Genomic DNA, 57671 nt, shown 5'->3' with positions numbered 1-57671 from the left:
TTTTCCAGCAAAAAAACCTTGCTCCCATTTGCCTAAACTGGCACTAGGTCTCTCAAAAAACTCATCTCTATTTCCCACGAGTATCAACTTGTACTCAGGGTGATTATTCCAATTAAAAGCTATTAAACACATACCTGCAAAATATAAAAAAGGCCGAAATATTTCGGCCTTCTTAACTGTTTAAATCGATTTTGAGACAGATAATTTAGGATAATCAGTATAGCCCTTTTCTCCAGGAGTGTAGAAAGTATCTGTATCCCAATCTGCTAAAGGAGCATTTTGCTCAAATCTCTCCACTAAATCTGGATTGGAGATGAAAGGCTTACCAAAAGCTACTGCATCGGCCAAGCCTTCTAAAATATATTGATTCCCTTTTTCTTGGTCAAAATTCGCATTGATGATTAAAGTTCCTTTAAAAACAGGTCTATAGCGCTCTGCAATTTTCGTTACTGCATATGGAATGTCTGAAACATCGTTAAAAGGTTCTGACAAATGAAGGTATGCTAAATTGTATGCATTCAATTTTTCTATGATATAATCGAAAGTTGGAATCGTCTCCTCGTCCATCGTCATTCCGAATATGCCGTTGAGAGATGGATTCAATCTTAATCCGATTTTCTCCTCAGGCATTACTTCTTTGATCGCATCTATTACTTCAAATAAAATTTTTGCTCTGTTTTCAATGCTTCCCCCATATTCATCTGTACGGATATTTGAAGTTTTATTGAAAAACTGATGTAAAAGATAGCCATTTGAAGAATGAATTTCTACCCCATCGAAACCTGCTTCCACTGCATTTTTTGCTGCTAACTGATAATCCAAGATAGTCTGCTTAATTTCTGCAAGTGTCATCTCTTTAGGAGTCTCTGTATCTTTAAATCCTTCAGGTGTAAAGGATTTTGAATTTGGATTGATTGCAGATGGAGCATGCGGCAATTCGCCTCCATGAAAATCCGGATGCGACATTCTGCCTACATGCCAAAGTTGGATGAAAATCTTCCCTCCTTCTTCGTGCACAGCTTCAGTAACCTTTTTCCAGCCTTCTACTTGCGCGTTTGTGTGGATACCCGGAGTGTTGATATACCCGACAGCCTTTTCGGAAATTTGAGCTCCTTCGGTAATGATCAAACCTGCAGAAGCCCGCTGACGGTAGTATTCTACATGAATGTCAAATGGTGCTTTTTCTTCATTTGTCGCTCTACTTCTAGTCATGGGCGCCATGACAACTCTATTCGATAATTGAAGATTACCTTTTTCTAATTTTTCTAAAAGTGGTTGCTTATTCATTTTAATAATTGGTTTTTGATTTAATGTATATACAACTATTATTAAACAAGCTTCGTTCCAAGATCAGTTTTTAGAATATTGGAAGCATCGTAAACAACTATCTTCTTGTACTTTAATTTTAATACGAAAAAAATCGTATTAAAATTTGGAATACGATATTCTTCGTATAACTTTGTACGAAACATATCGTACATCAGAATTATGAAAGCGAAACCCACTGAATCTGAACTGGAAATTCTTCAAGTCGTCTGGCAAAAAGAAAAAGTTACCGTAAGGGAAGTTCATGAACATCTTGCATCTATCAAAGATACCGGCTACACGACTACCTTAAAACAAATGCAGAATATGCATGGAAAGGGCTTGCTCCATCGAGACGAACAAAATAGAACGCACACTTATACTGCTGCAATCGAAGAGCAGGCAACACAAAAAAACTTGGTGCAAAATTTTATGGCAAGTGCCTTCGGTGGCTCAGCAAAAAATCTAGTAATGCAGGCCTTGGGTCAAGGGAATCCTTCGAAAGAGGAGTTAGATGAAATTCGTGCTTTTTTAGATCAGATTGAAAATGAAAAATAATGGAATGGATCAATGAAATCATACCGGAAAACTACCTCTATGCAATAGGTTGGATGCTCGTACATTCACTTTGGCAGATTGCGGGACTTGGTGTAGTTTTATGGTTTTCGCTTGGATTTTTACAAAATAAATCTGCAGCCTTCAAATACCGAATGGGAGTTATTTCCTTGTTTGTTCTTGTTCTGAGTAGCATAAGTACTTCGATTTTCTATTTTGAACCTGCAAGTGAATCGACCGCTACACAGGAGATTTTTATTCCAGAAAATGCTGCGATTTATTTGCCCACAGATTTTGAAGCTCCTCAGACTTCTCAAACAACCTTTGAAGTCCTCTCTGAACAAATAGAAAGGAGAATCCCAGCACTTGTTAATCTTTGGCTAATCGGAGCAATCCTCTTTATGGTCAAGTTTGGTGGTTCATTGGCGGAGCTAAGGAGTTTAAGTTCAAAACCCAAAAAGGAGATTGATGGAAAATGGAAGACTGCTTTAATAGACTTTTCCCAAAAACTTAAGGTAAAACAAACTGTCAAACTATTTCAAAGCAAGTTTGTCTACTCACCAGTGACTTACGGAGTTTTTAAACCTGTCATATTGATTCCCGCAGGATTGATTTTTCAACTCAGCCCAAATCAATTGGAGGCCATCATTGCACACGAATTGGCACATATCAAAAGATATGATTATCTGGTCAATCTGATGCAATCAGCTATGGAAGTGATCTTTTTCTTCCATCCCGTTTTTTGGTATATCAATTCCATTATCAAAACTGAACGCGAACATGCTTGCGATGATGCAGCTATCCAAGTAGGTGTCCATGCCCGCGATTTGGCTAAGGCACTTGTTATAATTGTCAACCATGCCAAGCAATCACAACAACAACTCGCTTTGGCGGCTGCGAAATCAAAGACTCCTACTTTAGATAGAATTAAAAGAATTATGGGTTTTCACACCTCCCACAAACAAACTTCCACTTTAACCAGCTTTACCATGATGATTACATTAATTCTCAGCGCCTCACTGATTCTTGGCGCCCATGCAGATAAATCCGCTGACTCAAAATCAGATCTAATGCTCACTCAGATTCAATCTGAAATAAACTTGGAAAGTGATTTTTGGCTGAATTTTGAGCAAGATGAAAATTCAGGAAAAATTCTAGAAAAGGAGATTGCTGAGGGCCTAAAACAAAATCTAGGAACATCACTCAAAGAACTTAACCAGTCTTTATCCTTTATGTCAAAAGCCTTCTCTGGTTTTTCTGACAAGTCTGAAAATCCAAAATCCTATGATTTCAAAGTGAGTTTTTCTGAAGATGGAAAACCTTTCTCTTTTGAAGATATTTCTGAAGAGATGGAATCTAAACTTTTATCAAGTTTTGATAATTATAAATTCATTGGAGATACGCTTCATGTTTGGTCTGACTTTCAAAATCTAAATAGCAAAGGTGAAAAACTAAAGTCATCACAAAGCTCTCCAATCATTATCAAGGAGTTTAAAGGAGATTCTACTATACTTTTGAAATTACTTAATAGCCCCAATATTAAGGCTGACTCTTTACTTTCATTTAAAATGAATAATAATTCAATTTTTAAACTGAACAACTCCAATTTGAAAATTGAATCAATTGATGAAAAATTCAAAAATAACGAAGGTATAACTCATACTTTAAGAGTTGCTCCATTGGAATTTCAAGGGGATGATTTCAGTGCGATGCCTCTACTAACACTTTCTGATAAAATGATTATTCCTCATATTAGCATAGATTCTATTAAAAAACTAAATCCTAGTTTTGCAAAAATTAGAATTGGTCAAGATTTGAATGAACTCACATTGGCTGAATTAGAACTTGCTCGGGTTAAGACTGCTGGGGCCAAACAAATTCAGACTTTTAATTTAGCTAAAATCCAAAGCACTCCAAAAGTTGGATTTTATACCAACCCTACCATCTTTTACCCAAGTATAGGAGATACCACAGATTTCTATGCTAAAGCACTCGGAGAAGCTGCAGAAAAACTGAGTAAGGCAAAGACAAAAGAAGAAAAGGAGGAGGCAATGAAAGAGATTTCTGTCCTAACTGAAAAAATTGCGGCATTATCAGAATCAAGAAAGCGGATGGCAAATGTTAACCAAAATGATTCGATTATTTCTCTAGTTAAAAAACAAGCCGAAATGGCAAAGTTAAAAGCGGAATCTTTGAAGCCATTGATGGAAGAATATGCTAAAGAAATGGCAGAATGGCAAAAGCAATACGAGCCATTAATGAAAGAATATCAAGAAAAAATGAAGGCTTATGAAAAGCAACTTCAACCATTAATGGAAGAATATCAGGCTAAAATGAAGCAGTTCGAAGAAGAAGCCAGACCCTTGATGCAAGAATATCAGCAAAAAATGGAAGAATGGCAGAAAGCCAATCAGCCAAAAATAGATGAGTTTCATCAAAAAATGAAAGAGTGGCAAAAAGAGCATTCACTCAAAATGCAAGAACTCCAAAAAGAGCTTGAAGAGAAAATAAAGAAAGAAAACAACTGATTAATATAAGAATCCGAACAACCCAAGTGGTATCCTATTTCCAAAACCGATTTCCATGTTATCCATCAAAAGGAATGTATTCTCGGTTTTGGAAATTTGTTATTTACACTTAACAAAAGTTACTATTTTATGTAAATCAGAAATAACATATTTCTTAAATAGAGTGATTTTTTTTAAGATTTCTACTTCGAAAGAAATCAAGAAAGTTCTTTCATCGTCATAATCGGAATCTCTTTTTTATTCAAATTTTTCAAAGGTTTAATATCAGACTGCAGATAAGTATATCCATCTTCTTGCAAAGACCAAAGTAATGGGGCAAGATTTTGAACTGCTGCTTTGCACCCTTGCATGATAGCAGCCATGTTGCCCGTTTGCTTTGAGAGCTTGGCTTCATTTTCGATTTCAAAGGGTCCTTCAAAGCCCTTTTCTCTCAATGCCATTACAAACTTCCTCCAATCCATCGAATCACCCAGTCCAAAGCCAGGTAAAGTTGCTTCATAATGGTGTCTATCCCATTCATTGGTACTGTTAGGAATCCCTGCTTTCTCGGCCCACTCCGCTTTAACCCTTTGCATAGGATACATATTTCCCCAAAATGGATCAGAAATATTCCTAGTGGATTTGACATGGATTCTTTTTAGTCTTGTTAACTCGGTATGCTTGATTACTTCTACAGGGTCAGTGTTCTGCCAAACATCATGTGATGGGTCATATATCTCTCCATGTGCATGGCTTGGAATCAATTGATACATAATTTTCCGAGCTGCCAATACTCCTGTTAGATTATTAAAAGTGGTGGAATAGCCCGAAGATCGCCAACCTTCCATTGGGCAGTTTTCATACAAAACCGTCACTCCCAGACTCTCTGCATACTTAATAATAGGTGTGAAAATTCTTTGATATTCTTCTAGATTTCTTTCAAAACCATTTTCCAAATTTCCCAATTCATGATTGTAGCCGACGAAAGTTCCAACCTTAACATCATTCTCATCCCCTCCGAGAAGATGTGCCATTCGGATTAATTTCAAGAGATGGTTTTGATTTTTTAATTTCTGATCTTCAGCTCCACCAATTAAATTATCAAAGGCTCCAATTGACAATCTTAATTTTGCTTGATTAAATTTATCAATAAGTTGACCGGCACTATTTAAATCAAAGTTTTCATAATCTATATGAGTAGCAACAAAGTCATCTCGCGTCCCATCCCTTCTAAATACACAGACATCTAAGCCTTGTACCTCAGCTTCTTTTGCTTTGGCTATGGTTTGATCCAGATCCAACTGATCAAATGCAGAGGTCATGATCCAAATTTGATTCTTCATCATACTTTTATCTTTTAAAATAATTTTAAATGACTCGTCAATGCAAACTACTTCTACCTCCTAAATGAAGACAATGGAATGCCATTTGCATAATATCACAAACAATTGAATGGGAAATTGATTAATTTTGTAAGAAAACCAACTTCGTAGATATGAAATTACACAAAAATTTAGCTTTTATTTTGAGTGCCAGTTTATTCTCAGGAATAATTGCTTGCTCAGAACCATCAGATAAAGTAGAAACAATAGAACCTGACCCATTTGCGGTGACGTCTGAAAAATTGACTTTCTCTGTTGATACCTTGTTCACAGACTTTGAAAACCCTTGGGGAATGACTTGGCTTCCTGATGGAAGAATGCTTGTCACAGAGAGAAAGGGCGAAATCCTGATTTTTAAAGACGACAAATTCACTGGCGAAAAACTAACGGGGGTTCCTGCTGTCCATGAAGTCAATCAGGCTGGACTTTTGGATATCGCTGTTCATCCAGATTATGCAAACAATGGCTGGATCTACTTGGCTTATGCCAAAGATATGGGTGAAGGCGGTGTTTTGGTGATTTCAAGAGCCAAGCTAGAAGGCAACGCTTTGGTAAATTTGGAAGAGCTCGCAGTCAATATGCCAGAATGGAAAGGCGGAAGACACTTCGGGACAAGAATCGTTTTTGACAATGAAAATTATCTTTATTATTCAAATGGAGATAAAGGAAATAGACCACAAAATGCTCAAGAATTAGATAATTCACATGGTAAGATTCATAGAATCCATGATGATGGAAGAATCCCATCTGACAATCCTTTTGTAGATGTAGCTGGTGCTATCCCAACGATTTGGACATATGGGAATAGAAATCCTCAAGGAATCATTTTTGATAAAGAAAACAACAGACTTTGGGCAGTAGAACATGGCCCTAAAGGTGGTGATGAATTAAACTTGATCGAAAAAGGAAAAAACTACGGTTGGCCAGAGATCACTTATGGCATCGACTATGATGGTTCTATCATCACAGAAGAAACAGAGAAAGAGGGAATGGTACAACCAGTTACTTACTGGGTCCCATCCATAGCGACTTGTGGTATGACATTAGTTACTTCTGATAAATATCCGAATTGGAAAGGTAATATACTTGTAGCTGGCTTAGCTGGTCAACAGGTTGCAAGAGTAGAATTGGATGGTACAAACTATCTTGGACAAGAAAAGCTTCTTGATGGAATTGGAAGAGTGAGACAAATATCTCAAAGTCCTGACGGATATCTTTATGCTATTGTAGAAGCAACTGGATTGATGGTAAAACTCATTCCTCAGAATTAATCAAAGAATAAATTAAAAAGAGGCTATTCTGATCTTGAATGGCCTCTTTTTTTTATACCTGATCCCAAAAATCTAAAGGATCTGAAATTTTAAATTCAAAACCTGTTTCGAGGATTTTATTACAAGAGATTTTTTTCCATAATTTAGTTTCGGACTTGTCATAAGATTTGGGAGGATCAAAACCTAGCTCCTTAGCATTCTTTTCATAGACTTCTTTTCTCTGAGGGTGTAAAGGTGTCACTCCATTAAAAGTCTCGTTCCAAAGATTTTTTTCAATGATCCAAGACAATAAGTTTACTGCATCATCTCTATGAATATAATTCACGGGAGAGTCCCCCTCCACATTTTCTTTCCCTGAAAAATACCTGCCAGGAATCCTATCTACACCAAGCAAGCCTCCAAACCTAACTACGGTTAAATCGTATTGCTTATCTTTCCAAAGTAAGTTTTCTGCATCAAACAAAGCAATATTACCTGTATTCTTTTTGGAAAGTAAATCTGCTTCTCTTGCAACCTGATTTTCGTCTGGATAAACTGATGTTGCCGAGACGTAAATAACCTTTGAAATCCCCGATTGATTGATCAATTCCTTTAAATATTTGATCTGCTCTGGATGAAATGTGGGGTCAGCAGTGCGTGTTCGAGGAGGAATATTTATTACAATCAAATCTGCTTGAAAAAGTCTTTGAAATTCACTTCCTTCTGGGTGTGGATTAAATTTCAAAACTGCATTGTTGTAGCCCTTTTTTGTTAAGAAAATTGATTTTTCTATGGTTGTCGTACTACCTATCACCTGGTGACCAAGATTCATCAAGTGATCTGCTAATGGGAGGCCCAGCCAACCTAATCCTACTATTGAAATTTTCATAATAAATTTTCAAGTAAAAAAACCCTCTTCAAAAGAAGAGGGTTAAATTTATTTATCATTTTTTCGGCATTGTACCTAAAATATAATCCCACAGCGGTGAGCTTACTCCAAAAGCTACATCCGGATCTTTATAATGATGAACTGCATGGTTTACCCAAAGCACTTTTAAAAAATTCTTTGGTGGCTGATAGGCGTGTACTATGTAGTGAACTCCTAAATAAGCTGAATAACCTAATAAAAACCCAGGAAGGAAATATAAGGCATAATCTCCCATGATTAAGGTAAATACCAAATAAAATACCAAGGCATAAAAAGCACTTATAAAAGGAGGCATTGCCAACCTGTCTTTATCCTTAGGATAGTCATGATGAACACCATGAACGGAATACTGCAACTTATCTTTGGCAGGGGTATCCGGTTCCATATGAAAGAAATGTTTGTGCATCATGTATTCTACAAATGTAAATACAAATAATCCTGCAAGCAGAAGTAATAAGCCTATAGATAAGTTAATTGAAGTACTAGTGAGTGCATAATAAAATGAAACTGCACTAATGCTGAGAAACATAACAATAGGAATACTAATATGTGTTCTTGAAATTCTTTCTAAAAGTGGATTATCAAACATATGAGCTGACCCATTATTGTCTGGTCTATCCAATCTTCCTATTTTTTTCATTGTGGCACTCATAATTGCAGATTTTTTTAAGACCTGAGATTTGAAATTTTCATGTAAGAATGACTTCAACTTTTGTACATGTTCGGTTCAAATTTAATACCAATGGATTATATAACGAACAAAACTTCAAAAAGTTAAAATTTCATAATCTTAAATTTTAGCCAAGAGAGCCTTAGATTTTTCTATAGTTTGGTGATAAAAAGCCTCGTACATCGGTAGAATATTCGTCACATCAAATTCTTTAGCTCTCTTCAAAGCTCTATCTTTAAAACCTGGAAGATTTTCATTTTTCAAAATCTCCAAAGCTCTTTCCGTCATTGTCTCAACATCACCTACATTACATACATAGCCTGTTTCTCCATCGATGTTCAATTCAGGAATCCCACCAGCGTTCGAAGATAAAATAGGAACCTCACAGGCCATAGCCTCTAATGCTGCTAGACCAAAACTTTCCTTTTCAGATGGCATCATAAATAAATCCGCAACAGACAAGACTTCCTCAACTGCTTCTAATTTACCTAAGAACCTAATGTCATCACATGTGCCCAGTTCTCGACATAGTCTTTCCATCTTGTCTCTTTCAGGCCCATCTCCTACTAGAAGTAATTTGGCAGGGATTACTTTTCTCACTTCAAAGAAAACCTTAATGACATCCTCCACCCTCTTCACTTTTCTAAAATTAGATGTATGAACGATTAATTTCTCATTATGAGGACAGATGGCAAGTTTGAAATGATCCTTTTTCTGTTTTTTGAATCGGTCAAGATCTATGAAATTTGGAATTACTTCAATATCTCTCTTTACAGGAAAAAGCTCATAAGTCGCTTTTCTTAAATCTTCTGATACCGCTGTGACACCATCAGACTGATTGATACTAAAAGTCACTACAGGTTCATAGCTAGGGTCTTTGCCTACCAAGGTAATGTCTGTTCCATGAAGGGTTGTCACTACAGGAATATAAATACCTTCTTCCTTTAAGATTTGCTTAGCCATATAAGCCGCAGAAGCATGAGGAATGGCATAGTGAACATGCAGTAAATCAAGCTGTTCATACTTGACAACATTGACCATTTTACTAGCTAATGCAAGTTCGTAGGGAGCATGTTCGAATAATGGATAACTTTTGATATCTACTTCGTGATAGAATAAGTTTTCACTAAAAAAATCCAACCTAGTGGGCTGCCTGTATGTAATAAAATGAATTTGATGCCCTTCTTTGGCCAAAGCTTTTCCTAATTCAGTAGCTACGACACCACTACCTCCAAATGTTGGATAACAGACAATTCCTATTTTCATAATATTTTTCTCAATTGGAAATCAATAGCACATTAACACTCGATCGCCTATAGAATGTTCAATTAATCTCATTTTATTCCTCAATCAATCTCTGCGCCCTTTCGGGCTTATTTATAGATCGGTAGATAACATCATGAATTTCAGTCCGAATCCCTTCTTTGAGCAATAGGTTATTGCTCGCATCTGGATGTACTCGATTTGATAAAAATACATAAATCAAATCATTTTCTGGATCTGCCCAAACTGCTGTACCAGTAAAACCTGTGTGGCCAAATGTGCTTTTGGGTGCCAATACTCCAGCTCCCCCACCTTTACCTTTCTCCGGCTCGGGCTTGTCCCAACCCCAACCTCTTCGGCTTTGATTGGATTGTCTTTTTGTAAATTGATTGATAACTTTTTCATCCAAAAGATTCACATCACCGTATTTTCCACCATTGAGCATCATTTGCATCATGACTGCAAGGTCGTTTGCCGTCCCAAACAATCCTGCATGGCCTGCAACACCTCCATACATCGCTGCTCCAGGATCATGAACAAACCCTTGCACTAGCCTTTTTCGGAAGGCAATATCATCCTCTGTTGGAGCAATGTTTTGTAAAGCTATCTTATTGTGGGGCTTGAAAGTCAAGGTATGCAAACCAAGTGGAGCGTAGAAATTCTGATCCAAAAATTCATCCATCGGCTGATTGGTCAATCGCTCTACGACTGCTTGCATCAAATACATAGTCAAATCTGAATAAACATAACTATATCTTTTGCGATTTGGATCGAGTTTTCTCAAATTAGATTTGATTGTCCAATTCCAAATGCTATCCCTCAAGCTTTGTTTCGCATACATATCATTAGAAATTGGAATGTTAAAATCTTCGAAGGCAGAATCTCGATAATATTCATTTTTCCAAGAACCTGACTCTACTGTATTGACATAATAAGGTATAAAAGCCACTAGTCCAGCCTCGTGAGCCATGATATCCTTCAATAGTAAATCCCCCTTATTGGTCTGCTTCAATTCAGGCAAATACCTTGATATAGGCTTGTCCATATCAATAATATCTCTACTCGCCAAAAACATGACAGCCTGAGTAGTTGCCAATACCTTAGTTATCGAAGCTAGGTCATAGACAGTTCTGGTGTTGACTTCTTGCGTTTTATTGTAATCTAGGTGCCCATAAGCTTTTTCAAAAACTACTTGACCATTTTTTGCTACTAGAACCACTCCTCCAGGAGTTGCCTTTTTTCTAATTCCAACCTCCATGATTTGATCAATCTCTGCCAAAACAGAACTGTTCATGCCTTGACTTTCAGGATAGCTGTAAGATAATTTTTTCAAACCTTCAAGATAACCCCCACTTCCAATTTTAATATTTTCACTTATTGAAACAGGCATCATACCTCTAGCTGATCTTCCACCAAATATGATTTCAGGCACGAGTTTTTGAGTAAATTCATTATTTTCAAAAGTCAGAATATTGTGAGGTAAACCATTAAGATTTTTGGAAGCATAGGTATTTCCAAAAAGTGATACAACAACAGATTTCTCTTTACTCAACTCCTTAATAAACTCGATGTCAGATTGATTAACGCCAAAATCTCTTGAGGGGCTATTCGTCACGCCCATCAACCCTACAATTACAGTATTATAATTTGCTAGTTTTTCCTTGATCTGATTGAGTGAACTCCCATTGGTGCCCTTGTCAATATTAAAATGATCCACTTTAGCATATTTGTCAATTTTATCTTGAAAAACTTGTCCATCACCCCCAATGGTCAAAGATGCAATATTCAGCAAGTCTAAATTTCGTAAAGGAAGAAAACTATTCTTATTGGAAGTTACTGTGATTGAATTTGAAAAAAGTTGCTCAACCAAAAGTGCCGTTTTTTTTGTATTCAATCTATCAATAAGCCCTTCAACCTTGATTTTTGGCTTTTGATGTAGTCCTGCCCAATATTTAGCCTTTAGTACTTTTATGATTCTATTATCGATTTCTTCTTGACTTAGCCTCCCTTCTCTGATGGCTTCAATGATCAATTGTTTCGCTTTAGGGACATCTTCTGAGTAGAGCAAAATATCATTCCCTGCTTCCAATGCTAACAAATCAACTTCCCCAGGCTTATAATAACTACTCACACCTTTCATATTCAGTGCATCAGTAAAAATCAATCCATCAAATTTCATTTGATCCTTAAGTAGATCTGTGACTACATATTTTGATAGTGTAGTGGCTTTATTTTTCTCACTATCAAGGCTTGGGATATGTAAATGTGCTACCATCACACTCATCAAATCTTCATTTATCAGCTCTCGATAAGGGTAAAGGTCGATATCTAATATTCTACTTTGAGAATGACGGATGACTGGTAAAGTATAATGAGAATCAGACTCTGTATCTCCATGACCTGGGAAATGTTTTGCATTGGCAATTATTCCATTTTCTTGAAGGCCTTTCATATAAGCCATCGACTTCCTTGCTACAAGCCTCTTCTCTTCTCCAAAAGCCCGATATCCAATTACAGGATTGTTGGGATTAGAATTAACATCTACCACGGGAGCAAAATTAATATGCATTCCCAACTCAGTAAATTGCCTCGCAATCTCTTTCCCCATTTCATAAATCAATCTCTCATCAGGAAGTGCCCCCAAGGTCATTGCTTTGGGAAAAGTAATCACTGAATCTAGTCTCATATTGATTCCCCATTCTGCGTCCATAGCTATAAATAACGGGGTGTCTGAAATAGATTGATAATAATTAGTAAGATTTGCTTGCCTTACTGGTCCTCCTTGAAAAAAAATCAAGCCTCCGAGATTTTGTTCCTTTATTAATTTGGCAATTTCTTCTCTATGTCTGAAGTCCCTATTTGAGTAGGCAGCAACCATAAAAAGCTGGCCTAAACGCTGCTCAAATGTCTGATTATTGAAAACGGAATCCACCCATTCCATTTGCCTTCTATAATCTTCTGCCATTAATGGGTCTTTTTTTTCTCTGAAAAATTCAGATGTATCGTTTTCAACTCTTGAGCCTTCGATCTCAAAACTTTTCTCATTTGAAAATATGTTCGGTATATCCCTACCTAAAACCCCATCAGCCTGAAAAATCAAGGCTAAACCTAAAAGTGAGCTCCAAACTTTTATTCGCATCCTGCTGTTAAATTTTTATTGCTTAATTTTTAAAATAACTTTGTATGAATATACATTGTATTTTGCAAACATATAGGAATTTTCCAATGGTCTTGTATCAATTTTGATAAAAGGACGTATGTTTTCTATACAACGAGAAATATTAAAAAAGAATCTATCTCAATATGAAATTCCCTTCAATCTTTAGAACAGCCAAACCGATGAGCTTTGATATCAAGCCAAGATATTATGATCCTGTGCGTGAAGAAATTGAACAAAGAACGGCAAGAATAAAAAGAAATCTTCAGGCTGAAGGGTTGATTAAATCAGATGAAGAGCTTTCAGAATCATTCATGCGAGATTATGGATCTTCGATTAAGGGAGCTTTTACGCAAGGAGGGCAAATCAAAGGAAGGCAAACTTCACCTGTAACTTCCGCTGGCCTACTTCGATTTATCATATTTTTACTCTTAATTGGAGGACTTGGAGGTTATATTTTCTATGGACCTATTGTACTCTATGGCTTACTTTACCTCACTGGTGGTGGATTCCTTTTTGGATTATTTTTAAGATTGAAAAGAAAGCATAGCCGATGAACGACATCATACAACTTCTTCCCGATGCAATTGCCAATCAAATTGCAGCAGGTGAAGTAGTTCAGCGACCTGCTTCTGCTTTGAAGGAAATGCTTGAAAATGCCGTGGACGCAGGCGCCACCCAAGTTCAAGTAGTGGTCAAAGATGCTGGAAAAGCTTTAATGCTTGTCATTGACAATGGCAAAGGCATGACTTTGACTGATGCAAGAATGTGCTTTGAAAGACACGCTACTTCTAAAATCAGAACTTCCGCAGACCTTTTTGCCATCCACACTTTTGGATTTCGCGGAGAGGCTATGGCTTCTATAGCAGCAGTATCGCAAGTAGAGATGAAGACTCGTCAAGCTGGGGATGAACTGGGTACCCTAATCCAAATAGAAGGTTCTGAGTTTAAGAAACAAGAACCTATTTCATGTCCTCAAGGAACTTCTATTGCCGTTAAAAACCTGTTTTTTAATGTACCTGCTCGCAGAAATTTTCTCAAATCCAATGCAGTAGAAATGAAACATCTCGTAGATGAATTTCAGAGAGTAGCTCTCTCCTACCCTGAAATTGGATTTAAATTTACTCAAAATGACATGGAGCTTTTCAACTTAGTTCCAGGAAAATTGAGTCAAAGAATTGTAGGGATTTTTGGCAAAAACTATCAAGGACAACTGGTGACTTGTCAGGAAGAGACACCACATCTTAATATCAAAGGTTACATTGGGAAGCCTGAAAACGCCAAAAAAACAAGGGGAGAACAATACTTCTTTGTCAACAATAGATTTATCAGAAGCAATTATCTACATCATGCCGTTTCCAACGCCTATGAAGGATTGATGCCCTCGGACATGCAGCCCTTCTATGTGTTATTTTTAGAAATTGATCCTTCGCACATTGATATCAATGTACATCCGACCAAAACAGAAATTAAATTCGATGATGAACGTACTGTATATGCCGTAATTCGATCAGCCGTAAAGCAATCCTTAGGAGCGCACAATGTGGTTCCTGCTTTGGACTTCAATATGGATGTGAACTTCACTGAAAATTGGAAAAATGACGAGATTAGGAAAAGTGATGTACGATTAGAAAACACCTACAAACCCGATGATTTGGGGAAGGAAAACAGTTATAAAAATTTCCAGACTCCAAGTTTCAGAAAGCAGGATGTCTCCGGATGGGAAAGATTATTTGAAGGGGGTGAAAAGACGATCTCTCCTGACTTTGAACAAAAAGATGTCATAGACTCACCTTCAGATTTTCTTACTTTTTCCTCTAAGGCAAATGACAGTCATCAAAGAGAACAAATCTTTCCGATAGAACAAGAAAATACCGGGACAACATTCCAAGTGGAATTGAGCTACATTATCGCCCAAATGTCTTCTGGCTTATTGATTTTAGATCAGCAGGCTACCCACGAGAGAATCCTGTACGAGCGTTATTTGAAGCAATTGAAAAATGCAGCTGGAATTTCGCAGCAGTGTCTTTTTCCTCAGCACATTCAACTCAGCCAATCAGATTTTGCGCTTGTGATGGATATCAAAGAAGAATTAAACAGCTTGGGCTTTGTAATTGTTGAATTTGGGAAAGAGACAATTCTCATTCAAGGAGTTCCAGCAGATATTCAAGTCACAAACGAGAAAGCACTTTTTGAAGGCTTATTAGAGCAATTTAAGCATTTCAAATCAGAACTTTCTCTTGATAATCGTGAAAATCTTGCAAGATCTTTAGCTAAAAAATCTGCTATTAAAAAAGGTGTTCGATTGGACTCAACAGAAATGGAAACCTTAGTGGGTCAATTATTTGCCTGTCAAAATCCAAATTACGGACTTGGTGGGAACAAAACCTTTGTCAAACTTGATTTACATAAAATACACGCTTTTTTCAACCGATAAGCCATGTTTAGAAACTTAACACCCGTTGTTAAAAATTTACTCTTGATCAATATTGCCATGTTTGTCGTGGCTAGTTACCTCATGCCTCAACTGGAGAGAGTATTTGCACTTTATTTTGTCCAAAGCAGCCTTTTTCTACCGACCCAATTTCTCACATATATGTTTATGCATGCCAATGGATGGCATCTATTTAGCAATATGTTTGGGTTATTTGTTTTTGGCCCCTTGCTTGAGCAGTTCTTAGGACCAAAAAAACTTCTCATACTTTGGATGGTATGTGGAATAGGTAGTGGACTGTTGTATTCCGGATACAATGCATTTAAAATAAATCAATTGGACAATAAAATCGAAGCGTTTTATGAAAATCCAAGTCCAGAAAAATTCAATGATTTTGTGAGTGAAAATCGACATTTATTTAAGCCTGGCGTATTTGATTTTATAGATGAATACAGTAGAAATCCAGAAAACCCCTCATTAATCCAAAGAGCAAAGGAAAATTTTATGGGAATAAGAGATTTTCAAATCAATATCCCAATGGTTGGAGCTTCAGGTGCATTATTTGGAATTTTGATTGCTTTTGGCATGTTTTTCCCAAACACCGAGCTTCTTTTATTGTTTCCTCCTATGCCAGTTAAGGCTAAATATTTAATTTTATTCTACGGTCTGTACACTATTTATAACGTAATTATAAATAATCCTACAGATAACGTAGCTCATTTTGCACATCTTAGTGGCTTAGTAATTGGAGCAGGTTTGGTTTATTATTGGAAAAAAGGCAGAAACAATTTTTATTAAAATCTAGAAACTATGTACGGAGGATTTTGGGACAATCTTAGAAATGCATTCAAATACAACAACAATAGCCTCTACAAGCTTATTGCAATCAATCTTTTGACATTTGCTGGGATTTTAGTAGCAAGAATTATTCTAAGCCTATCTGGTGCAGGAGAGCTTTACAAAATGCTTTTAGGGTTTATAATGATGCCAGCTGATTTAGGGATCTTTATCCTTCAACCATGGTCTATCCTTACCTATATGTTTTTGCATGAAGGTATATTTCACATCCTTTTCAATATGCTTTTCTTGTATTGGTTTGGGATGTTAGTCAATGAATATCTTGGAAGTAGAAAACTTGCCAATTTATATATTTTGGGAGGTATCGCTGGAGCTTTATTTTATGTATTGATGTATAACATTTCTCCTCTTTTTTCGGATGTCATTTCTGCTTCGAAAATGCTAGGCGCAAGTGCTGGGGTGTACGCAATAGTCGTTGGTGCAGCTACTTTATCCCCCAATACGACATTCAGACTGATCTTCATTGGAGATGTAAAGATCAAATATATAGCGATTTTTTATGTGGTGATCGCATTTGCTAATTCTGCTGGAAGTAATGCAGGAGGTGAATTAGCACATCTTGGAGGAGCTGCAATGGGATATTTTTATATTCTTCAATTGAGAAATGGCTCTGATTGGGGAAGACCAATCCAAGCTATTGGACAATTCTTTGAATCACTTTTCTCAGCAAAAAGAAAAGTAAAAGTTACATATAGGAAGAAAAGTTACACTGAACAAAAAACTACAAATAGTAGCTCTAAAAACCCGTCTACTTCCTATTCTAAATCTGCTGATGCAACACAAGAGGAAATTGATCAGATTTTGGACAAAATAGCAGAGAAAGGCTACGAGGCCCTGAGTAAAGAAGAAAAGCGTAAGCTCTTTGAATTTAGCAAAAAGTAAAAATCAATTCAAATTCAGCACTGCTCCAACTCTCAAAACTGGCCAACGGGTATTTTGACTTTGCATTTTGAATTCGGTTATAAAACCAAATTGCTCCGTCGCTTTGATAAAAGCACCTGCACCGAAATTCCCTCCAGGCCGTGTTTGAAGGAGACCAGCGTCACCAGGTTGTGTATTGATCCAATAATTACTATATCCAGCCAATAAATAGACCTGTGAAACCCCTTCAGTAAGATAATATTTCAAATCAACATTGAGATTAAGGGAATTCCCAATTTCAGGAAACCAAACTGTAAAAGTTGGTGATAAAGAAAACTTGTCAATAAAAAAATACTCAGCACCTATAAAAGTCCCCAATTCTTTGATCGTCAAGCGATAATCACCTCCTGCCATCAACCTTGCTTCACCTTGTTCTTGTGCCTGAAGTGATACTACCAAAAAAGAGAAACATAAAATCAATATTATTTTTTTCATAGAAGTTAAAATTAAAACCCTCAGTAAAGCCTAAAATTTTCGATAAATTAATAGGCTTTACTGAGGATTCAAAATATGCTTATAAAATTCTTATTCTAAGATAGTCTCAAATCTAGCTAATCTTCCAATTCTGCCACTTCATTTTTATTGGCCAATTGACCACATGCGGCATCGATATCTTGCCCTCTTGACTTTCTGACTTTGGCTATGATTCCTTGATTTTCTAAAATTCTCACGTACATTTCTACAGCTTCTTGTGAAGCTTGTCTAAATTCCCCTTCATCAATTGGATTGTATTGAATGATGTTGACTTTGGAAGGGATGATTTTACAAAATTTGGCTAAGGCTCTCGCATGAGCTTCATCATCATTGATTCCCTCCCAGATGACGTATTCATAGGTTACTTTGCGCTTGGTCTTTTCATACCAATATTTCAAAGAATCCGCCAAATCTTCTATTGGATTGACATTATTGATAGGCATCAATCTGCTTCGGGTTTCATTTATTGCAGAGTGTAGAGAAATGGCTAGATTAAATCGAACTCCATCATCAGCCATTTTTTTGATCATCTTAGGAATCCCCACCGTAGAAAGTGTGATCCTCCTTGGTGCCATTCCAAGCCCTTCTGGAGAAGTAATTTTATCAATTGCTTCAATGACATTATTATAGTTCAGAAGTGGCTCTCCCATCCCCATAAAAACAATATTTGTTAATGGCCTTTTGAAGTAAATTTCTGCTTCATCCTTGATCGCGACTACCTGATCGTAAATCTCATCCGGATTTAGATTTCTCATTCTTTTCAACCTAGCAGTCGCACAAAAATTACAATCTAAGCTACAGCCAACTTGTGAAGAAACACAAGCCGTAATTCTTTTTGAAGTGGGGATAAGGACAGATTCTACAATTTTGCTATCATATAACTTCACTGCATTTTTGATAGTCCCATCTGATGAATGCTGCATCAAATCAACCATTATATGATTGATCGCAAAATTATCCTTCAGCATCTCTCTTGTCTCTTTGGAGATATTGGTCATATCGTCAAAGTTTTTGAGAGATTTATGCCAAAGCCATTCGTAAACCTGCTTTGCTCGAAATTTTTTATCTCCTTTGCTAACAAAAAACTCCTCTAGTTGATTTAAAGTCAGTTTTCTAATGTCTTGTTTTGCCATACTTCCCATGCTACAAAGGTAAGCAAATTAGACTTGGGATAAGTTGAAGATGGAAAAATCTTAGTATTAGCAATGTTCTCGTTAATTCTCTATTTTTAAATTTCACTAAAATTCTATCGTATCAAACTTCAAATTCTTTCATTTCTCTACTCAATTAAACTATTTCTTTCAAAGGTCAAACTTCGAATTGGAATAGCTCTAGGCTTGGTAAAATCCATTATCATCATGCCTTACATTGGCTTTGGTAATGAAAAAGAGGTGTATCTGTTAGGAAGAGTGATTCGAAATAGAGATGTCGGATCCGCAACAAAAGACGATAGTAGCTTCAAAAATTTCAAGAAAATGTATAAGCGATTTATGACTTGGAAAATCCCAAACGTCAGAATCAGAGCGAGTTTTGAAGGGAAATATTGGACGACATTAACTGATGAAGAAGGGTACTTTGAGTTTCAGATAAAAGACCATTCTTTTCCTAAAACCGACTATTCTTGGAAAGTATTTGAACTAGAACTTATCGATCAAGTTTTGACAATTCAAGGAGAAGTAAAATCCGAAACTAATGTTTTTGTCCCAACCAAGCTCGTAGAATATGGTATCATCTCAGATGTGGATGACACCATCGTACCCACTGGAGCAACAAGATTTTGGGAAATGGTCAAAACTACTTTTCTTGGTAATGCTTATTCAAGAATCCCATTCTCTGGTGTGGCTGCATTCTATCAGGCATTGGCAAAAGGAACTGATGGGAAAGAAAACAATCCTTTGTTTTATGTTTCTAGTAGCCCATGGAATTTATATGATTTTTTGCTGGAATTATTGGTGGTACACCAGATTCCAAAAGGACCACTGATGCTTCGGGATTTGGGTTTGTCCCGAGAGCAATTTATCGCAGGAAGCCACTTCGACCATAAACTCAATCAAGTAGAAAAGATTTTTAGACTTATTCCTGACATTTCATTTATATTAATCGGTGATTCAGGACAATATGATCCAGAGATTTATTTAGAAGTCATTAAGGATTTTCCCGGGCGAGTCAAGCGAATTTACATTCGACATGTCGCTGAAAAAAGAAAGGAAGAGGTTCTCCAAATTCAAGCTACCATGCTTCAACTTGGTGTGCAAATGCTTTTAGTTTCTGACACCGTTGAAGCTGCGGAAGATGCACTTGCTCAAGGATGGATTAGAGAAGTTGATGTGCAATATATTATTGAAGAGAAAAGAGAATCATTATCAAATCATCACTAAAAAAATTAAAACACTTCCATCTCTTCTTAAAAAACCTGCTATTATTTGAATAAATTATCCGTATCGATGACAGTATTTTATAGTTTCTATTACTGGAAATTAAGGTATAAAGTAATGCTTTTTCTTCTCAAGGATTGGATAGAACTTGCATATGCTGGATCCGTCGCTTCTGGCTTATACATATCGAGTAAGCCGTGAGAGAATCTCACTTCAGGCGAAAACTTAAAGTATTTGAAATACATATCAAATCCAAGTCCGAGATCAATTGTAAAGTCCCTTCCTAAAGTAGCAATAGACTCAATGTCTGCTTCCTCTTGGTCTTTAGTTCGAAACATAGCCGACCCACCAGCAGTAAAAAACATTCTGGAGTTGTTGAACCGCTGTGCTTTGTATTTGAAAAACAATGGAAACTCCACCATAGTAGCCTCATTGATCACTGTTTCAGTAGTGTAAAAATTCGTTTCATTAATTTCCGCATCAGGAACATTGCTAAACGTATTAATATCTGTCCTGAATTCGTAAAAAGCCACCTTTGGAGTAAAAACTAGATTCAGTTGATCATGGATGCGTAAAGTAGCCAAAAAACCTAAGGAAAAACCCGGTGTAAAAACGGGCATGATACTTTGAATATTGGCCGCCGCAGGATCAGAGACAAAAGCTTCAGTATATTTCAATCTCCAAGAACTTGTATGAGTGGCTAGAAAAAATCCATAAGAAACCAATTTATCATCCTGACCTGATTGGCTTATTTCTTTGAACCTTGCTTGGGCAAAAGTCGAACTAAAAGAAATAAGGAGAAGAAAACCTAAAACAATTATTTTTCTCCAATATAAATTGAGCTGATACCGAATGTCAATGGTTTGCATTTTGTGTTTTTAAAGCCAACTTTTTCCAAAACGTTAAGAAAATCTTTCCCATCAGGAAAAGCTTGTACTGATTCTGGCAAATACGTGTAGGCTGAGTTATCCTTTGAAACGAGTTTACCAATTTGAGGTAAAATATATTTGAAATAAAAATTATATCCTTGTTTCATTGGAAATTTTTTCGGTTTAGAAAACTCTACAATGACGGTTTTTCCCCCCGGCTTCAAAACCCTATACATATCTGCTAAACCCTTTTCAAGATTCTCAAAGTTTCTAACACCAAATGAAACGATCACAGCATCAAAATTATTATCATCAAAAAGCAGCTTTTCTGAATCCCCCATTTGCATATCGATGATATGATCGAGCTTACGCTTTTTCATTTTCTTCTTCCCTTCTTCCAACATCCCTGCTGAGATATCAACTCCTATGATTTTTTCAGGATTGAGTGCTAATGCTTCTATAGCAAAATCACCAGTTCCAGTAGCAATATCCAAAATAAACTTTGGTTGATCAGCTTGTAATAGCTTGATGGCTTTTTTTCTCCAAATGATATCAATACCCAAGCTCAAAAGGTGATTCAGGAAATCATACTTCTTACTGATGTTGTTAAACATCTCTGCTACTTGCTCTTTTTTACCTGAGTCTTTCTCTTTGTATGGTACTACTGACATAAATTCAAATATTTGAAGTTACAATATTACTAAGTAAACCCGAACATTCGAAAAATGTTGAACATTAATGCATAAAGTTATAGCTTTTAGGTGCCTGAAAAATGACGACAAAGGGAAGTCTAAGCTATCAATCCCTAAAATTTGACTGGAAAGGATTACCTTTGTACAAAAATGAATATCATGATCAAAAATGCAACTTTCTTAATTAGTAATACGGACTACAACAAATGTCCCGCACCAGACAAAGCTGAATTTGCTTTCATAGGTAGATCTAATGTAGGCAAAAGCTCCTTGATCAACATGCTTGCTAACAATAAAAACCTTGCAAAAACATCAGGAAAACCTGGAAAAACGCAATTGATAAATCATTTTATTGTGGACAATAAATGGTATATGGTAGATTTACCAGGGTATGGCTTTGCAAAAGTGAGTAAAAGCTTGAAAGCTGATTGGGAAGGCATGATCAAAGATTATTTGGTAAATAGAGATAATCTTGTAGCGCTTTTTGTACTGATAGACAGCAGACTTGAGCCGCAGAAAATCGACTTGGAATTCATTACTTGGTGTGGGGAAAGCAACATTCCCATCGTTTTACTTTTTACCAAAGCAGACAAACAATCTAGGCCAAAAACCCAATCTACAGTAGCAAAATTTCTAAAAGCCTCCAAGGCAATTTTTGAAGAAGCTCCCCTATACTTTGTGACTTCTGCAACTTCAGGAGATGGAAAAACCGAGGTAGTGAACTTTATAGAAGAGCAAGTAGAAGAATATCAAGTGGAGAAAAACTAAGGCTTGGGCTTTTAAACCTAAGTCCTATATTTGCAAACTTATTAAGAAAATCTGACTATGAAATTTAACGAAATAGCGACAGTATCAGGCAAAGCAGGCCTTTATAAGATTTTGAAACCTACTCGAAGTGGAGTGATTTTAGAATCTATGGATGATAAAAAAGGGAAATTGGTAGTTGGCGCTAACCAACGTGTATCTGTATTGAGCGAAATTTCAATTTACACGATGACAGAAGAAGGTGCCTCTCCTCTTGAAGATATAATGATCAAAATTGAAGCTGAATTCAAAGGAGATCTTGGCTTAGACAATACAGCCGATGGAGAGGAATTAAAAGCCTTCTTAAAGCATGTCTTGCCTGAATTTGACGAAGACAAAGTGTATCCATCAGACATCAAAAAACTTGTTTCCTGGTACAAAATCATAAGAAATTATGCCCCTGAAGTACTTGAGGAGCAAAAAGAAGAACCTAATCAAGAAGAGAAGGATGCTTAATATCTTCTTGCAGTAAAAATCAAAAAAACTCGCAGCCTGTTTGAAAACAACTGCGAGTTTTTTATTTCACTTTAATGCTATTTTATGGAAAATCAAGTTATTCAGGAAACTTTCGAATTGATCAAAAAAGATTTTGATATAGAATCAAAGTATGAAGTGGGTTTTGAAGACCAACTTTTGAATCTTCTTACTCCTATCATTCATAGAATGCTCAATCGAGATTTCGAAAGATTGCTTCAAATCTGCTACCGAATTGACTTAGGTGAAAATCTACTAAAAGAGATACTCCATCATGCCAACCCTGAGACGATGGCAAGAGAACTAGCCCAGGCAATTATTCAACGACAAATAAAGAAAATTGAAATCAGAAAAAGATATTCTTAATCTTCTTGAATTATTGCTTAAACTTTTTCTTTTGCCAAATAGCTCATGGCTTCTTTCACCATTACACTTGACCCAATAAATAATGGTGTCCTTTGATGCAACGAGGTAGGTTGGATATCTAATATCCGGTTTTCTCCATCTGTAGCTGAAGCTCCTGCTTGTTCAGCAATAAACGCCAAAGCATTCGCCTCATAAAGTAACCTCAATTTTCCATTAGGATTTTTAGGATTAGAAGGGTAGATGTAAATACCTCCTTTGAGTAAGTTTCTATGAAAATCAGCCACTAAACTCCCAATGTATCTAGCACTATACTCTCTTTCTTTACAAACTTTCAAATAATTTTTCAAACCTTGATCAAACTGATTGTAGCCTCCCTCATTGATGCTAAAAACCTTACCATCATTAGGTGCTTTCATATCTGGATGTGAAAGAAAAAACTCCCCAAGAGACTGCTCATAAGTAAAACCATTGACTCCACAACCTGTAGTATAAACCAACATTGTCGATGAACCATAAAGCACATACCCTGCTGCTACTTGTTTATTTCCTGGCTGCATGATGTCCTCGAGCTGAATAGGGCTACCTATTGGAGTCACTCTTCTATAAATCGAAAATATAGTCCCAATTGAAATATTTACATCAATATTTGAAGATCCATCAAGAGGATCAATGGCAACGACATATTTTCCAGAACTATTTTGGAGATCAATTACCTCATCGTCTTCTTCAGAAACTACAGCGCAAACTTCCCCCCCTTTGGTCAGTGCTCTTGTAAATCGGATATTAGCTATGACATCAAGCTTCTGCTGCTCCTCGCCTTGTACATTGGTTTGTCCAAATGCACCGCCAATATTAGCAAGTCCTGCTCTATTGGTCTCCCGATTTACTATCTTTGTCGCTAAAGCAATGTCGCGAAGCAACTGAGAAAGTTCACCTGAAGCATAGGTGAAATCATCTTGCTTCTTCTTGATAAATCTGTCTAATGTCTCTCCAACCGAATAGGCAAGTGAGGACTCATTGTGAATATAGGGCTTAATTTTCATATATTAGAAAAGTACAAATTGTAAATTGAACAATTGAAATTACAACATAATTCTCTATGTCAAAAGTAAATGTTTTCAAATTTGGGGGAGCTTCTGTAAAAGATGCCGATTCTATTAAAAACCTATTCAATATTATATTCAATCGATTGCAAAACCCCACCATAATAGTGGTATCAGCTATGGGGAAGAGTACAAACGCCTTAGAAGAGATCTTGATATCAAAAATCGAACAAAAGCCATTTTCTTCGAATTATACAATTTTTAAAGACTATCATAAATCGATTTGTTCTGAATTATTTCCTCAAAATCATCCTATATTCAATACACTTGAAAATCAATTCAAAGACCTGCAGGATTTGCTTAATCAAGCACTAATTCCCGAAAACTACGATGAATATTATGATCAAATAATCTGCTATGGAGAAATAATCTCGACTATCATCATTCAAGCTTATTTAAGTTTAATGGAGATTCCATGTATTTGGCAAGATGCCAGAGATATCATAGCTACAAATAATGATTTTAGATTTGCAAAGATAGATTGGGAGTTGACAGAGCAGCATTGTAAATCAAAGCTTAGACCTATTTTAGAGGAAACTACAATTATTACTCAAGGTTTTATAGGAAGAGAATCATCTGGAAAAACTACAACACTCGGAAGAGAAGGCTCTGACTTTACAGCATCTATCCTCGCTTCATGTCTTCAAGCAGAAGCTGTCACCATTTGGAAAGATGTGGAAGGAGTACTCAATGCAGACCCTAAAAGATTCAATAACACAATCAAATTCGATGAGCTAGATTACAAAGAAGCTGCTGAATTAACCTATTATGGGGCATCTGTCATTCATCCAAAGACAATCAAGCCACTTGCTAATTTAGGGATTCCACTTTTTGTTAAATCTTTTCTCAAACCTGAAGGAGCTGGCACCAAAATTCATCATGTCAAATCCTTAAATACTGTTCCTTGCATTGTTGTAAAAGACAATCAAGTCTTAGTCAGTTTCAAAGTGACAGACTTCACTTTCATCAATGAATCTCATATTCAGCAAGTTTTTACTGTTTTAGAAAAACTCAAACTCAAAGTAAATCTCTTGCAGACTTCTGCGATCAGCATCTCTATCGTAATAGACGAACAATTATTTAAATTAGAAAAATTGATCAAAGAATTAGAGTCTTTTTTCAGCATAAGATATAATGAAAAATTACAGCTTTTGACAGTGAAAAATCAAAATGAAAAATTAGTGAAAGATCTGATGAAAAATAAAGAAATTCTTTTGGAACAAGTCACAAGAACAACTTTCCAGATCATCTATAAACCCTTTTAAATTAGCTTATTAACCGTCTTCTGAATACCCGAGAGATAACTTTTTCCAAAAAGTAAAAGATGTACCAATAGAGGGTAAAGGTTATAAATTTCCTTTCTATCTTCAAATCCATCTGAAAGTGGGAAAATAGCATTATAAGCATCATAAAACCTTTGGTCAAAACCTCCAAACATCCTAGAAAAAGCGAGGTCAATCTCTCTGTTTCCATAATAAATAGCAGGATCAATTAAGGAGGGATGACCATTTTTATCAGCCATTACATTTCCAGACCATAGATCCCCGTGAACCAATGCAGGTCTTTCCTTCGGAAAAAAATCCCTAAGCTTTGGGTAAATTAACCTAAATTTCTTCAAAAAACTTTCATCTACTAGACCTTCAAAAAAAGCCCTTCCAATCAACGGCTCTAATCTCTGATCGATGAAAAAATCAGCCCAAAGCGAAGTATATTGATTGTTTTGAGATAGAGAAGAAATATAATTGGAATAAGTTAATCCAAACGATTCTTGAGTTGTCATATGCATCTGAGCCAATCCTTCACCAAGTTTTTCCCAATAGTCGATCGATCTTTCACTTGAATCTATCCATTCCATCAATAGAAAATTGAAATCTTCAACTTCACCAAAGTAAATCACTTCGGGAACAGTCAAAGGGCAACTTTTAGATAAAAGGCGAAGACCAAGAGCCTCTTTTTCAAAAATGTCTTTGGTGTTTTCAAAATTTACTTTTAAAAAATAAGACCCTTTATCAGTGATGAGCTGTATCCCTTGATTGACATTTCCAGCTGCTACAAGCCGAGCTTGATTTACTTCTATTTCTTTACCAAAGCTTAAAAAAAGTATTTGTTCATAACGTGCATTTAAATCAAACATAAACTTTATGCTCTTCTTTTAAAAATTCTAAAAAGTGCGTGATCGAATCATTCAAAATATCATAAACTTCTTCAAAGGCTTCAATTCCACCATAATAAGGATCAGGAACTTCAATTTGATCTGTATCAGGCTGAAACTCGCGTATCAGGTAAACCTGCTCGTGGCTTAATCCACTACTATCTATCAAACGTTCAATATTTACTTTATTTGATTTATCCATAGCGATCAGATAATCAAATTCCCGCACATCCACTCTATTAATTTGTCTCCCTCGATGAGATATTTTTATACCCTTATCCGCTGCACACTGAAGTGTACGCTCATCTGGCAACTCACCAATATGGTAGTCTGAAGTTCCACAACTATCACTTTTAAACTTTTGTGAAAGACCATTTTCCTTTATCTTTTGATTGAAAATAGCTTCAGCAAGGGGGGATCTACAAATATTCCCCAAACAAACGAATAATACTTTAACCATTGATGAATTAATGTTTCCTTGAAACTTTAAGCAAGGTACAAGATAAATAAATTTTGACAAGGAAGTCAAACACTTAAGACACAAAAAATAGCATTGAGGAATTTTTCTAAAAATTTTATTCTGATGTATAGTTAAGAGCGAAATTTCACTTCTCCTCTTTCCATTTCAGACAACATTTAAATACGCCTTTTCTCTAAATTACAAAATTCACCAAATTTCATTTGGTATTAATTTTGAAAGATATGTAAGTATCGTTAAATTTGCATAACAATTTGGAAATCAAACTGGTTAATTATTACCAATATTTTAATCAAACAAAGCCGCCTCCATCAAGGCGTTTTATTTTAGATTGAAATTTGAGATTTTACCAAATTTTATTTCAGAAACAAAAAGCTTATCACAATTAAACAATAACATTATGTCATTAGTAGGAAAAAAAGCACCCATTTTCAATTCTCCAGCAGTAATCAATGGAGAAGAAATCGTTGAGGGTTTTTCACTAGAGCAATTCATAGGCAACAAAGAAGTTGTATTCTTCTTTTATCCAAAAGATTTCACTTTCGTTTGTCCAACCGAAATTCTTGCATTTCAAGAAAAATTAGCTGAATTCGAAAAAAGAGGTGTTGCCGTAGTAGCAGCTTCCACAGATACTGAGGAGTCACACTTAGCATGGTTAAACACCCCAAAAGAACAAGGTGGTATCATGGGTGTAACTTACCCAATCGTAGCTGATACAGCAAAAACTATCGCACACAACTTTGGTGTCTTAGCTGGAGAGTGGAACTACAATGAAGAAGGTGAACTAATTTTTGAAGGAACACCTGTTGCTTATAGAGGGACATTCTTGATAGATAAAAATGGTATCGTAAGACAAGAAACAATCAATGATCTTCCTTTAGGTAGAAGCATTGACGAAACTTTGAGATTGGTAGATGCGCTACAACACGTAGAAAAATTCGGAGAAGTTTGTCCGGCAAACTGGGAAGAAGGTAAAGAAGCAATGACTGCTACAAAAGAAGGTGTGTCTGCATATTTAACTAATAATTAATCTTTGCGAACTCAATAAATTAGGAAGCCTCGGTCAAATTCTGATCGAGGCTTTTTCAATTTATTTTAATAACTGAGATTTTATCTTTAATTTTCCACTGACCTGATAAACCAAATTTAAACCATTTTTGAAACATGAAATTGATCTATAATTTTTCAATGGAGCTTTTTTCCATCATCACGTGCTTACTCCAAAATACTAGTCCAAAACTCAAGCTCTTTGTCAAGGGAAGAAAAAATATCTGGAATGGATTAGAGCAATTCAAAAACGATTCAAATAGTCCAATCGCATGGTTTCATGTTGCCTCACTTGGAGAATATGAACAAGCCAAGCCAGTCATCAATCAGCTAAAAAAACGAGAGCCAGAACAAAGGATTATAGTTAGTTTTTTTAGCCCCTCAGGTTACGAAAATTCTCAAAAAAAGAAGCAAGAAAATGTTGACTTCATAACTTACTTACCTATTGATACAGCAAGAAATGCCAGAAAATTTCTTGAAATTCTTCAGCCAAAAATGGCCTTTTTTGTGAAATATGATCTGTGGGCAAATTATATTTTGGAAGCAAAAAAACAAAATATTCACCTTTACCTCTTCTCTGCTGCTATGAGAGAAGACCAAGTGTATTTCCAACCCTTTGGTGGCTTTTTTAGAAAAGTTTTAAAATCATTTGATCATATCTTTACTCAAAACGAGAGAAGCCTTGATCTCCTACTTCAAATTAATATCAAAAATAGCAGCCTTGCTGGAGATACCAGGTTCGATAGAGTCTCTCAAATAAAGTCAGAACCGGTTGATTACAAACAAATTAAAATATTGATTGAAAACCAAAAAACGATAGTTATTGGTTCAGCTTGGCAAAAAGATATGGATCTGTTGATTCCTTTTATCAATCAGTCAAAAGATTTTGTTTTTATCATCGCTCCCCATGATATCCATGAAAGTACTATGGCAGAATGGGAAGGAAAAATTGATAAATCAACAGTTAGATTTTCAGAAATTACTACAACCGAAAGTGCAGAAGTAATAATAATCGATAATATTGGAATGCTCTCTTCACTTTATCAATATGCATATATCGCCTATGTTGGAGGTGCATTTGGCAAAGGATTACATAATATTTTGGAGCCTTTGGCTTTTGGAATTCCTGTTATTTTCGGAAAACTAAAGAAAGCAAAAAAATTTCCTGAAGCTAAAATAAGCATAGATTATGGGGCTAGCTGTTCAGTTGCTAACTTTGAGGAGCTGAAGTCCATCATCAATGAATTGAAAGATCCGGAACTTTACCAAGAAGCTTGCAATGCGGCAAATAAATTGGTAAAAGAAAATCTAGGTGGAGCTGAGAAAATCGTAAACCTAGTGATGTCAAAAAATCAAAATTAAATGAACGGAAGGGTAGTCAAATCTACAGGAAGCTGGTATATAGTCAAGACTGAAAATGGTCTAGTCAAATCCCGATTAAGAGGAAAATTCAAGCAAGATGACCTGAAGCTCACCAACCCAATTGCTGTGGGAGATTATGTTACTGTCACAAAGGAAGAAGGACAACCAACTTGGACGATAGATGAAATTTTACCTAGAGAAAATTACATCATCCGGAAATCAACTCGAAAAACACATTTTTCACATATCATTGCTTCAAATATTGATCAAGCATTTCTAATTATTACCCTTCGCAATCCTCGAACTTCACTAGGATTTATAGATAGATTTTTGGTTAGTACAGAGAGTTTCAGAATTCCTGCGACTATCATAGTCAATAAGATGGACTTAGAGTACAAGGAAAAAGATCTTGATTACCTGCAAGACATTCATGACATTTATGACATTTTGGGATATGATGTTTTGGAAATTTCAGCTCTTGATGAAAGCGATCTCCAAGAACAATTCATGCCATTATTGACAGAAAAGACCACATTACTTTCAGGACACTCAGGTGTAGGAAAATCCACTTTACTTAATAAAATCATCCCAGAAGCAGATCAAGTCACAAAAGAAATATCAAAATTCAGTGCTAAAGGCGTTCACACAACTACTTTTGCAGAGATGTTTGAGATTCCAAAAGGTGGATATCTTATTGACACCCCTGGAATCAAAGAATTTGGAATTTTGGACATCAGCGATTTTGAGCTTTCGCATTATTTCCCGGAAATGAGAAAATATCTCGGAAAGTGCAAGTATAATAATTGCAGACATATCAATGAGCCAGGATGTATGGTTTTAGAAAAATTGGAAGAAGGATACATTCATCCTTATCGCTATGATAGCTATATCAATATTCTCAATGAAGAGGACGACCACAGATAGCGTTTGGTAATAAATCTGGTCTCCGCAGTCAAAAAAGTTTGAAACCAAATTCATTTACTGTAATTTCCCTTTTTAAAAATTTCGAAAATATTCAGATGATTGATCATAAAACTCTGGTTCTCAACCACCGCAAAATCCAACAAAAAATAACGCGGATGGCTTATGAAATATACGAACGCAACTCCTCAGAAGATGAGATTATTTTTGCCGGAATATCGGGAATGGGTAAGGTCTTAGCTGAACTTTTGGCAGAGAAATTAAAAGAAATTTCACCATTAAAAGTAGGGTCGATTGAAGTTGTCGTAGATAAAATGTCAATCGTCCAAGGTAAGGTCACTTTATCTGAAAGTATAGATATGAATAATAAATGCCTCATATTAGTCGATGACGTACTGAATACAGGCAAAACATTAGCCTATGCACTGAAACCATTTCTAGAAATTCCAATCAAAAAAATGGAGCTTGCAGTTCTAGTCAACAGAAGTCATAAATTATTCCCTGTGTCTCCAGACTACACTGGATTAGAACTTTCAACAACCCTCAACGAACATATTTCTGTCAATCTAAGCACTGACAATTACTCAGTCCACCTTCACTAAGCCCAAAATGTCTGTACATCAATCTTCCAATATCAAAAGAATCACCACACATACGCTTCAAGAGATGAAGTCTCGTGGAGAAAAAATCTCCATGCTAACAGCTTATGACTATTCTATGGCAACCATTGTTGATGGTGCTGGAGTAGATATTATCTTAGTAGGTGATTCCGCATCCAACGTAATGGCAGGTCACGAAACCACTCTACCTATTACAATGGACCAAATGATCTATCACGCAAGCTCAGTCGTACGTGGTGTTAAAAGAGCTTTTGTAGTTGTTGATATCCCTTTTGGTTCCTATCAAGGAAATAGTTCTGAGGCCCTAAGGTCAGCAATTCGAATAATGAAAGAATCTGGTGCACATGCTGTAAAAGTAGAAGGAGGATCTGAAATTAAAGAGTCCATTACCAGAATTTTGAGTGCAGGCGTGCCAGTGATGGGTCACTTAGGCTTGACACCACAATCCATTTATAAATTTGGAACTTATACTGTAAGAGCCAAGGAAAAGGAAGAAGCAAACAAACTGATTGAAGACGCTAAGATTTTGGAAGAAACTGGCTGCTTTGCATTGATTTTAGAAAAAATCCCTGCTAAACTTGCCAAAAAAGTAGCAGAGACAGTGACTATTCCAGTGATAGGAATTGGTGCAGGTGGCGATGTCGATGGACAAGTTTTGGTAGTTCATGATATGCTAGGCATCACACAAGAGTTCAAACCAAGATTTTTGAGACAATACGCCGATCTTCAAAATATCATGACAAAAGCAGTACAAGATTATATCACTGACGTCAAATCAAAAGACTTCCCCAACGAAAGTGAGAGCTACTAATTTTTCGCATTTGATGAATATTATATGAATTTATATTTTCACGGCAGTAAAAACTTAAAAGAATCTTAATTTAATGCGCTTCGATGTAGCATCAATGTGGACTGTCTTGCTATTGAAAGTGTATAATTTTCTAGAATATCATAAGGGAAATATTCATATAATAGTGTCATAGCAGATAATCACATCATATTTTTTTTAAAAAAGTATAATTATCAGCTATATTGTTTAGATGTTTATGTAATCACCTAGACGATGAAAAATCTCAGCATCAAATTAAAAGCTCTACTCTGCTGTTTCTTTTTAACTCCTCTTATTGGCCAAGCTCAGGATCAAGCTATAGTTCTAGATAGTTTGGAAAATGTAATCAAAACTTCCTCTATAGACAGTATCAAGGCTGAGGCTTTGATGGATTTAGCTTGGCAAAAAATGTATTCAGATAACCAAGAAGCACTTGCTCTGGCTTATCAAGGTCTGGAGACGTTAGAAAACATTAAGAGTCTTCGCATTGCTGGATATGCTTATACTGTCATTGGAGTAGTCCATTGGGTGAGTTCATCTTATGATTCGGCAGCTTATTATTTAGATAAATCAGCCAAAGCCTACTCATCCAAAGAGGATTACAAAGGACTTTCAGCAGTTTACAACAATCTCTCCATGGTTTATCAAAATAAAAGCGACTATGGAAAAGCACTGGAATATGCCATCCGAGCATTAGAAACAGCTGAAAGAATCGGGGATGAAAAAATGATTGGCAACTCTCTATTCTCTGTAGGAAATATCCATTATTTATTAGAAGATAATCCAAAAGCATTGAGTTATTACCAGAATGCTTTAAAAACAAAAATCAAAGTTAATGACCAGCATAATCTTCAAAAGATCTATTTGAATTTGGGATCAACTTTTCATAACCTCAAAGCGCTGGATTCTGCAGCATACTACTATGACAAATGCGTCATCGCTTCTGAGCAACTTGGAGATTACAAGGCATTGGCTATAGCTTCTACAAATCTAGGAAACTTGGATATGGATCAAGGCAAACCAAATCAAGCGCTTACTCATTATGACAGATCACAAGAAATCTATCAATCAAGGTTAAATAATGATTATGACTACGCTATGCTCCTTCATTCGATGGCCAAAGCCCAACTTCAATTAGGAAACTATATTTTGGCAGAAGATTATGGAAAAAAGTCATTAGAATTATCAGAAAAAATCAAGGATAATAAATTATTAACATCCTCTCACACAGTGCTCAGCGATATTTTTCAAGAAAAAGGTGAATTCAAAAACGCTTTGAATTTCTTCAAAATCGCCCAAACTTTTAGAGATAGTATTTTCAACCTAGACAAGGCAGCCTTATTGGCTGATATCGAAACTAAGTACGAGACAGAAAAAAAAGAAGCCCAAATCATCCTACAAGAAGCCGAACTTTCAAGACAGCAGGCTAGCAATCAGAGAAACCTTATTTTCATATTCTCTCTGCTTGTGATCTTGATTTTAATAGGCATCCTTTTTATCCTCAATCAGAGCAGACAAAAAAAAGCACGCCAACTTCTGATACAACAAAAGGAAATCGAAATCAAAGAAGCATACATTAACTCGGCACTTGAATCCCAAGAGCTTGAAAGAAAACGTTTTGCACAAGACCTCCACGATGGTTTCGGACAGCTAATTTCAGCATTGAGACTACAAATTTCTAATCTAAACAACGATTCAAAAGATCTTGAAAATAAAGCTGCAATAGTTGACAAAAGTGAAGAAATTCTTAAAGAAATGCACACTGAAATCAGAAACATTGCTTTCAACTTGATGCCCGCTACACTAATACAGTATGGTCTCAAAGAATCTCTAAATGAATTTGCGCAGCGAATCAACAATTCTGGAAAAATTAAGGTCATAGTGGACACTCACGAAATGTCAAAAAGGCTAAGCGAAATTCAAGAAATCTCCCTTTATCGTGTCATTCAGGAATGGGTTAATAATGTGATCAAATATTCAAAAGCTCAAAAAATAACCATACAGCTGGTCCAACATGATAATGAACTCAACTTGTTAATTGAAGATGACGGAGAAGGATTTGACATCAATATACTCCAGAATAGTTTAGGAAATGGTTGGAGAAATATTCAATCAAGGCTAAATAGAATCAAGGCTGATTTTGAAATAGACAGCCACCCTGATCGAACGGGAAGTAGCTTCATAATCGATCTTCCACTAGAGAAAAAGTCAGCTATAGAGCAATCCACCTTAGTCTCATAATATACCCACTAGCACGGATTTTCTATATGCTTTTCCAAAAGTAAATTGCTTCATGATTGCAATGGTACACCAATTTCTGAAACTTAACAATAAACCTAAAGCCATGAAAGTATTTCTGGTAGATGATCATGCCATCCTCTTAGACGGGATTAAAAGTTTACTTGAAAGAGATGACTCTCTTCAAATTACTGGGGAAGCAAACACAGCAGAAAAAGCCTTGGAATTTATCAAACAAAATGCTGTAGATCTTCTGATAACGGACTTTAACTTACCTGGTCTAGATGGGCTTGCATTGGTCAGATTAGTCAAAAAAATCAGCCCAGAAACCAAAATCATCATGCTCAGCATGCATGATGAAGTCCATTTGGTAAAAGAAATCCTCAAAGAAGGAATCCACGCTTATATTCTTAAGAATGATAGCCACAAAGAACTTTTATCAGCTATTTCTGCAGTCAAAGTAGGGAAAATTTATTTGAGTAATGATATCAATAAAATTATCATCAATAGCCTTCAGTTTCCTGATGAAGAAAAAATGCTTACTGATCGAGAGCGAGAGATTCTCAAACTAATCGCACAAGAATGCTCAAACAAAGAAATTGCTGAGCAACTTTTTATCTCCGAGCGTACTGTAGAGACCCATAGGAAAAATATATTCCGAAAGACAAAGACTAACTCCCTTGTAGGCTTAATCAAGTTCGCTTATGCCAATAATTTGATCTGATTTACCTACTTCAAAAATGAAATCCACTTTTCAGTTTAATCCATTGGGCTTTAAGTGGCTTATATCCTCAATTGAAAAATGTCTCAGATTCCAAATATAAAAATACCTTTGAATAAGTTGAAGAAAGTAAAAGCCAAGGCTCTCACCTTGGCTCTGGTCAGTAAATTTATTACTTCCCTTTGGCCCCAACGACCAATGCTTTTGCAAACTCTTGTGAGTATTGGGTAAAAAGGTCTTTGGCTGCTGCCATATAGTCTTCTTTAGACATTTCTATTATTCTGGGATCAAAATCAACACTTGGAACACCAATCGCAAAAAACTTTTTGAACAAACTTTCAGCTTTGTCTTTATCAGTATAAATATTAGCATTATATTCTTTGCTAGAAATAAACTCAGTAGAAAGGCTGGCTGGAGCAGAATTTGGTCCTCCTTTCGGGGTTATAAAATCCATGATATTATAAGTTATTCGCATTTTAGGAAGTATCTTCATTTCTGCAGTTGTGGTTTTGCCTCTTGTTCCTGCATCTATTTCAACTTCCAAATCAACCGTTGAAAAATCTATTGTTAGATTTTGCAAAATCATAGCAGCATTTGTTTCAGCATGAACTTTTTTAAGCATTCCATAAAAAGCTGGACCACCACCTTTCATCACTGATTTTTCGTCAAACATAAATAATGTATGATTTGGATATACTTTTACAGTACCAAACCCAACATCATTTGGATCTGCTTTACTTTGTTTTTTCTCAGTTTTATCAGAATATTTATCTTTTATCTTTTGAAAACTTTCTAGTTTATCAACTTCTTCCATCTGCAAAACATTAAATCCAGCTTTCTCAATTTCATTTTCTAAAATTTCATGAAAGTCATCAGCAAGTAACTGAAAATCAGAAAGCTCCATTCCAGCATTCAAAATAGTTGTTACCCTTGCTGAGCTAGACTGTCTTCCACTATATTGCCCCCCTTTACTATGAGCTGCCATATTATTTGCAAAAGCGCTGAGTTTTGATTCCTTCTCTACCTGTTTGGTTTCTACATAAGTTTCAAACCCAATCTGCATTTGAGGAATATAAAATGATTCCTGATTTTTTAGAGATTTGTTATAAAAGCCTTTAGCTCCAAATCCATTGAACATTTCCTGAGCAAATAGAGATCCTACAGATAAACTGATGATCGCTGCAGATAAGATGATTTTTTTCATGATTTTTTTGGTTTCGTTGGGATAAAATTCTTTCTACAAAACTGCAAAACCATAGTCCTGAACACCATACCCAAAAAATTGTATATTCATCTACCCACTAGCACGGATAGGTCATTATCGAACTATTACTTTTTTGCTATAAACGGCACCTTTCTCAACTCTAAAGCTCAAAAAATAAACACCTGAAGCTAAAGCGTTGGATTGCAGCTCAACTTCTCGATTAGCTTGAATCTCTATATCATCTAATAAAACTTGTCCCAGACTGTTTACCAACTGAACTACTGCTGATTGATTCGCAATCACGCGAATAGGGCCATCAGTTGGATTAGGAAATACCTTTACTAAAAACTCCTCAGAACTAGGACCATCTACTGACTCAGAAGTTTTGAGATAAATCAAACCTCCTGCTGTCGTCCCCAAAAGCAAATCATAATCAGATCCAAATGCATCAGGAATGGAGCTAACCCAAGTATTTCTACCGAGTCTTGTAGGTCGAAACTCTTCTCCTATTCTAACCAAAACCTCTTCTCTAACAGCTGAATCCATAAAATCGGAAATGTATAATACACCACCCCGCTGATCTACTGCATACAAACTCGGTCGCTGCCCTGCAACAACATGAACATTGAGATTACGGGATGAAGGATTATCTTGGAATCCTAAGAAATTCCTTTCTAAGAGGCTAAGCTGTGGTAAAGCATTCAAAAAATTCACCCCAAATAAAATCAACTCCCCTGTTTGCCTTGCCAACAAGGCATAATCTTGATTTTCAAAAGAAAAAAACTCAAAATGATCCAAAGGCCTTGGTGTAATACCTGAAACATTGGTTTCTTGAAGATTTTGAAGGTTTGATTGTGTTGTGTAAAATAACTTTTTGACTAAGGATAAATTCATAGTATCTGTTCCTGCCAACCAAAAACTCTCTTGCCCTTGTGCATTTCTGAAAGCTTGGAATTGCAAATCAGTCAAATCAAGTTCCGATAATCCTAAATAATCTTCCTCAACGACTTCCCAAGCTTGTTCTGTAACAGATATCCGATTCAAATTCCCTACAACCCGATTCCCGATTAAAGAATTTGCCTAGAGTAGAAGTGACCCATTTAACTTATTTCCTTGAAAAAAAGGTCTTGTATTTTCTCCTAAATCCAACATCCGATTTTGAAGAAAAGGCTGAATATTTCCTCCTTCTAGGGGAATAGAAAATATATTTTTAGCATAATCAGCTCGAAAGATACCCGCAATAGCAGAAGAATTTGTACTTATTAAAAGTTGATTTTCCCAGAGCTGTGCAGCATGAAAAATAGGAAACTCTGGTAAATCTCCAATATTAGGAAGCGAAGTCGCAAATTCATCAAAAATTGGTGTTGCATTCGTTCCTTTGTTGGGCAAATAATAAAGTACATCACATTCATCTTGACCCATCAACAAATCAAAAATACCATCTCCATTGAAGTCCGAGTATAAAATCGAATGACCTCCAGCATGTTGAATTCTCTGATTTTCATCATCGAGAATCCTACCAATAGGTAATCCTGAACAAGTAACTCCAAAGCTAAAGCTTCCGCAACTGCAGAACTCAAATTCTCCCCATCTCGGCTCTGGAAAAGCAAAACCATCAACATCTGCAAAACCTTTTCGTTCGATGGATGTATTTCTGTAAAACTCCAAAAAATCCCCTGAAGCGAAATTGAAAGTGGCAATATCCAAATCTCCATCTCCATCTACATCCAAAATCAATGGAATATCAAGATTGTTCGCTTGAAGGTTGGAGTTGTTGTCAAGTCTTAGAAAGTTCTGAGCCAATTCCCAACTTGGGAAAGTAGCTCCAACAGGACTAACATTTTTATAAGCTCTAATTCCAAAAGGACTACTTGTAAAAAGATCTTTTTTCCCATCGCCATCAAAGTCAGCTAGAACCAAAAACCCATTTACATCAGAAGGAAAATAGTAAGCCATCTCAGGGAAGAAAGTGTAAACATCATTTTCAATCTTAAAAACAGAAATCTGACGGGCATTGATATCCCAAATGACCATTTCATCTTCACCATCTCCATTCACATCCATTGTTTGGATCTGAGCGGCGTTTAGTCCTCCTGCAAAGGGCAATTCTAAATTCCCACCATTTTGAGTGAGATTTATATTTTGATCAAATTGAAAAGAAGTTTGCGCTAAACTCGCGCTCAAAGTGAAAAGGAATAAAAAAGTAAAATACTTGATCATGGATATAAATAACGACAGAATTTTGATAAAGATGTTTCGAATATCTTAATTTTAAAGATTATTCGTAAAAAATAAATGATGAACATCGAACTTCTCTACCTACACTTTCTCAAATCCACAGGCGTCAGCACCGATACAAGGAAAATTGATCAAGGAAATATATTTTTTGCACTCAAAGGACCGAATTTCAATGCCAATACATTTGCAGCACAGGCATTGGAAATTGGTGCCGCTTTGGTAGTCGTAGATGAAGCAGAAGTAATCCCGAATAATGACACGAGATATTTTCTAGTTGAGGATGTTTTGACTGCTTTACAGCAACTAGCCCTGCATCACAGAAGACAACTCAGTATTCCCATCATAGGACTAACAGGCAGTAATGGTAAGACTACATCCAAAGAACTCCTCCACGCTGTTCTAAAGCAAAAATTTAAAACTTCAGCCACAGTAGGGAATCTAAACAACCACATTGGAGTGCCATTAACATTGCTCGCAATAGAAAAAGATACCGAAATTGCGATTATAGAGATGGGCGCCAACAAGCAAGGCGATATCAAAGAACTTTGTGACATCGCAGAACCTACACATGGGTTTATCACCAATATCGGAAAGGCTCACTTGGAAGGTATGGGAGGACCAGAAGGAGTCTTGAAAACCAAAACCGAGTTGTTTCAACACTTAAGAGCACACAAAGGAACTGTCTTTATCAATTCCCAGGACCCTATCCTTTCCAATATGGCTAAGCGATTTGAAAACCCAATTCTCTACCCTGCAAAAGGAGATTTTTGTGAAGTTGAGTTTGTGGATGCCAATCCCTTTGTAAGATTCAAAGTAGAAGGAAGCGAAGCAACACATCTTAGTTCCATGATAGGAGCATATAACTTTGGGAATATTGCCACCGCTATTACTTTAGGTAAGTTTTTCGGTGTTTCTATAGAAAAGGCAGTTCAGGCTATCGTCAATTACAAGCCTTCCAATATGCGTTCTCAACTCGTAGAAAAACGAAGCAACCTGATCATCCTAGACGCATACAATGCCAACCCATCGAGCATGGAAGTTGCGATCAAGACTTTTGGTGAGATGACTGGCAAAAAATACAAAATGATCATCTTAGGAGATATGTATGAACTTGGTGACAGCACACAAGTTGAACACGAGAAATTGGGTGAATTGGTCAGCCAATATGCTTTTGATAAAATTTGCTTTGCCGGCAAGCATACGCAAGCAGCTTTGGCCAAAGCTCCGATGAAAGCACTCTATTTTCCAGATCCTTTTTCCTTCCGAAACTGGCTTCAAGACTCCAAGTTCGAAGATCATCTGATCCTGATCAAAGGTAGTAGGGGAATGAAATTGGAGGGGTTGGTTGATTTTATTTAAAGGATCAACAAGAATGAAATTCACCATCATTCGATCAAAATAACTATTAATCAGCAATATTTAACATACTCGCATTATTTTAAGTGATTTACTTAAAACAACGGTTCCCAACTATTTTACTTCTTCTTGGTTAAATTAAAAGATCTCAATAAATATAAAATATGCCAACTCCATACCTTGATTTTCTAAAAGAATTAGCCAATAACAACTCCAAAGAATGGATGGATGCCAATCGGGATTGGTATCAGAAGGTGAGAGGGGAGTTTATTGAAGATGTAGGAGAAATGTTAGGAGGTATTACCGCTTGGGAGCCTGCATTGACGGCTTTTAAAGCCAAAGATTGTGTTTTCAGACAAAACAGAGACATCCGTTTTTCTGCAAACAAAGCCCCATATAAAACCAATTTTGCAGCATATTTTTCTACAGGAGGAAAAAAATCCAATGGACCTGGGTATTACTTGCATTTACAACCAGGAGAGAGTTTCATCGCTGGAGGAATCTGGATGCCACAGGCTGATGTATTGAAGAAAATCCGTCAAGAAATCGATTACTCTGGGGAAGAACTGCTTAAGATACTCAATGAACCTACTTTCAAGAAACATTTTTCCAGCTTAGAAGGCGAGCAACTTAAAACAAGCCCAAGAGATTACGATGCTGAGCATCCACATATTGATTTGCTGAGATACAAGAGTTTTATTGTCTCTACGCCTTTGGCCGACAAAGATATTTCTTCTGGCAATTTCAAAAACAAAACGCTCAATGCCTTCAAGCTGATGAAACCCTTTCACGATTTTCTGCATCAAGCGGTGGATGAAGCTGAAAGTGGGGAGGGGTTGTTGTGAGAAAAGCATCCCCAAAAAGCGTTGTTCTGGGGATACTTCTTATACTTATATCTACCTCCTAATTTCCCTCTATCAGGTCCTTGCAAGATCCTGTTGTATAAATTTGTACGCCTATTCCCTTGATATTACTTTCTTTGCTTATCCAATCAGTACTATCTATCAAAATCAAGGTTTTTTCAAATAGACTTGAATCATTTTTAAACCAATAGATAAATGGCGTTTTATATTCTTTTATTATGGTAATAGTATCTAAACAGAGGTTAGCTTTGTCAATGTGGAAATCTATTTCATCCTTTTGATCCATTTAAATATAACCCCACCCAAAGCAAACATGCCTCAAATCGGCTCATCTGCTGTAACACGAACTTCTAAGGCTTTAATCTTATGATTTAAAACAAATCGGTCCTTAGATAGGTAATCTCCTTGAAAGATTATGTAAACCGAAGTAGGTTCTATATAGTTTAGTTAGTTTTTTTGAAACTAAAAAATCCACTTCCACCTAAATACCTTAGCTGAAGATATTCATTTCCCATAGAATAAATTTCGTAACAATATTGTTCAGAAGTATTTACTACATTTTTTCTAACCAAATATTTAAAAAGAGGACCTTCATCAACTTCAAATCCACATTGAGGACTTGTCTTTTCAATAGAGTAATAATAAACATCACTTAACTCTCCTTCGTAATACTCATTTAATTTCCCATCTGACTTAAATTCCCAAACCCAATTAGGATCGTCAGTACTTACATATTTTCCTAAGAGACTTTCATCTGAATCCTGTTGATAAAAAAACAACTTGAATCCAACAAGCAAAGCTACAACTGTAATAGGAACAATTACTTTAACTAATAACTTTATTCTTTTCATGGCTTTTATTTTATATACAATTTATAATGTCTTTTACTTTATTGAATAACTCTCGTCTATGTGGAAGTCCATTCTCACCGCCATTCACTAATTGGGTTACTTTTTTAATGTTTGTAAATTCATTGATATCAATCTTTTTTAAAACTTTATTTTCAAAATACCATAATGCGCTGATTACTGCTAATTCAATGTTATTCGAAACCATTTCAGGGTTTTTAATTAAATCAATGTTTGCATTGAATTTTTCATTATAAAATTTGTTGAATTGCTCATAATTATATTTTCCTGTAATTTGAAAAATTCCTCTTCCCCTATATTTATATCCATCACCTTGTGAAGTATTTCCAAGTTGTTTACGAGCATAGACATAATTTGCAAGCTTTACAGGATCTACAAAATCAGAATTTTCAGATCTTTTAAAATCATTTGGATTAGCTTTTAAAGAGTTTGCTGTTGGGTTTGAGATTGGGTTAAAATAGGTTTCAAAATTATCCTTCGTACCTAATTTTTCCCATCTATAGTTCAAGTTTTCCTCTAAAGCTGAGAAAGTCTTTCCAAGATAGTTAGTGCTTTCGTGCGCAGCTTGGGCTAAAAAATGATTCATCTTTTCTTTTGAATCTATACCAAAATCTTTTGAATGCTTGTTAACAAACTTCTCAAGTTCCCCCAAAAATGAATCAGGAGCATCAGGGAATGCATTTTTCAGGTCTTCTTTGCTTGTTTTACATGGATCATCTTCTTCAAATTCTCCTCCCAAGTCTCCACCACCAGGGAAAGCATAACAATCAAACTCTTCACAAAAACTATCTCCTCCAGGGCTAGACCCTCCAGGCCCCGAGCTTCCTGTATCTACACAATAAGTTATAATACTAGTACCACCACTGTAAATCGTACAATCATAAATACTTTCATAACACACCACATAAGAAGGATTTTCTACTATTGAAGTAATGCATGTCGTGCTCTTATTTACACCTATCTGCTTTGAGGCTCTAGTATCTTCTAATAAGACTTTGCTATAACTGACCATTTGACCTTCTTTAAAGCTAAAGGTAATATAATGTCCATCATTCATGCCAAAAGCTTCTATGATTCCATTCCAATCCTTTGGGATATGGTTATAACTTACCTGATCTATATTTTCTTGCAAACTATAAAATCTAACCAATAACGGAGAATATTCTGCACCTTCAAGCTTTTTTATAAACAAGACACTTTGCTTGATTTTGATTTTACTTTTATCATCAACTGAATCTACTAAGAATCCAGGAATAGAAATTTTCTCACTTTTTACAGAGAACTCTGCACTAAACTCTAAAATCTCCAGACAGATGGCTACTTAAATGGAAGGTGTTTTTGGAACAATCAAAAACCATTATAGGCTTGATAAAATCAAGGTGAAAGGGGAAAAAAGAGAAAAATTGATGATATTTTTTGGGATTAAGTCAGCAAATGCGGTTTTGATTGCAAAAAGAAGAGTAGCAAAAGAAAGTCCACTATAACACTCCCCATTTGTTGGACCAAAAGTATCAGTTGCTAAGTTAATTTATTTATTTGTTAATACTTCTTTAGTTGTTCTATTTCCCAAGGGTACCCTTGGGAAATAGAACAACTAACTTTTACTTTATGATGCTTTTCGGGTTGGCCCATAATATCTTTCCCCAGGCTTCTCCCTAGTGGTATGATGAACCTTTTGGTTGTAATATTCAACATACCATTTGACACCTTTGAGCAGGTCATAACCGTCCTCGCTTGGGTTCAGATAGATGTAATCATACTTGATCGACTTCCAGAACCTTTCAATATATACATTGTCCAAAGCCCTTCCCTTTCCGTCCATTGATACTTTGATATCCAGCCCTTCAAGGTAATTGATTGCATATAGCGGTCAAAGTGACCCCCTATCAGCGCTGCAAAGTGACCCCCCGGAGTTAAGTAGTTTTTTTGGTCAGGAATAGTGGACTTACATCGCGTTAAAGTTATTGTTTTTCGGGATTAATATTACGTTTTCTTCTCAGGGATTCTCCCTTTAGTTCTATCCGGTGAGCATCGTGCACAATTCTGTCCAAAATAGCATCTGCAAGAGTTTGATCTCCGATTATTTCATACCATGCACTGACCGGTAACTGCGAAGTGATGATGGTGGACTTTTTACCATGTCGGTCCTCTATAATCTCCATCAGCAACATTCTGCTCTGAACATCTAGGGGTTGTATCCCAAAGTCATCGAGTATCAACACATCAAGTTTTTCGAGTTTGAGCATCTCTTTGATAGAAGATCCATCAGCCTTAGCCATTTTCAGTTGGGTAAGCAACTTAGTCGTATTCGCATAAAGGACTTTGTGTCCCTTGCTACAAGCCTGATTGCCCAAGGCACAGGCAAGATAACTCTTACCTGTGCCTGTACTTCCTGTCATCAGAATGTTTTCTCCTTTGTGGATGTATGCTCCGTCTGCGAGTCTCAATAGTTGATTTTTGTCCAGTTCACGCCCGGGACGAAAATCCAGTTCCTCGACAGTGGCTTTGTATCGGAAACGTGCACCACGAAGGCTTCGATCCATCCTGCGGTTTTGACGGTCATCCCATTCGTTTTCCACGAGCAGACTAATCAGTTCATCCGGTGTAAGGGATGACAGAGAGCCGGATTCTGTGGCATGACTGAAGCTTCGTGACATGCCGTAAAGCTTCATTTTTCTCATTTTTTCAATTGTTTCTTGTATCATTGGAATTGGTGTTTGTTAACTGAAGTATCTGTTGCCACGGATGTTGTGGTGTTTGGGCATCTGGGAAGACTCATCCAGCTGTTCATCGGAAAAACTGATTGCGTCTAAATTTTTGGAAAGGATCTGTTCAATCATAGGATAGGTGTAAACACCATACTCTGACGCTCTTTTGCAGGCTCCAGTGATCCGCTGTGAACCCACTTTGCGGGCAAGATGAAGGATCCCGGAGCAGGATCTATAACCTTGCTCCGGATGGGGAATAGATTCCATCAGGCTGGATAGGAATTTCCCTACCTCCTTGCTGATCTTATTGCCTTCACTTACAAAGAATTCATAACTCCAATCGGATACATACTTCTGGTTTCCGGCCAGATGATCCCTTAGTGTCGTGTACTTATGCTTCCTTTTATCGCGTTTGTGTTTGGCTATAGGATGATACTTGTAAAAGATCTCTACCTGGTCATCATTGAAAAGGACTTTGACTTTCTTTCCCATATACTGATGGGGAACACTGTAGTAGTGTTTATCCTCTCCAAGACAGATATGGGTATTTTTCATTACTGTGCATACTCTTACACTCATCAACTGGTAAGGGAGTTCAGGAAGAGCCAGCAGACTGCTTCGTTCAAGTGTCTCAAACTGCTCTCTGCGACTTTCCTCTCCTCTTAGCGCATAGTCATTGTAGTTAGCTAACAATGTAAAGAGCGCTTCATTGAGGCTTTCAAGAGATAAGAAAACTTTACCTTGTAGCTCCATATAAATCCTCTGATATACCAATCTAACAGCACCTTCTACAAGAGATTTTTCTCTGGGTTGTCGGGGTCTTGCAGGAATAATAGTGGTATTGTAATGCTCAGCAAATGTTTCGAAGGTCTCGTTGAGGACTGGGGAGTATTTACTGCCTTTGGAAACTGCAGACCGGAGGTTGTCAGGCACGATTACCCTTGGAACCCCGCCGAAGAACTCCAGCATCCTTGTGCAGCTTCCAATGAAGTCTGGTTTCTGCTGAGTGTAAGTAGCTTCTACATAAGTGTATTGAGTACAACCTAGAGTAGCCACAAATACCTCTACTGGAAAATGTTCACCAGTTTCAGGGTCAGTAACATGGAGCTTTTTCCCTGCATAATCGATGAAAACTTTCTCTCCTGCTGGATGGTCAAAATGCATAGTTAGTCCCTGCCGACCCACGTATTCCCGAATATGCTTTCGAAACTGACTTGACTGAAAACCGTCGGGGTGCTTCTCTCGATATTCTTCCCAGAGACGTTGACGTGTCATACCTTTTGTACGCAGCTTCTTTACAATCCCAGGTAATAAAGGAAGTAGTGTTTCCAACCTGTCACTTTGCTGAACAGGAGATGGAGGTCCTAATATTAATTCAGCTAAACCTTCATCGGAAAGCTGATTAACCTCTTCAAAGGATAGACCTGTTTGTCTAAATCTTTTGAGATAGGACTTGACAGTGTTGCGGGAGACTCCCATTAATTTACTGAGCTGCTTGGAGCCATGGCCTTCAAAATGGCCTCGTAAAATTTGTTTGATCTTGTTCATGGTAAGAGTGCGATTGGCCATGGGAATGCTTAATTGTTTGCACTCCTAACAGGACTTAAAAGCTTCCTATTCCATTCCAAAAAAATAACTTTTGACGGGGGGCAGTTTACATCACCAGCTGGGGGTCAATTTAAATCGTCAACTGGGGGTCAACTTCATCATTTTTTGCAATCAGAAGAAAAGCAGAGGTACCCATTATTTTTATTACTTCTTTTTCAGATTCCCAAATAATCGAAAGGGTAAAAGAAATCAAACCTGAAGGTTTTATCCTCAAGCCATTCAGTCAGGAAACATTGACTACCACAATCGAATTGGTCTTGAGTAAATTTTATACTGAAAACGAAAACTACGGACACCATAAATCTTCTAATAAAATGGATGACACTTTTTTTATCCGAGACAGAGGATGGCTGAGAAAAATAAAAATACATGATATCCAATATATAAAAACAGAGGGTACTTATACCCATATAATTACCGAATCAAAAAGTTTTACCCTCAGAAGTCCAATTAAGGACATTGCACCAAATCTACCTGAAACTGATTTTAAGCGAGTCCACAAATCATATATTGTAAATGTCAATCGGATTGATGCTGTTTCTGCCAAAGAATTGAAAATCAATGAGGAAATTATACCGATAGGAAGAAATTATCATGCTGATCTCCAGAAAATGATCCAAAAACTCAATGATTCTGAATGATTAAATTCCGGTGAAATTATTCTAAAGGATTTATTACCAACATAATAAAACTTTGGCATCCATTTACAAACCCAACTAACTTAAAGAAAATACTTAAACTCTTATGAGGCTTACTTTTTTTTGGATTTTTAAAATGTTAACACCCGTTGAATGATGATTTGTTGACTAAAGGCTAATTAGGAGAATGTCAATTCGAGCTAAAAGCATGACTGGACTACAATTTATGGAGATGATGGGGCTTTTGGAAATGAAGCACTGGAACTTTCAGGGTTTGAATTCAGAGTTTATAAGTCCCGTAGCAATTAAGAATTGTATTACAACACCAATATAGCCAGGCTGGACTAAATAAATGCCTGGCTATATCATTTTTTAAAGCAGCAAAATAAATAATATCATAGACAAGCTATTCGGCAGTTCCAAATAAGCCAATGATTTGTATTGAGCCTGTACCCGGAATGGAAGGTTGACTACAGGGTTCTATCATATAAATTGAATAGAAACATTTTTTTATATAAAATAAGAGTAACTACTCAGGTACATTATTTACTGACCAATATTCAAGTATTTGGAGTCTTGTTGCCCTCTGTGGTGTATTGATGCGTATTTGTATGTGAATGTACGAAAATCAGCTTTAAAGTTGGTTTATCCACATTTTTTTGTGGGGAAAAACAGCGTGGATTATTGGTATTCATGGGATTATGTGCTGATATTCAGGAAACATTTCTATAGTATATTGGACCACAGGGATACGCTTATTCAGGAACTGATCAAGATGAACCTCCAGCTTATGGAGCAGGTCAAGTCTTTAAAATCTAGGGTATCCGATTTGGAAAATGAGCTTGCCCGTTACCGTAATCCCAAAAACAGCCGCAACAGCTCGGTTCCCCCTTCAAAAGACGAGAACCGCCCCAAAAAAAATCAGAGTCTCCGTCAGGATACAGGGCGCAAAACCGGCGGTCAGCCTGGACACAAAGGCCATACCCTTGAAATGACATCCTCCCCGGACATAATAGAAAACCACATCCCTTTATTCTGTACCTGCTGTGGTGGTGATCTGTCGGCGGTTCCAGCAGAACTGTCCTCCAAAAGACAGGTCCTGGATCTTCCTGTGATTAAAGTGGTATGTACCGAGCATAGAATCTTTTCCAAAAACTGTTCCTGTGGAGAAAAGATCAGTGGGTCATTCCCTGACAATATCAATGCCCCCATACAGTACGGGAGCGGTGTTGAAACCATTGTCGGTTATCTGCATGCCAGACAGTATGTTCCCTATAGAAGGATGAAAGAACTTCTCAGGGACTGCTTCGGTATTAATCTCAGCGAGGGGAGTATCGATAACATTATCGGTAGGTTTGCCCGCAAGTCTGCACCAATATATGCAAAGATAAAGACGGCAGTCTCTAAAAGTCCTGTGATAGGAGCTGACGAGACTGGGGCTAAAGTGGATGGAAACAAACAGTGGGTCTGGACTTATCAGACCGAGGAACTCACCCTGTTAGCTATATCTGAATCACGTGGACTTAAGGCGATGAATACACATTTTCCCGATGGGTTCGGAAAGGCAGTATTGTGCCACGATGCATGGAGGGCATACTTCAACTATTCGGAAAACCTGCACCAGCTCTGTTGTGCACATCTGCTTAGGGAGCTCAACTACATTGTTGAACGCTATAAATCTAAATGGGCTGACAGCCTTAGGGCCCTGTTCAGGGAAGCTATCTCACTGAAGAGAAAACTCAAAAAACTACCAGATCCAGAGAATAGCAGGAGTATTGCTTCCATTGAAGAGAAGATGGATAACCTACTCGCCCAACCTGTAGAGTCAAAACATAAAGAAGCAGTATCCCTACAAAAAAGACTCCTGAAATACAGAAAGTCACTTTTTACTTTTCTCTATCACCAAAAAGTACCACCGGATAACAATGCCTCTGAAAGAGCCATACGCAACATCAAGGTGAAACAAAAAATATCAGGACAGTTCAAATCCAACAATGGAGCTGAAAACTTCTGTGTTATAAGATCCGTCGTGGATACCCTGATCAAACGTTCGGGAAATATCTTAGAAAATCTAAATCATATAGCTAATTTACAACCTGAGTAGTTACAAATAAGATAATCTTGATGGAATTATTTATTTTCCAAATGCCATTAAAAATAAAATTTCAATTGGAATCAATGAATGGGAGAAGACCAAACCACCTTTCACTTTCAACTTGACTTTAATCTTGTTTTATCCCCAGAATTCAGAAAACATGGACGAATTAGAAGAACCTATAGGAACAAACCTACAAGATACTACCGGGAATTTATCATCATATCAGGAAGAAGTATATACAAGGTTATTCACTTTGATCAATGAGGTAAGGTCAAATACAATCCCTACCGAACTTACCCAAACAGATCTTGATGAATGACTTGGGATTTTTCTTGCAACTGTTGCTGCATTTGGTACAATCTTCACCTTTGTGAGCGTACACAAAGTCTACACTCAGGGACAAATAAACAAGCGGTTTCAAAAAATCATTTTCCAAGACCTTTTAAGGCATTATTATAGAAACTTTATAATCCTGAACACCTTAAAAATCAAGTTAGAAACTGCTGATTTTAATAGCTATCCATCTGAAGAACATATTTTGAAATTCAAATCATTACCAGAAGACTTACGAATAAACAAGTTTACAACATCAGGAAAAAATTATGACTCGTTACATGAATTTGAACTCCTTTTGAGAAATATAAATGTTGAAATTGATGTTTTTTTGGATCACCTTAAAAATAAAGATTTGAACAAAGAAATTAAATTGAGAGATTTCAATACAATGTTTTTTAAGTTTTCCATGATAGCTGAAAGGATAACTAGAATTCTAAAAGACTTAAAATACAAGGGTTTCAATTCAACAGAACATTTTTACGCCTATTTAAAACAGGTCAGCGAAGAAAATGCTAAAAGAAAAAAATCTGTCCCACCATCTATAGACAGTCAAAGAATGGAAATTGAAAGTAGAAAGGAAAACTTTTTCGACCAATTGGGTTTGGGCAAAGAACTAGACAATGACATAAAATTAGAATTCGATGTACTACAGCTTATACCTTTCTACCAAACTACTACATAATATATTGTAACAAACATATGGCTCAGCTAAACCTTAATTCTTACTTGGTTTTTTGACTAAATAAATAAAAAGTAAATCATAGATTTCTATTCTGCGGATCAGTGAATTTTAAATTCCAACTATTGACCTTTAAAGCCTAAATACTATTATAAACCTTAAACATATGATTATTCTTTGCAATGCAAATAATGTTTAGCACATGATAAGACTTAAAAAAAATCAGACTTTTGGATAAGAAATTCGGCCAATAGCAATTCTCAGGGCAGTTAAGTGACAGGAGGCCAAGAAAGGAAAATCAAAGAAAGTGATTCTTTTAAATATCCCTCTTTAGCCACCTGTTCACTTCAACAAACCAAGTCTATGATTTTATTACCACATCAGAAATTTCCAAACTTGTTCCTTTAGGCAAATCAGTCATTTTTCACTACTTCATAGCTGATCTCTCCTGGTATCTTCCAATCCATAGTAATGGTATAATTTCCATCTTCGGATATGGGAATGTCAGCACCATCCGGGTCCAGTATACCATCCAGACCGGTATCTCCATAATTGAAGGCCAAATCTCCGGCTCTGAATTTAAAATTACCTTCAACCAGATCAATGGTAATAGTCAGCACGTTTTCATCAGAATCAAAATCCATAGGAGTATCTCCGTCCCATCCCAATGGAGTAGCGTCACCTATTATTCCCCACCTTCTTCTTGTTCCGATTTCATAGGTAAGGCTGTTCAGGTCAACCTTTAACCTAAATGTTCCGAAAGGTTCTGAAATCACAAAGTCAGGACCGTCTCTTTCCAGAGTACCGTTTGCCCCACCATAATTTATATCCCAGTTGGGCTCTTCAGTCACTTTGAAAGCTCCCGAACCTCCCAGGATATGCACATAACCTTCAAAGATATTGTCATTATTTACTGAATAGATCACGGTATTTTCATTCTCGGGAGACCAACCTTGATAATCACCTGGCACAAACATTTTGGCAAACACCAATGCTTCGGAATATGGTGTAACTGAAATATTGGATACTGAAGAAAATACAGGTTCTACAGCATCTCCGACGCTGGCACGAACCCTGACATCCATCTGAATACTTTCATCAGGGTCATATCCTCTTCCTATCAACCTTTGGTTCAGGGAGGCTTCAGAAATACTTATATCCGAACCATTGGAGGTGCCCACGTCCAGAGGATTTTGGAACGAAGTGCCTGATTCAGCTAACTGAACGGTATAGCTCACTGCTGCGGAATACCCGAAATCTGCTGGATCAAAACTAAATACCAGATCCTGGGAACCTGTTTCTTCCGACAATACAATTGATTGCCCTGATGCCGGACTATTCAAAACCGGGATACCTGGATTATCTGAGATAACTGTCCTTTCTTCTTCTGTACAGCTCCATACTGCTACAGCTCCCAATAGAAGTAAGAATAATATATTAAGATTTTTCATAAGATTTCCCATTTGTTAATATCCTGGATTCTGTTGTAATGTTGGATTTGCTATCAGGTCTGCCTGTGGTAGTGGGTAAAGGTCTCTGAATTCAGGAACAGATGTACCTTCAAAGACTCCACCTTTCCACTGCCATATATAGGCTCCACCTGTAAACCTGCCATAACGGATCAAATCCGTTCTTCTAGTAGCTTCCCATTTCAGTTCTCTGGCCCTTTCATCTAAGATAAAATCAAGGTTAAGGTCACCTGAAGAGATATTTCCCTCTGAATTCCCGTAAGCTCTTTCTCTTAAAGCATTGATATAATCGAGTGCCTGTGATTCGGTGCCTCCTGAGCCTCCACGGAGAACCGCTTCGGCATACATGAGATAAGCATCTGCCAATCGGAATAATGGAAAGTCCACACTGACTTGGTCACTTACCGGACCGTCTGGCCTGTCTTCTGTGTCTCTGGTTATATTTCTGAATTTAAGGACTCCGTACCCATCCTGAAATGTGCTGATGGAAACAATATCAATCTGTTGTTCATCAGTATGGAACCAACCTCTGGCATCTGGGGTACCATCAGTTCCTGGATAAAGCCTTACGATTTCCGGTCTTGTCCGCATTCCCTGCCACCCCCCTGGAACACCAAAGCTGTAAAAGTTTCGCATGGTCCCTCCTATGGCTACATTGACAAGGAAAGTTGTTCCACCCCAAGACATGGTACTTGCCTGATCAAATGATATAGGGAAAATGATCTCAGGAGACTTATCATTATCTGCAAAGAAAAGGTGGTTGTAATCCGGCTCTAGTGAGTATCCGGCATTCAACACTTCATTTAGCTGGGCAATTACCTCAGAATACCTTTGCTGGCCTGTATATACTTCTGCATTGAGGTACATTTTTGCCAAAAGCATTCTTGCCGCAGCCTGATCTGCTCTTGCATACTCATTCTGTCCGGCCGGCACTAGGTTGGGTATGACATCCAACAATTCAGATTCAATGTAAGAAAACAGGTCTTGCCTATTGATCTGCTCAGGAAAGAAGGATCCAACGGCATCCTGCTCCGTGACGAATGGCACATTGCCAAATAAATCCAAGGCATGATAATAGCTCAATGCCCTTAAAAACCTGGCTTCCTCTCTGTACAGTCTTGCTGTCTGCTGGTTGGCCTCAGAAATACCTCTGCTATCAAGGTTCTCATCACTTAGCTCCCTGATAAACTCATTGGCCAAGGTAATCTGATAGAAAATCCTGTAGTACATGGCTGCAATAAAGCCATTGTCTGAAGAGAAGGTAAGGGTATTCAAAGTAGGAAGCCCTTCATCGTTCCAGGATATTATGGCTTCATCGGTAGGCAATTCCTGCAACTTCCAAAAAGCCCTTAAATAAGTAGATGCTCCTTCATCCTGTCCACCTATATCCCCACGTCCATCAGGGCCAGATTGTCCACTGGTTGCAAGCCCTGCATACATCTTGGCCAATACCTGTATGTAGTTATCAAAATCCTGATATACCTGAACTGAGGTAAACTCCCCGAAAGGTTCAAGGTCAAGATCTGTACATCCTCCGATGGCGAATATGGTCACCAGAAGTATTGCTGTCTTTTTGATAAATTTCTTTTTCATTTTTTCTGTCTTTTTCATGAATCCTTAATTCAAATTAGATTTCATGTTTAAATCAAAAACCAAAGTTTACTCCGAAAGAGAATATCCTAGGAAAAGGGTAGAAATTATTGTCTATCCCTCCCGGAATTTCCGGATCTATTCCCGAATACCCAGTAATCACAAAGGCATTCTGTACCGTGGCATTCACCTGAAGGTTGACCCTTGAAGCGAAGACATTTCCGAAATTATACCCGACGCTGATGTTTTCCATTCTCAAAAACGAGGCGTCTTCAAGGTAGTGGCTGGATCTCAGCCTGTAGTTTTGAAAATTCGTTTCCAAAACATCCGAAGTCATATTGATCAGATAATCAGGGAATCTTAGGCTTTGATAGGCACCATTCGCAGATCTGACATTGTTGTATACTGTCTGACCTATATTGCCTCTTAGCACAAATCCAAAATCCCAATTCCTGTATCTAAGCTGGGAATTGAACCCGAAAAAATACCTTGGATCAGGGAATCCCCTTCTGATGAGGTCCTGTTCATTGACTATTCCGTCCCCATTTTGATCCACATATACATTTTCCAGAGGAGCCCCATCTGTTCCATATACCTGCTCCCATACATAAAATGAGTTGGGCTGAAAGCCTACTGTCTGTACCTGGATCGTGTTGCCGGTTCCTCCTCCAATTGAACCAACAAGAATCCCAACTGCATCCTCTTCCACATTACTCAGGCTGAGGATATTCACCCTGTTGTAGGTGAAGTTGGCACCTATATCCCAATTAAGTTCATTGGTACGGACGACATTATATGTCAGGCCTGCCTCAAAACCATAACTTTCTATGTTCCCTACATTCGTGAAAAGCTGATTGGTAAGGTTGGTGCCTGCAGGAACAGGTATGACGGCAAGAAGGTCATTGGTCACCCGGTAATAATAATCCAGGCTACCATAAAACTTTCCATTAAAAAATTCATAATCCAATCCGGCATTGTAGGTTACTGTCTCTTCCCATTTGATGTTTCTATCATACCCTTCTGGCCTTAATGTGTTGAAGAAGTTATTCCCAAACCTGTACCTTGCCGCATCATCACTGAAGGTATATCTGGGAAGGAAAGGGAAAAAAGAGCCAATATCCTGCTGACCGGTCACTCCATATCCCAACCTTAACTTCAGGTCTGTGATGGCGTTGTTGTTGATAAGAAAATCTTCCTCACTTACCCTCCATGCTGCTGCCACAGATGGAAAAACTCCCCATCTGTTTTCCTGGCTGAATCTTGAAGATCCATCTGTCCTTAGTGTCGCGGTGAGGAGGTACCTGTCTTTTAGGCTATAGTTAACCCTTCCAAAGAATGAAATAAGCCTATATTGGGGTCTGGTTTCCACTCCAGCCGGTTCAAGTACTGTGCCTGCTTCATTTATTCTTGGAAACGCCGGGTTTTCTATCAGGAAATCCTGCCATGAATATCCTGCAGTTGCATCGAGTCTACCTGCGCTCCCAAAATCCTTTACATAGTTCAGGTAAAAATCCGCCAGTAGGTTTCGTTTATTCTGAGCATAATCCAAGAGTGAACCTCCTTCATTTACACCTGCTGCGGATGAAGATGGTATGACTACCCTTCCCTCACTTTGACTAATGTCATATCCAAGGTTCAAGTTGGCCCGCAATCCATCAATAAATGGCAGGGCATAATCCAGTTGTAGGTTTCCTATACTTCTTTTAACTTCACCTCTGTCATCCCTTTGCTCCAGCAAACCAAGTGGATTTCTTGGAGCCAAGGTCTGAGGGGAGCCATCTTCATTTAACCATTCCCAATACCCTCCAAAACCTTCAGGATCATAAATGGCCTGTGTTGGGTCAAAAATTGCTGCCGCCCCGATAGCTCCCTGATCAGCAAATTGGCTGTAGGAATAAGTACCTCTGACATTAAAGTTGATCTTCAACCTATCATCTAGCAATGAGGGGGTCAAGCTCAGGGCTGCCGTTGTCCTGTTTAGGTTATCTCTTCTTAGCACACCGTTCTGTTCCAGGTTTCCTACCGAAAGTCTGTACGGGATGTTGTTAATGGAACCACTTAAGCTTACATTATTGTCAATACTTATCGCATCCCTAAAGATCACATCCTGCCAGTTGGTACTTTCAGAGCCGATCAAAGCTTGTTGGGAAGGGGAAGCCTGTGCAGCTACCGCATCCCTATATTGATCAGCATTGAGGACATCTATGTTGTTGGCAATTTGGGAAACCGATACCAGAGAACTCACATTAAGACTGAGGTCCTGACCTTTTTTCCCTTTTCTTGTAGTGATCAAAATCACGCCATTGGAAGCCCTTGAACCGTAAATAGCAGTTGCAGAGGCATCTTTCAGAACATCAAAAGTTTCAATGTCATTTGGGTTGAGAAAACTTAATGGATTTGCTGCACCGGCCACTGAAGAATTGTCAAGCGGTACCCCATCAATGACAATCAATGGATCGTTATTGGCATTTAGAGAGGAGCCGCCCCGAATCCTTATCCTACCCCCAGCTCCCGGAGCTCCGGAATTGGGAGTGATCTGCACCCCGGCAATTTTTCCTGTTATGAGCTGTTCGGCATTAGTAACCTGTCCCACATTGAAATCTTCACGTGTCACTGAACCCACAGACCCAGTAATATCGGATTTCCTTTGCGTACCGTAGCCAATTACAACAATTTCATTCAGCTGGGCAGTTTCCGGATCCATGTTAACTGTAATGTCCGATTGGTTACCTACCCTAGCCTCCCTTCTCCCGTACCCTATAAAGGTGAATACGAGGATGTCTTCAGATGAATTTACATTGATGGAAAAAGCTCCGTCAATGTCTGTAATCACGCCTATGTCAGTTCCTTTAACAGTTACATTTACAAAGGGCATTTCTTCCCCTGAGTCACTGTCAAACACCTTACCTGTCACTGTTCTCTGCTGTGCACTCAGTTGCTGAGCAAACAGCGTCAGTAGCATGATTACTGCAATTTTGATGGCAGTAAAGTCTTTACGCATATTTTGTATATTTTAGGTTATTGTAATGATTGTATTCCATACATACTTCAGTCTGGCTGAATCCAAATCTTACCTATTTTTATCTGGTAAGCACCGTTACTTTCCATTTCTCCTTCAGTCTGGTCAAATTTTATCTGTAGCTTTTCAATATTATCCCAATTCAAAGATCCCCCGGATATCCTAGCTTTGGTATAAAGCGGCATAAAGCCGGGGTATGGCCTTGGCAACAATACTGCTTTTGTTTCTTTGAGATCATCCAGTGATACTTCATGCTTCTCCAGCTCCCCTGACAGATTCAACTCAGCCACATATGCCCTTCCTTCAGAATCAGTCAAGCCAATTTCAATGGTTTTGCTTTCCTTTCCTTCCACCTTAGCTTCCACGATTATTTTCGCAAACCCGGATACAACAGGGGCTCTGTTGTCAAGGCTTTCTTTGATAGAATGTTGGACTGCTATAAGATCATTTTTGGAGGGATTTTTCACCTGTAGCCCCAGCAAAAGATCTCCTGTTCTTTGTCCTGCTGATAAGGCAGTTGCAAACCCCGGATCATAATTAGGATGGTATTGAATATCCTTGTGATGTGCTGGGTCAAAAAGCAATACATCTGCTGCTTCCGAAGAAACAAAAACCTTGTACGGTTCAGGTATTTCAGAGTACCATTCCAGATCATCTTTTGAAACAGCTCCTGGGTATATCAGGGTATCATTTGCTGTTTCCACTTTAATCCTATACTCAAAGATCCCTGAAGAAAACTGATCTTTGTTGACCATGGCAACATATTTATACCCATTATCATGCTCCATTTTAGTTTCCATTATCCTGCCCTGTCCATTTCTATATTCCAAAACCACATCCATAGGATCATTAGAAAAAACAATGGCTTTGATATCGAGATCCCTAGAATCAAGAACCTCTTTAGGTGCTTGATGGAAGACATATACTTTTTGAAAGTCAGGATCCAGGGCTTTGAATTCCTTGATTCCAAGATTTCCGATTTTGGTATTTTCTTCAATTTCAAAATTTTCACCTTGAGCTAAGAGCAAATAGGTACCCGGTTTAATTTTAAACCTCCCACCCTCGACTCCGGTGGTAAAACTGTTCCCCTCATTTAAAGGTAAGACCTGAAAATCCTGCCCTAGCGCCTCAATAGACAATTGCATTTCATGGGTATCCCATTTGAGAACTGCTACATCCCTTTCGGGAGAAGTCCTCGCAAAGGGATCTCTTACCTGAGTGGCATCAGGGTAAACCTCCAATCTCCAGGCACCACTTCCCAATTTATCCAGAAAGTAAGCTCCAGAACCATGGTACCTGACAAGGTGGGATGATCCTGTACCTGCAATCTTCTTCAATTGCTCAGGCTTTGGGGCCACACTTTGGGTATGGCCTGTATATATAAATTCTTCATCAGAGATCCACTCACTGCTGTTTTCTTCAAAGCTTACAGATGCGTTTCCAAACTTATTGTTATCAGGGTAGTCCCCAAAACTTTCCCTAATTCCAGTCTGTGTAAATACTTTCGCGGCTATCATCATGCTAATGGCCTTAGGAGGGGTATAGAGCAGGTTTAGGTAATGTGTTTGATATTCCGTATTGTCATTGGCTATATGCATGGGGTCATAGGCAAATTGGGTTGCCCATTGAAAGCCAGCTTCCCTGAAACTCCTGGCCATTGCCGGGTACATATAAGGCCCCATTATATCGGCTGCATCAAATTCATAAACCATAAGTGGCTTGCCTGAAAATTCCGGAATAGAGTCAAATGGAATGGTGTAAGCATTAACATGATGAAGGTAATTTTCCTTTAATGTCCTACCTGAAACCAATCCAGACGGATACCACTGAAAGCTAAAGCCATCAGCTTTGGATCTGGCCACAGCATCAGCATAAGAAGGATTCTGAGCAATGTTATAAAAAATCGGCTTAATAAAACCGGCCTCTTTGACGGCATGGTAAAGGCTATTGATGTAGGAGGTAACACCTTCTGCTGAACCACTATGGGCTGGCTCATTGTTGATTTCCACAGCAATTATTGCGGGATCATCTTTGTAGGCTATTCCGGTATAAGGGTTGACATGGTTCAAAAACTGCTTTAAATAGTTTTCTTGGGCCTTGATGGCTTCCTGATCTGTGGTCAGACGGGATCTTCCATAATAATGTGAAAATCCAGGAGTTTCATAGTTAGGTTCAGGGTAGCCGTTACCCCAAAATGCTATGGGTGTGATGATAGCCTTTATATTTCTTTTCTTTAATTCT

At 37.3% G+C, this 57671-nt stretch carries 51 protein-coding genes (2 of these 51 running past the window's edge); 25 read left to right on the top strand and 26 right to left on the bottom strand.

The window, feature by feature from the left end; genetic code table 11:
• Together BELBA_RS07970 and BELBA_RS07965 are read right to left on the bottom strand one after the other, a co-directional pair.
• Positions 1 to 132, bottom strand: partial view of an NRDE family protein gene (locus BELBA_RS07970; protein ID WP_014772216.1) — the start only. 639 nt of this gene lie to the left of the window's left edge; only the first 132 of its 771 coding nucleotides appear in the window; it begins with the start codon at positions 130 to 132; its stop codon lies off the left edge, out of view.
• Positions 133 to 180: 48 nt separating this feature from the next.
• Positions 181 to 1287, bottom strand: coding sequence for an alkene reductase (locus BELBA_RS07965; RefSeq protein ID WP_014772215.1), 1107 nt, complete (start codon positions 1285 to 1287; stop codon positions 181 to 183).
• Positions 1288 to 1488: 201 nt separating this feature from the next.
• Here BELBA_RS07965 and BELBA_RS07960 point away from each other — a divergent pair, with 201 nt between their 5' ends.
• The gene (locus tag BELBA_RS07960; RefSeq protein WP_041779286.1) at positions 1489 to 1863 is read left to right on the top strand and encodes a BlaI/MecI/CopY family transcriptional regulator; all 375 of its coding nucleotides are present in this window, start codon (positions 1489 to 1491) and stop codon (positions 1861 to 1863) included.
• On the top strand, positions 1863 to 4388 hold the full coding sequence (locus tag BELBA_RS07955; RefSeq protein WP_014772213.1) for a M56 family metallopeptidase: 2526 nt from the start codon (positions 1863 to 1865) through the stop codon (positions 4386 to 4388). The genes BELBA_RS07960 and BELBA_RS07955 overlap by 1 nt, the downstream gene beginning before the upstream one ends.
• Before the next feature lie 197 nt (positions 4389 to 4585).
• Here the strand turns inward: BELBA_RS07955 and BELBA_RS07950 are convergent, their stop codons facing one another.
• Positions 4586 to 5710: a sugar phosphate isomerase/epimerase family protein gene (locus BELBA_RS07950; protein WP_014772212.1), complete on the bottom strand. Its 1125-nt coding sequence runs from the start codon at positions 5708 to 5710 to the stop codon at positions 4586 to 4588.
• Between the two features lie 152 nt (positions 5711 to 5862).
• Between BELBA_RS07950 and BELBA_RS07945 the strand changes: the two genes are divergently transcribed.
• Positions 5863 to 7020, top strand: a complete 1158-nt coding sequence (locus BELBA_RS07945; RefSeq protein ID WP_014772211.1) for a PQQ-dependent sugar dehydrogenase — start codon at positions 5863 to 5865, stop codon at positions 7018 to 7020.
• Between the two features lie 52 nt (positions 7021 to 7072).
• Here the strand turns inward: BELBA_RS07945 and BELBA_RS07940 are convergent, their stop codons facing one another.
• The 4 genes from BELBA_RS07940 to BELBA_RS07925 form a co-directional block, all read right to left on the bottom strand.
• Positions 7073 to 7888 (bottom strand): Rossmann-fold NAD(P)-binding domain-containing protein, encoded by an 816-nt coding sequence (locus BELBA_RS07940; RefSeq protein ID WP_014772210.1) that lies wholly within the window; start codon positions 7886 to 7888, stop codon positions 7073 to 7075.
• 55 nt (positions 7889 to 7943) lie between these two features.
• Positions 7944 to 8567, bottom strand: coding sequence for a sterol desaturase family protein (locus BELBA_RS07935; RefSeq protein WP_041779577.1), 624 nt, complete (start codon positions 8565 to 8567; stop codon positions 7944 to 7946).
• Positions 8568 to 8717: 150 nt separating this feature from the next.
• Positions 8718 to 9863 (bottom strand): N-acetyl-alpha-D-glucosaminyl L-malate synthase BshA, encoded by a 1146-nt coding sequence (bshA, locus tag BELBA_RS07930; RefSeq protein ID WP_014772208.1) that lies wholly within the window; start codon positions 9861 to 9863, stop codon positions 8718 to 8720.
• A 73-nt stretch (positions 9864 to 9936) separates the two neighbouring features.
• Positions 9937 to 12999 (bottom strand): serine hydrolase domain-containing protein, encoded by a 3063-nt coding sequence (locus BELBA_RS07925; protein ID WP_014772207.1) that lies wholly within the window; start codon positions 12997 to 12999, stop codon positions 9937 to 9939.
• A 164-nt stretch (positions 13000 to 13163) separates the two neighbouring features.
• Here BELBA_RS07925 and BELBA_RS07920 point away from each other — a divergent pair, with 164 nt between their 5' ends.
• The 4 genes from BELBA_RS07920 to BELBA_RS07905 are packed head-to-tail and all read left to right on the top strand — an operon-like array spanning position 13164 to position 17191.
• Positions 13164 to 13574, top strand: a complete 411-nt coding sequence (locus tag BELBA_RS07920; RefSeq protein WP_014772206.1) for a hypothetical protein — start codon at positions 13164 to 13166, stop codon at positions 13572 to 13574.
• Positions 13571 to 15454: a DNA mismatch repair endonuclease MutL gene (gene mutL, locus BELBA_RS07915; RefSeq protein ID WP_014772205.1), complete on the top strand. Its 1884-nt coding sequence runs from the start codon at positions 13571 to 13573 to the stop codon at positions 15452 to 15454. The genes BELBA_RS07920 and mutL overlap by 4 nt, the downstream gene beginning before the upstream one ends.
• Positions 15455 to 15457: 3 nt before the next feature.
• Positions 15458 to 16249 carry a rhomboid family intramembrane serine protease gene (locus tag BELBA_RS07910; protein ID WP_014772204.1) on the top strand — a complete coding sequence of 264 codons (792 nt, stop codon included), beginning with the start codon at positions 15458 to 15460 and terminating at the stop codon, positions 16247 to 16249.
• A gap of 12 nt (positions 16250 to 16261) precedes the next feature.
• Positions 16262 to 17191: a rhomboid family protein gene (locus BELBA_RS07905; protein WP_014772203.1), complete on the top strand. Its 930-nt coding sequence runs from the start codon at positions 16262 to 16264 to the stop codon at positions 17189 to 17191.
• A 3-nt stretch (positions 17192 to 17194) separates the two neighbouring features.
• Here BELBA_RS07905 and BELBA_RS07900 read toward each other — a convergent pair whose 3' ends face one another.
• Both BELBA_RS07900 and rlmN read right to left on the bottom strand, forming a co-directional pair.
• Positions 17195 to 17665 carry a hypothetical protein gene (locus BELBA_RS07900; RefSeq protein ID WP_014772202.1) on the bottom strand — a complete coding sequence of 157 codons (471 nt, stop codon included), beginning with the start codon at positions 17663 to 17665 and terminating at the stop codon, positions 17195 to 17197.
• Between the two features lie 116 nt (positions 17666 to 17781).
• Positions 17782 to 18846, bottom strand: a complete 1065-nt coding sequence (rlmN, locus tag BELBA_RS07895) for a dual-specificity RNA methyltransferase RlmN (RefSeq protein WP_014772201.1) — start codon at positions 18844 to 18846, stop codon at positions 17782 to 17784.
• A gap of 216 nt (positions 18847 to 19062) precedes the next feature.
• Between rlmN and BELBA_RS07890 the strand changes: the two genes are divergently transcribed.
• On the top strand, positions 19063 to 20082 hold the full coding sequence (locus BELBA_RS07890; protein WP_245531152.1) for an App1 family protein phosphatidate phosphatase: 1020 nt from the start codon (positions 19063 to 19065) through the stop codon (positions 20080 to 20082).
• A gap of 89 nt (positions 20083 to 20171) precedes the next feature.
• Here the strand turns inward: BELBA_RS07890 and porT are convergent, their stop codons facing one another.
• Both porT and ubiE read right to left on the bottom strand, forming a co-directional pair.
• Entirely contained in the window at positions 20172 to 20948 is a 777-nt protein-coding gene (porT, locus tag BELBA_RS07885; protein ID WP_014772199.1) for a type IX secretion/gliding motility protein PorT/SprT, read from the bottom strand.
• Positions 20897 to 21619, bottom strand: coding sequence for a bifunctional demethylmenaquinone methyltransferase/2-methoxy-6-polyprenyl-1,4-benzoquinol methylase UbiE (gene ubiE / locus BELBA_RS07880; RefSeq protein WP_014772198.1), 723 nt, complete (start codon positions 21617 to 21619; stop codon positions 20897 to 20899). Before ubiE ends, porT begins: the two co-directional genes overlap by 52 nt.
• Before the next feature lie 180 nt (positions 21620 to 21799).
• On the opposite strand from ubiE, the gene yihA reads away from it, so the two are divergent.
• From yihA to BELBA_RS07865, 3 genes are all read left to right on the top strand, one after another.
• Positions 21800 to 22408, top strand: a complete 609-nt coding sequence (gene yihA / locus BELBA_RS07875; RefSeq protein WP_014772197.1) for a ribosome biogenesis GTP-binding protein YihA/YsxC — start codon at positions 21800 to 21802, stop codon at positions 22406 to 22408.
• A gap of 57 nt (positions 22409 to 22465) precedes the next feature.
• Positions 22466 to 22900: a DUF5606 family protein gene (locus tag BELBA_RS07870; RefSeq protein WP_014772196.1), complete on the top strand. Its 435-nt coding sequence runs from the start codon at positions 22466 to 22468 to the stop codon at positions 22898 to 22900.
• 84 nt (positions 22901 to 22984) lie between these two features.
• A complete protein-coding gene (locus BELBA_RS07865; RefSeq protein ID WP_014772195.1) occupies positions 22985 to 23284 on the top strand; it encodes a hypothetical protein in 300 nt (99 codons plus the stop codon).
• A 17-nt stretch (positions 23285 to 23301) separates the two neighbouring features.
• On the opposite strand, the gene fbp is transcribed toward BELBA_RS07865, so the two are convergent.
• The gene (gene fbp, locus BELBA_RS07860; protein ID WP_014772194.1) at positions 23302 to 24327 is read right to left on the bottom strand and encodes a class 1 fructose-bisphosphatase; all 1026 of its coding nucleotides are present in this window, start codon (positions 24325 to 24327) and stop codon (positions 23302 to 23304) included.
• A gap of 56 nt (positions 24328 to 24383) precedes the next feature.
• On the opposite strand from fbp, the gene BELBA_RS07855 reads away from it, so the two are divergent.
• Entirely contained in the window at positions 24384 to 25652 is a 1269-nt protein-coding gene (locus tag BELBA_RS07855) for an aspartate kinase (RefSeq protein WP_014772193.1), read from the top strand.
• Here BELBA_RS07855 and BELBA_RS07850 read toward each other — a convergent pair.
• Both BELBA_RS07850 and BELBA_RS07845 read right to left on the bottom strand, forming a co-directional pair.
• Complete coding sequence (locus tag BELBA_RS07850; protein WP_014772192.1) at positions 25649 to 26521, bottom strand: fructosamine kinase family protein; 873 nt, start codon at positions 26519 to 26521, stop codon at positions 25649 to 25651. The genes BELBA_RS07855 and BELBA_RS07850 overlap by 4 nt on opposite strands.
• A complete protein-coding gene (locus BELBA_RS07845; protein ID WP_014772191.1) occupies positions 26514 to 26999 on the bottom strand; it encodes a low molecular weight protein-tyrosine-phosphatase in 486 nt (161 codons plus the stop codon). Before BELBA_RS07845 ends, BELBA_RS07850 begins: the two co-directional genes overlap by 8 nt.
• A 418-nt stretch (positions 27000 to 27417) precedes the next feature.
• Between BELBA_RS07845 and BELBA_RS07840 the strand changes: the two genes are divergently transcribed.
• The 7 genes from BELBA_RS07840 to BELBA_RS07810 all read left to right on the top strand — a co-directional run bounded on the left by BELBA_RS07840 (position 27418) and on the right by BELBA_RS07810 (position 34758).
• Entirely contained in the window at positions 27418 to 28047 is a 630-nt protein-coding gene (locus BELBA_RS07840; RefSeq protein ID WP_014772190.1) for a peroxiredoxin, read from the top strand.
• Between the two features lie 134 nt (positions 28048 to 28181).
• Entirely contained in the window at positions 28182 to 29426 is a 1245-nt protein-coding gene (locus BELBA_RS07835) for a 3-deoxy-D-manno-octulosonic acid transferase (RefSeq protein ID WP_041779285.1), read from the top strand.
• On the top strand, positions 29427 to 30350 hold the full coding sequence (gene rsgA, locus BELBA_RS07830; RefSeq protein WP_014772188.1) for a ribosome small subunit-dependent GTPase A: 924 nt from the start codon (positions 29427 to 29429) through the stop codon (positions 30348 to 30350).
• 95 nt (positions 30351 to 30445) lie between these two features.
• The gene (locus BELBA_RS07825) at positions 30446 to 30949 is read left to right on the top strand and encodes a phosphoribosyltransferase family protein (RefSeq protein WP_014772187.1); all 504 of its coding nucleotides are present in this window, start codon (positions 30446 to 30448) and stop codon (positions 30947 to 30949) included.
• Positions 30950 to 30956: 7 nt separating this feature from the next.
• Complete coding sequence (gene panB, locus BELBA_RS07820; protein ID WP_014772186.1) at positions 30957 to 31778, top strand: 3-methyl-2-oxobutanoate hydroxymethyltransferase; 822 nt, start codon at positions 30957 to 30959, stop codon at positions 31776 to 31778.
• A gap of 252 nt (positions 31779 to 32030) precedes the next feature.
• Complete coding sequence (locus BELBA_RS07815) at positions 32031 to 34037, top strand: tetratricopeptide repeat-containing sensor histidine kinase (RefSeq protein ID WP_014772185.1); 2007 nt, start codon at positions 32031 to 32033, stop codon at positions 34035 to 34037.
• A gap of 103 nt (positions 34038 to 34140) precedes the next feature.
• Positions 34141 to 34758 (top strand): response regulator, encoded by a 618-nt coding sequence (locus tag BELBA_RS07810; RefSeq protein WP_245531151.1) that lies wholly within the window; start codon positions 34141 to 34143, stop codon positions 34756 to 34758.
• 169 nt (positions 34759 to 34927) lie between these two features.
• On the opposite strand, the gene BELBA_RS07805 is transcribed toward BELBA_RS07810, so the two are convergent.
• From BELBA_RS07805 to BELBA_RS20125, 3 genes are all read right to left on the bottom strand, one after another.
• Positions 34928 to 35959 carry a hypothetical protein gene (locus BELBA_RS07805; protein WP_014772183.1) on the bottom strand — a complete coding sequence of 344 codons (1032 nt, stop codon included), beginning with the start codon at positions 35957 to 35959 and terminating at the stop codon, positions 34928 to 34930.
• Between the two features lie 114 nt (positions 35960 to 36073).
• Complete coding sequence (locus BELBA_RS20130) at positions 36074 to 37003, bottom strand: T9SS type A sorting domain-containing protein (protein ID WP_014772182.1); 930 nt, start codon at positions 37001 to 37003, stop codon at positions 36074 to 36076.
• A 36-nt stretch (positions 37004 to 37039) separates the two neighbouring features.
• Positions 37040 to 38179, bottom strand: coding sequence for an FG-GAP repeat domain-containing protein (locus tag BELBA_RS20125; protein WP_014772181.1), 1140 nt, complete (start codon positions 38177 to 38179; stop codon positions 37040 to 37042).
• 78 nt (positions 38180 to 38257) lie between these two features.
• Between BELBA_RS20125 and BELBA_RS07795 the strand changes: the two genes are divergently transcribed.
• Together BELBA_RS07795 and BELBA_RS07790 are read left to right on the top strand one after the other, a co-directional pair.
• Positions 38258 to 39556 (top strand): UDP-N-acetylmuramoyl-tripeptide--D-alanyl-D-alanine ligase, encoded by a 1299-nt coding sequence (locus tag BELBA_RS07795; RefSeq protein WP_014772180.1) that lies wholly within the window; start codon positions 38258 to 38260, stop codon positions 39554 to 39556.
• A gap of 161 nt (positions 39557 to 39717) precedes the next feature.
• On the top strand, positions 39718 to 40398 hold the full coding sequence (locus BELBA_RS07790) for a DUF2461 domain-containing protein (RefSeq protein ID WP_014772179.1): 681 nt from the start codon (positions 39718 to 39720) through the stop codon (positions 40396 to 40398).
• Positions 40399 to 40859: 461 nt separating this feature from the next.
• Here the strand turns inward: BELBA_RS07790 and BELBA_RS07780 are convergent, their stop codons facing one another.
• The 5 genes from BELBA_RS07780 to istA form a co-directional block, all read right to left on the bottom strand.
• Entirely contained in the window at positions 40860 to 41267 is a 408-nt protein-coding gene (locus BELBA_RS07780; protein WP_014772177.1) for a hypothetical protein, read from the bottom strand.
• A 10-nt stretch (positions 41268 to 41277) separates the two neighbouring features.
• Complete coding sequence (locus BELBA_RS19965; protein ID WP_014772176.1) at positions 41278 to 42477, bottom strand: glycoside hydrolase family 19 protein; 1200 nt, start codon at positions 42475 to 42477, stop codon at positions 41278 to 41280.
• Positions 42478 to 42891: 414 nt separating this feature from the next.
• Complete coding sequence (locus BELBA_RS07770; RefSeq protein ID WP_425358385.1) at positions 42892 to 43119, bottom strand: integrase core domain-containing protein; 228 nt, start codon at positions 43117 to 43119, stop codon at positions 42892 to 42894.
• 127 nt (positions 43120 to 43246) lie between these two features.
• Positions 43247 to 43990: an IS21-like element helper ATPase IstB gene (gene istB, locus BELBA_RS07765; RefSeq protein WP_014770947.1), complete on the bottom strand. Its 744-nt coding sequence runs from the start codon at positions 43988 to 43990 to the stop codon at positions 43247 to 43249.
• Between the two features lie 15 nt (positions 43991 to 44005).
• On the bottom strand, positions 44006 to 45562 hold the full coding sequence (gene istA / locus BELBA_RS07760; RefSeq protein WP_014772175.1) for an IS21 family transposase: 1557 nt from the start codon (positions 45560 to 45562) through the stop codon (positions 44006 to 44008).
• A 296-nt stretch (positions 45563 to 45858) separates the two neighbouring features.
• Here istA and BELBA_RS07755 point away from each other — a divergent pair, with 296 nt between their 5' ends.
• From BELBA_RS07755 to BELBA_RS07745, 4 genes are all read left to right on the top strand, one after another.
• Positions 45859 to 46242 carry a LytR/AlgR family response regulator transcription factor gene (locus BELBA_RS07755; RefSeq protein WP_157466070.1) on the top strand — a complete coding sequence of 128 codons (384 nt, stop codon included), beginning with the start codon at positions 45859 to 45861 and terminating at the stop codon, positions 46240 to 46242.
• Between the two features lie 658 nt (positions 46243 to 46900).
• Entirely contained in the window at positions 46901 to 48343 is a 1443-nt protein-coding gene (tnpC, locus tag BELBA_RS07750; RefSeq protein WP_245531063.1) for an IS66 family transposase, read from the top strand.
• A 151-nt stretch (positions 48344 to 48494) separates the two neighbouring features.
• Positions 48495 to 48656, top strand: coding sequence for a hypothetical protein (locus BELBA_RS19635; RefSeq protein WP_014772174.1), 162 nt, complete (start codon positions 48495 to 48497; stop codon positions 48654 to 48656).
• Positions 48657 to 48707: 51 nt separating this feature from the next.
• Positions 48708 to 49355 carry a hypothetical protein gene (locus BELBA_RS07745; protein ID WP_014772173.1) on the top strand — a complete coding sequence of 216 codons (648 nt, stop codon included), beginning with the start codon at positions 48708 to 48710 and terminating at the stop codon, positions 49353 to 49355.
• 410 nt (positions 49356 to 49765) lie between these two features.
• On the opposite strand, the gene BELBA_RS07740 is transcribed toward BELBA_RS07745, so the two are convergent.
• The 4 genes in view from BELBA_RS07740 to BELBA_RS07725 are tightly spaced (at most 47 nt apart) and all read right to left on the bottom strand, a layout consistent with a single transcriptional unit that may run on beyond the window.
• The gene (locus BELBA_RS07740; protein ID WP_014772172.1) at positions 49766 to 50803 is read right to left on the bottom strand and encodes a SusE domain-containing protein; all 1038 of its coding nucleotides are present in this window, start codon (positions 50801 to 50803) and stop codon (positions 49766 to 49768) included.
• Positions 50804 to 50818: 15 nt separating this feature from the next.
• The gene (locus BELBA_RS07735; protein ID WP_014772171.1) at positions 50819 to 52432 is read right to left on the bottom strand and encodes a RagB/SusD family nutrient uptake outer membrane protein; all 1614 of its coding nucleotides are present in this window, start codon (positions 52430 to 52432) and stop codon (positions 50819 to 50821) included.
• Positions 52433 to 52466: 34 nt separating this feature from the next.
• A complete protein-coding gene (locus tag BELBA_RS07730) occupies positions 52467 to 55412 on the bottom strand; it encodes a SusC/RagA family TonB-linked outer membrane protein (RefSeq protein ID WP_014772170.1) in 2946 nt (981 codons plus the stop codon).
• Positions 55413 to 55459: 47 nt separating this feature from the next.
• Positions 55460 to 57671, bottom strand: partial view of a glycoside hydrolase 5 family protein gene (locus tag BELBA_RS07725; protein WP_014772169.1) — the 3' portion only. Its footprint extends 380 nt past the window's final position; the window shows 2212 of its 2592 coding nt (coding positions 381-2592); its start codon lies beyond the right edge, outside the window; its stop codon occupies positions 55460 to 55462.

This window comes from Belliella baltica DSM 15883 (genome assembly GCF_000265405.1).
GTDB classification, from domain to species: domain Bacteria; phylum Bacteroidota; class Bacteroidia; order Cytophagales; family Cyclobacteriaceae; genus Belliella; species Belliella baltica.
Note: the sequence above shows the minus strand (reverse complement) of the source record. Positions and strands in the feature narration are given on the sequence as shown.

Excerpts from the sequence above, each read along its gene's own strand:
- BELBA_RS07965 (WP_014772215.1), bottom strand. The coding sequence starts at position 1,287 with ATGAATAAGCAACCACTTTTAGAAAAATTAGAAAAAGGTAATCTTCAA.
- panB (WP_014772186.1), top strand. The coding sequence starts at position 30,957 with ATGTCTGTACATCAATCTTCCAATATCAAAAGAATCACCACACATACG.
- BELBA_RS07870 (WP_014772196.1), top strand. The coding sequence starts at position 22,466 with ATGAAATTTAACGAAATAGCGACAGTATCAGGCAAAGCAGGCCTTTAT.
- bshA (WP_014772208.1), bottom strand. The coding sequence starts at position 9,863 with ATGAAAATAGGAATTGTCTGTTATCCAACATTTGGAGGTAGTGGTGTC.
- BELBA_RS07850 (WP_014772192.1), bottom strand. The coding sequence starts at position 26,521 with ATGTTTGATTTAAATGCACGTTATGAACAAATACTTTTTTTAAGCTTT.
- fbp (WP_014772194.1), bottom strand. The coding sequence starts at position 24,327 with ATGAAAATTAAGCCCTATATTCACAATGAGTCCTCACTTGCCTATTCG.
- BELBA_RS07740 (WP_014772172.1), bottom strand. The coding sequence starts at position 50,803 with ATGAAAAATCTTAATATATTATTCTTACTTCTATTGGGAGCTGTAGCA.
- BELBA_RS07730 (WP_014772170.1), bottom strand. The coding sequence starts at position 55,412 with ATGCGTAAAGACTTTACTGCCATCAAAATTGCAGTAATCATGCTACTG.
- porT (WP_014772199.1), bottom strand. The coding sequence starts at position 20,948 with ATGCAAACCATTGACATTCGGTATCAGCTCAATTTATATTGGAGAAAA.
- BELBA_RS07815 (WP_014772185.1), top strand. The coding sequence starts at position 32,031 with ATGAAAAATCTCAGCATCAAATTAAAAGCTCTACTCTGCTGTTTCTTT.
- BELBA_RS07855 (WP_014772193.1), top strand. The coding sequence starts at position 24,384 with ATGTCAAAAGTAAATGTTTTCAAATTTGGGGGAGCTTCTGTAAAAGAT.
- BELBA_RS19635 (WP_014772174.1), top strand. The coding sequence starts at position 48,495 with ATGGACGAATTAGAAGAACCTATAGGAACAAACCTACAAGATACTACC.
- BELBA_RS07940 (WP_014772210.1), bottom strand. The coding sequence starts at position 7,888 with ATGAAAATTTCAATAGTAGGATTAGGTTGGCTGGGCCTCCCATTAGCA.
- BELBA_RS07950 (WP_014772212.1), bottom strand. The coding sequence starts at position 5,710 with ATGAAGAATCAAATTTGGATCATGACCTCTGCATTTGATCAGTTGGAT.
- BELBA_RS07825 (WP_014772187.1), top strand. The coding sequence starts at position 30,446 with ATGATTGATCATAAAACTCTGGTTCTCAACCACCGCAAAATCCAACAA.
- rlmN (WP_014772201.1), bottom strand. The coding sequence starts at position 18,846 with ATGGGAAGTATGGCAAAACAAGACATTAGAAAACTGACTTTAAATCAA.
- rsgA (WP_014772188.1), top strand. The coding sequence starts at position 29,427 with ATGAACGGAAGGGTAGTCAAATCTACAGGAAGCTGGTATATAGTCAAG.
- BELBA_RS07935 (WP_041779577.1), bottom strand. The coding sequence starts at position 8,567 with ATGAAAAAAATAGGAAGATTGGATAGACCAGACAATAATGGGTCAGCT.
- BELBA_RS07780 (WP_014772177.1), bottom strand. The coding sequence starts at position 41,267 with ATGAAAAGAATAAAGTTATTAGTTAAAGTAATTGTTCCTATTACAGTT.
- ubiE (WP_014772198.1), bottom strand. The coding sequence starts at position 21,619 with ATGTCAGTAGTACCATACAAAGAGAAAGACTCAGGTAAAAAAGAGCAA.
- BELBA_RS07925 (WP_014772207.1), bottom strand. The coding sequence starts at position 12,999 with ATGCGAATAAAAGTTTGGAGCTCACTTTTAGGTTTAGCCTTGATTTTT.
- BELBA_RS07735 (WP_014772171.1), bottom strand. The coding sequence starts at position 52,432 with ATGAAAAAGACAGAAAAAATGAAAAAGAAATTTATCAAAAAGACAGCA.
- BELBA_RS07790 (WP_014772179.1), top strand. The coding sequence starts at position 39,718 with ATGCCAACTCCATACCTTGATTTTCTAAAAGAATTAGCCAATAACAAC.
- BELBA_RS07810 (WP_245531151.1), top strand. The coding sequence starts at position 34,141 with ATGAAAGTATTTCTGGTAGATGATCATGCCATCCTCTTAGACGGGATT.
- BELBA_RS07835 (WP_041779285.1), top strand. The coding sequence starts at position 28,182 with ATGAAATTGATCTATAATTTTTCAATGGAGCTTTTTTCCATCATCACG.
- BELBA_RS07795 (WP_014772180.1), top strand. The coding sequence starts at position 38,258 with ATGAACATCGAACTTCTCTACCTACACTTTCTCAAATCCACAGGCGTC.
- BELBA_RS07945 (WP_014772211.1), top strand. The coding sequence starts at position 5,863 with ATGAAATTACACAAAAATTTAGCTTTTATTTTGAGTGCCAGTTTATTC.
- BELBA_RS07905 (WP_014772203.1), top strand. The coding sequence starts at position 16,262 with ATGTACGGAGGATTTTGGGACAATCTTAGAAATGCATTCAAATACAAC.
- BELBA_RS07920 (WP_014772206.1), top strand. The coding sequence starts at position 13,164 with ATGAAATTCCCTTCAATCTTTAGAACAGCCAAACCGATGAGCTTTGAT.
- BELBA_RS07910 (WP_014772204.1), top strand. The coding sequence starts at position 15,458 with ATGTTTAGAAACTTAACACCCGTTGTTAAAAATTTACTCTTGATCAAT.
- BELBA_RS07955 (WP_014772213.1), top strand. The coding sequence starts at position 1,863 with ATGGAATGGATCAATGAAATCATACCGGAAAACTACCTCTATGCAATA.
- mutL (WP_014772205.1), top strand. The coding sequence starts at position 13,571 with ATGAACGACATCATACAACTTCTTCCCGATGCAATTGCCAATCAAATT.
- istA (WP_014772175.1), bottom strand. The coding sequence starts at position 45,562 with ATGGCCAATCGCACTCTTACCATGAACAAGATCAAACAAATTTTACGA.
- BELBA_RS07890 (WP_245531152.1), top strand. The coding sequence starts at position 19,063 with ATGCCTTACATTGGCTTTGGTAATGAAAAAGAGGTGTATCTGTTAGGA.
- istB (WP_014770947.1), bottom strand. The coding sequence starts at position 43,990 with ATGATACAAGAAACAATTGAAAAAATGAGAAAAATGAAGCTTTACGGC.
- BELBA_RS07900 (WP_014772202.1), bottom strand. The coding sequence starts at position 17,665 with ATGAAAAAAATAATATTGATTTTATGTTTCTCTTTTTTGGTAGTATCA.
- yihA (WP_014772197.1), top strand. The coding sequence starts at position 21,800 with ATGATCAAAAATGCAACTTTCTTAATTAGTAATACGGACTACAACAAA.
- BELBA_RS07865 (WP_014772195.1), top strand. The coding sequence starts at position 22,985 with ATGGAAAATCAAGTTATTCAGGAAACTTTCGAATTGATCAAAAAAGAT.
- BELBA_RS07840 (WP_014772190.1), top strand. The coding sequence starts at position 27,418 with ATGTCATTAGTAGGAAAAAAAGCACCCATTTTCAATTCTCCAGCAGTA.
- BELBA_RS07960 (WP_041779286.1), top strand. The coding sequence starts at position 1,489 with ATGAAAGCGAAACCCACTGAATCTGAACTGGAAATTCTTCAAGTCGTC.
- BELBA_RS07805 (WP_014772183.1), bottom strand. The coding sequence starts at position 35,959 with ATGAAAAAAATCATCTTATCTGCAGCGATCATCAGTTTATCTGTAGGA.
- BELBA_RS20125 (WP_014772181.1), bottom strand. The coding sequence starts at position 38,179 with ATGATCAAGTATTTTACTTTTTTATTCCTTTTCACTTTGAGCGCGAGT.
- BELBA_RS07845 (WP_014772191.1), bottom strand. The coding sequence starts at position 26,999 with ATGGTTAAAGTATTATTCGTTTGTTTGGGGAATATTTGTAGATCCCCC.